This window comes from Pseudomonas sp. On1 (assembly GCF_033783325.1).
Genome location: NZ_JAWPOA010000001.1, coordinates 211,794 through 267,662, shown reverse-complemented (window position 1 = coordinate 267,662; position 55,869 = coordinate 211,794). Strand labels below are relative to the sequence as shown.

General features: G+C 55.9%; 62 protein-coding genes (3 of these 62 only partly in view). 46 read left to right on the top strand and 16 right to left on the bottom strand.

Annotation, left to right across the window (positions count from 1 at the left end):
* Positions 1 to 337, bottom strand: partial view of a hypothetical protein gene (locus tag R5C80_RS01705; RefSeq protein WP_319049559.1) — the 5' portion only. It extends 92 nt beyond the left edge of the window; the window shows 337 of its 429 coding nt (coding positions 1-337); it begins with the start codon at positions 335 to 337; the stop codon falls past the left edge of the window.
* A gap of 268 nt (positions 338 to 605) precedes the next feature.
* Between R5C80_RS01705 and R5C80_RS01700 the strand changes: the two genes are divergently transcribed.
* From R5C80_RS01700 to R5C80_RS01690, 3 genes are all read left to right on the top strand, one after another.
* A complete protein-coding gene (locus R5C80_RS01700) occupies positions 606 to 1,142 on the top strand; it encodes a hypothetical protein (RefSeq protein ID WP_319049558.1) in 537 nt (178 codons plus the stop codon).
* A gap of 360 nt (positions 1,143 to 1,502) precedes the next feature.
* Entirely contained in the window at positions 1,503 to 1,652 is a 150-nt protein-coding gene (locus R5C80_RS01695) for a hypothetical protein (protein WP_319049557.1), read from the top strand.
* Between the two features lie 141 nt (positions 1,653 to 1,793).
* A complete protein-coding gene (locus R5C80_RS01690) occupies positions 1,794 to 2,411 on the top strand; it encodes a hypothetical protein (RefSeq protein WP_319049556.1) in 618 nt (205 codons plus the stop codon).
* A gap of 132 nt (positions 2,412 to 2,543) precedes the next feature.
* On the opposite strand, the gene R5C80_RS01685 is transcribed toward R5C80_RS01690, so the two are convergent.
* Positions 2,544 to 3,020 carry a hypothetical protein gene (locus tag R5C80_RS01685; RefSeq protein WP_319049555.1) on the bottom strand — a complete coding sequence of 159 codons (477 nt, stop codon included), beginning with the start codon at positions 3,018 to 3,020 and terminating at the stop codon, positions 2,544 to 2,546.
* Between the two features lie 159 nt (positions 3,021 to 3,179).
* Between R5C80_RS01685 and R5C80_RS01680 the strand changes: the two genes are divergently transcribed.
* The 3 genes from R5C80_RS01680 to R5C80_RS01670 all read left to right on the top strand — a co-directional run bounded on the left by R5C80_RS01680 (position 3,180) and on the right by R5C80_RS01670 (position 7,349).
* Positions 3,180 to 4,562, top strand: coding sequence for a hypothetical protein (locus R5C80_RS01680; protein ID WP_319049554.1), 1,383 nt, complete (start codon positions 3,180 to 3,182; stop codon positions 4,560 to 4,562).
* 291 nt (positions 4,563 to 4,853) lie between these two features.
* Complete coding sequence (locus R5C80_RS01675) at positions 4,854 to 5,213, top strand: DUF805 domain-containing protein (RefSeq protein WP_319049553.1); 360 nt, start codon at positions 4,854 to 4,856, stop codon at positions 5,211 to 5,213.
* 771 nt (positions 5,214 to 5,984) lie between these two features.
* A complete protein-coding gene (locus R5C80_RS01670) occupies positions 5,985 to 7,349 on the top strand; it encodes a DUF5623 domain-containing protein (protein ID WP_319049552.1) in 1,365 nt (454 codons plus the stop codon).
* A 240-nt stretch (positions 7,350 to 7,589) separates the two neighbouring features.
* Here R5C80_RS01670 and R5C80_RS01665 read toward each other — a convergent pair whose 3' ends face one another.
* Together R5C80_RS01665 and R5C80_RS01660 are read right to left on the bottom strand one after the other, a co-directional pair.
* Complete coding sequence (locus R5C80_RS01665; protein WP_209418764.1) at positions 7,590 to 8,330, bottom strand: zeta toxin family protein; 741 nt, start codon at positions 8,328 to 8,330, stop codon at positions 7,590 to 7,592.
* Entirely contained in the window at positions 8,317 to 8,580 is a 264-nt protein-coding gene (locus tag R5C80_RS01660) for a hypothetical protein (protein WP_319049551.1), read from the bottom strand. Before R5C80_RS01660 ends, R5C80_RS01665 begins: the two co-directional genes overlap by 14 nt.
* Before the next feature lie 216 nt (positions 8,581 to 8,796).
* On the opposite strand from R5C80_RS01660, the gene R5C80_RS01655 reads away from it, so the two are divergent.
* From R5C80_RS01655 to R5C80_RS01640, 4 genes are all read left to right on the top strand, one after another.
* Positions 8,797 to 9,660: a 3'-5' exonuclease gene (locus R5C80_RS01655; protein WP_272837561.1), complete on the top strand. Its 864-nt coding sequence runs from the start codon at positions 8,797 to 8,799 to the stop codon at positions 9,658 to 9,660.
* Positions 9,661 to 9,780: 120 nt separating this feature from the next.
* Positions 9,781 to 10,272 carry a hypothetical protein gene (locus R5C80_RS01650; protein ID WP_319049550.1) on the top strand — a complete coding sequence of 164 codons (492 nt, stop codon included), beginning with the start codon at positions 9,781 to 9,783 and terminating at the stop codon, positions 10,270 to 10,272.
* Positions 10,273 to 10,679: 407 nt separating this feature from the next.
* Complete coding sequence (locus R5C80_RS01645; protein ID WP_319049549.1) at positions 10,680 to 11,012, top strand: hypothetical protein; 333 nt, start codon at positions 10,680 to 10,682, stop codon at positions 11,010 to 11,012.
* A 589-nt stretch (positions 11,013 to 11,601) separates the two neighbouring features.
* Positions 11,602 to 12,024: a hypothetical protein gene (locus R5C80_RS01640; protein ID WP_319049548.1), complete on the top strand. Its 423-nt coding sequence runs from the start codon at positions 11,602 to 11,604 to the stop codon at positions 12,022 to 12,024.
* Positions 12,025 to 12,217: 193 nt separating this feature from the next.
* Here R5C80_RS01640 and R5C80_RS01635 read toward each other — a convergent pair whose 3' ends face one another.
* Positions 12,218 to 13,114: a hypothetical protein gene (locus tag R5C80_RS01635; RefSeq protein WP_209418773.1), complete on the bottom strand. Its 897-nt coding sequence runs from the start codon at positions 13,112 to 13,114 to the stop codon at positions 12,218 to 12,220.
* Positions 13,115 to 13,660: 546 nt separating this feature from the next.
* Between R5C80_RS01635 and R5C80_RS01630 the strand changes: the two genes are divergently transcribed.
* Positions 13,661 to 14,194 (top strand): hypothetical protein, encoded by a 534-nt coding sequence (locus R5C80_RS01630; protein WP_209418774.1) that lies wholly within the window; start codon positions 13,661 to 13,663, stop codon positions 14,192 to 14,194.
* Between the two features lie 58 nt (positions 14,195 to 14,252).
* Here R5C80_RS01630 and R5C80_RS01625 read toward each other — a convergent pair whose 3' ends face one another.
* Positions 14,253 to 15,326, bottom strand: a complete 1,074-nt coding sequence (locus tag R5C80_RS01625) for a hypothetical protein (protein ID WP_319049547.1) — start codon at positions 15,324 to 15,326, stop codon at positions 14,253 to 14,255.
* Between the two features lie 30 nt (positions 15,327 to 15,356).
* Positions 15,357 to 16,547, bottom strand: coding sequence for a hypothetical protein (locus tag R5C80_RS01620; protein ID WP_319049546.1), 1,191 nt, complete (start codon positions 16,545 to 16,547; stop codon positions 15,357 to 15,359).
* 201 nt (positions 16,548 to 16,748) lie between these two features.
* On the opposite strand from R5C80_RS01620, the gene R5C80_RS01615 reads away from it, so the two are divergent.
* Complete coding sequence (locus R5C80_RS01615) at positions 16,749 to 17,354, top strand: hypothetical protein (RefSeq protein ID WP_319049545.1); 606 nt, start codon at positions 16,749 to 16,751, stop codon at positions 17,352 to 17,354.
* A 132-nt stretch (positions 17,355 to 17,486) separates the two neighbouring features.
* Here the strand turns inward: R5C80_RS01615 and R5C80_RS01610 are convergent, their stop codons facing one another.
* From R5C80_RS01610 to R5C80_RS01600, 3 genes are all read right to left on the bottom strand, one after another.
* A complete protein-coding gene (locus R5C80_RS01610) occupies positions 17,487 to 18,563 on the bottom strand; it encodes a hypothetical protein (RefSeq protein WP_319049544.1) in 1,077 nt (358 codons plus the stop codon).
* A gap of 17 nt (positions 18,564 to 18,580) precedes the next feature.
* Positions 18,581 to 19,159, bottom strand: coding sequence for a hypothetical protein (locus R5C80_RS01605; protein ID WP_209418777.1), 579 nt, complete (start codon positions 19,157 to 19,159; stop codon positions 18,581 to 18,583).
* Positions 19,160 to 19,277: 118 nt separating this feature from the next.
* Positions 19,278 to 19,700, bottom strand: a complete 423-nt coding sequence (locus R5C80_RS01600) for a TraR/DksA family transcriptional regulator (RefSeq protein WP_319049543.1) — start codon at positions 19,698 to 19,700, stop codon at positions 19,278 to 19,280.
* A gap of 152 nt (positions 19,701 to 19,852) precedes the next feature.
* Here R5C80_RS01600 and R5C80_RS01595 point away from each other — a divergent pair, with 152 nt between their 5' ends.
* From R5C80_RS01595 to R5C80_RS01465, 27 genes are all read left to right on the top strand, one after another.
* A complete protein-coding gene (locus tag R5C80_RS01595; protein ID WP_010792914.1) occupies positions 19,853 to 20,200 on the top strand; it encodes a hypothetical protein in 348 nt (115 codons plus the stop codon).
* Positions 20,201 to 20,249: 49 nt separating this feature from the next.
* The gene (locus tag R5C80_RS01590; RefSeq protein ID WP_010792913.1) at positions 20,250 to 20,570 is read left to right on the top strand and encodes a hypothetical protein; all 321 of its coding nucleotides are present in this window, start codon (positions 20,250 to 20,252) and stop codon (positions 20,568 to 20,570) included.
* A gap of 132 nt (positions 20,571 to 20,702) precedes the next feature.
* Positions 20,703 to 20,993 (top strand): HU family DNA-binding protein, encoded by a 291-nt coding sequence (locus R5C80_RS01585; protein WP_255251287.1) that lies wholly within the window; start codon positions 20,703 to 20,705, stop codon positions 20,991 to 20,993.
* A gap of 106 nt (positions 20,994 to 21,099) precedes the next feature.
* Positions 21,100 to 21,585 (top strand): hypothetical protein, encoded by a 486-nt coding sequence (locus tag R5C80_RS01580; RefSeq protein WP_010792911.1) that lies wholly within the window; start codon positions 21,100 to 21,102, stop codon positions 21,583 to 21,585.
* 2 nt (positions 21,586 to 21,587) lie between these two features.
* Positions 21,588 to 23,798, top strand: a complete 2,211-nt coding sequence (locus tag R5C80_RS01575; protein WP_319049542.1) for a helix-hairpin-helix domain-containing protein — start codon at positions 21,588 to 21,590, stop codon at positions 23,796 to 23,798.
* Positions 23,773 to 25,584 carry a type IV secretory system conjugative DNA transfer family protein gene (locus R5C80_RS01570; protein ID WP_319049541.1) on the top strand — a complete coding sequence of 604 codons (1,812 nt, stop codon included), beginning with the start codon at positions 23,773 to 23,775 and terminating at the stop codon, positions 25,582 to 25,584. The genes R5C80_RS01575 and R5C80_RS01570 overlap by 26 nt, the downstream gene beginning before the upstream one ends.
* A gap of 36 nt (positions 25,585 to 25,620) precedes the next feature.
* Positions 25,621 to 25,962, top strand: a complete 342-nt coding sequence (locus tag R5C80_RS01565) for a hypothetical protein (protein ID WP_209418784.1) — start codon at positions 25,621 to 25,623, stop codon at positions 25,960 to 25,962.
* A 104-nt stretch (positions 25,963 to 26,066) separates the two neighbouring features.
* On the top strand, positions 26,067 to 26,417 hold the full coding sequence (locus tag R5C80_RS01560) for a hypothetical protein (protein ID WP_010792907.1): 351 nt from the start codon (positions 26,067 to 26,069) through the stop codon (positions 26,415 to 26,417).
* A 3-nt stretch (positions 26,418 to 26,420) separates the two neighbouring features.
* The gene (locus tag R5C80_RS01555; protein ID WP_010792906.1) at positions 26,421 to 26,816 is read left to right on the top strand and encodes a hypothetical protein; all 396 of its coding nucleotides are present in this window, start codon (positions 26,421 to 26,423) and stop codon (positions 26,814 to 26,816) included.
* A gap of 2 nt (positions 26,817 to 26,818) precedes the next feature.
* On the top strand, positions 26,819 to 27,196 hold the full coding sequence (locus R5C80_RS01550; RefSeq protein WP_010792905.1) for a hypothetical protein: 378 nt from the start codon (positions 26,819 to 26,821) through the stop codon (positions 27,194 to 27,196).
* A 1-nt stretch (position 27,197) separates the two neighbouring features.
* Positions 27,198 to 27,824 carry a hypothetical protein gene (locus R5C80_RS01545; protein WP_010792904.1) on the top strand — a complete coding sequence of 209 codons (627 nt, stop codon included), beginning with the start codon at positions 27,198 to 27,200 and terminating at the stop codon, positions 27,822 to 27,824.
* Positions 27,825 to 27,865: 41 nt separating this feature from the next.
* Entirely contained in the window at positions 27,866 to 28,621 is a 756-nt protein-coding gene (locus R5C80_RS01540; protein WP_319049540.1) for a hypothetical protein, read from the top strand.
* Complete coding sequence (locus R5C80_RS01535) at positions 28,618 to 30,141, top strand: conjugal transfer protein TraB (protein WP_319049539.1); 1,524 nt, start codon at positions 28,618 to 28,620, stop codon at positions 30,139 to 30,141. Before R5C80_RS01540 ends, R5C80_RS01535 begins: the two co-directional genes overlap by 4 nt.
* Positions 30,142 to 30,150: 9 nt before the next feature.
* Complete coding sequence (locus R5C80_RS01530) at positions 30,151 to 30,474, top strand: TraV family lipoprotein (protein WP_019486152.1); 324 nt, start codon at positions 30,151 to 30,153, stop codon at positions 30,472 to 30,474.
* Between the two features lie 95 nt (positions 30,475 to 30,569).
* On the top strand, positions 30,570 to 30,935 hold the full coding sequence (locus tag R5C80_RS01525; RefSeq protein WP_319049538.1) for a hypothetical protein: 366 nt from the start codon (positions 30,570 to 30,572) through the stop codon (positions 30,933 to 30,935).
* On the top strand, positions 30,935 to 33,883 hold the full coding sequence (locus R5C80_RS01520; protein WP_319049537.1) for a VirB4 family type IV secretion system protein: 2,949 nt from the start codon (positions 30,935 to 30,937) through the stop codon (positions 33,881 to 33,883). Before R5C80_RS01525 ends, R5C80_RS01520 begins: the two co-directional genes overlap by 1 nt.
* Positions 33,864 to 34,241 (top strand): hypothetical protein, encoded by a 378-nt coding sequence (locus R5C80_RS01515; RefSeq protein WP_019438451.1) that lies wholly within the window; start codon positions 33,864 to 33,866, stop codon positions 34,239 to 34,241. Before R5C80_RS01520 ends, R5C80_RS01515 begins: the two co-directional genes overlap by 20 nt.
* 3 nt (positions 34,242 to 34,244) lie before the next feature.
* On the top strand, positions 34,245 to 35,540 hold the full coding sequence (locus tag R5C80_RS01510; protein ID WP_319049536.1) for a hypothetical protein: 1,296 nt from the start codon (positions 34,245 to 34,247) through the stop codon (positions 35,538 to 35,540).
* On the top strand, positions 35,521 to 36,180 hold the full coding sequence (locus tag R5C80_RS01505) for a hypothetical protein (RefSeq protein WP_209418795.1): 660 nt from the start codon (positions 35,521 to 35,523) through the stop codon (positions 36,178 to 36,180). Before R5C80_RS01510 ends, R5C80_RS01505 begins: the two co-directional genes overlap by 20 nt.
* The gene (locus R5C80_RS01500) at positions 36,177 to 36,881 is read left to right on the top strand and encodes a transglycosylase SLT domain-containing protein (protein ID WP_209418796.1); all 705 of its coding nucleotides are present in this window, start codon (positions 36,177 to 36,179) and stop codon (positions 36,879 to 36,881) included. The genes R5C80_RS01505 and R5C80_RS01500 overlap by 4 nt, the downstream gene beginning before the upstream one ends.
* Positions 36,853 to 37,656: a sel1 repeat family protein gene (locus R5C80_RS01495; RefSeq protein WP_319049535.1), complete on the top strand. Its 804-nt coding sequence runs from the start codon at positions 36,853 to 36,855 to the stop codon at positions 37,654 to 37,656. The genes R5C80_RS01500 and R5C80_RS01495 overlap by 29 nt, the downstream gene beginning before the upstream one ends.
* 9 nt (positions 37,657 to 37,665) lie before the next feature.
* Positions 37,666 to 38,559: a TlpA family protein disulfide reductase gene (locus R5C80_RS01490; protein ID WP_209418798.1), complete on the top strand. Its 894-nt coding sequence runs from the start codon at positions 37,666 to 37,668 to the stop codon at positions 38,557 to 38,559.
* Positions 38,556 to 39,962, top strand: a complete 1,407-nt coding sequence (locus tag R5C80_RS01485) for a hypothetical protein (RefSeq protein ID WP_319049534.1) — start codon at positions 38,556 to 38,558, stop codon at positions 39,960 to 39,962. The genes R5C80_RS01490 and R5C80_RS01485 overlap by 4 nt, the downstream gene beginning before the upstream one ends.
* Positions 39,955 to 42,003 carry a hypothetical protein gene (locus R5C80_RS01480; RefSeq protein WP_319049533.1) on the top strand — a complete coding sequence of 683 codons (2,049 nt, stop codon included), beginning with the start codon at positions 39,955 to 39,957 and terminating at the stop codon, positions 42,001 to 42,003. Before R5C80_RS01485 ends, R5C80_RS01480 begins: the two co-directional genes overlap by 8 nt.
* Before the next feature lie 252 nt (positions 42,004 to 42,255).
* A complete protein-coding gene (locus R5C80_RS01475; protein WP_319049532.1) occupies positions 42,256 to 43,044 on the top strand; it encodes a hypothetical protein in 789 nt (262 codons plus the stop codon).
* A complete protein-coding gene (locus R5C80_RS01470) occupies positions 43,041 to 43,589 on the top strand; it encodes a hypothetical protein (RefSeq protein ID WP_319049531.1) in 549 nt (182 codons plus the stop codon). The genes R5C80_RS01475 and R5C80_RS01470 overlap by 4 nt, the downstream gene beginning before the upstream one ends.
* Before the next feature lie 57 nt (positions 43,590 to 43,646).
* Positions 43,647 to 44,084, top strand: coding sequence for a hypothetical protein (locus R5C80_RS01465; RefSeq protein WP_010794286.1), 438 nt, complete (start codon positions 43,647 to 43,649; stop codon positions 44,082 to 44,084).
* Between the two features lie 58 nt (positions 44,085 to 44,142).
* Here R5C80_RS01465 and R5C80_RS01460 read toward each other — a convergent pair whose 3' ends face one another.
* Genes R5C80_RS01460 through R5C80_RS01450 form a run of 3 tightly spaced genes read right to left on the bottom strand, consistent with a single transcriptional unit; the run spans position 44,143 to position 46,669 of the window.
* Positions 44,143 to 44,718: a hypothetical protein gene (locus R5C80_RS01460; protein WP_319049530.1), complete on the bottom strand. Its 576-nt coding sequence runs from the start codon at positions 44,716 to 44,718 to the stop codon at positions 44,143 to 44,145.
* A gap of 7 nt (positions 44,719 to 44,725) precedes the next feature.
* The gene (locus tag R5C80_RS01455) at positions 44,726 to 45,778 is read right to left on the bottom strand and encodes a ParM/StbA family protein (protein WP_319049529.1); all 1,053 of its coding nucleotides are present in this window, start codon (positions 45,776 to 45,778) and stop codon (positions 44,726 to 44,728) included.
* Positions 45,779 to 45,787: 9 nt separating this feature from the next.
* Positions 45,788 to 46,669 carry a hypothetical protein gene (locus R5C80_RS01450; RefSeq protein WP_319049528.1) on the bottom strand — a complete coding sequence of 294 codons (882 nt, stop codon included), beginning with the start codon at positions 46,667 to 46,669 and terminating at the stop codon, positions 45,788 to 45,790.
* A gap of 799 nt (positions 46,670 to 47,468) precedes the next feature.
* On the opposite strand from R5C80_RS01450, the gene R5C80_RS01445 reads away from it, so the two are divergent.
* The gene (locus tag R5C80_RS01445; RefSeq protein WP_319049527.1) at positions 47,469 to 47,759 is read left to right on the top strand and encodes a hypothetical protein; all 291 of its coding nucleotides are present in this window, start codon (positions 47,469 to 47,471) and stop codon (positions 47,757 to 47,759) included.
* 219 nt (positions 47,760 to 47,978) lie between these two features.
* Here R5C80_RS01445 and R5C80_RS01440 read toward each other — a convergent pair whose 3' ends face one another.
* On the bottom strand, positions 47,979 to 48,305 hold the full coding sequence (locus tag R5C80_RS01440; RefSeq protein ID WP_209418810.1) for a hypothetical protein: 327 nt from the start codon (positions 48,303 to 48,305) through the stop codon (positions 47,979 to 47,981).
* 448 nt (positions 48,306 to 48,753) lie between these two features.
* Here R5C80_RS01440 and R5C80_RS01435 point away from each other — a divergent pair, with 448 nt between their 5' ends.
* Genes R5C80_RS01435 through R5C80_RS01415 form a run of 5 tightly spaced genes read left to right on the top strand, consistent with a single transcriptional unit; the run spans position 48,754 to position 52,961 of the window.
* Positions 48,754 to 49,485, top strand: a complete 732-nt coding sequence (locus R5C80_RS01435; protein WP_010792884.1) for a hypothetical protein — start codon at positions 48,754 to 48,756, stop codon at positions 49,483 to 49,485.
* Positions 49,467 to 50,837: a hypothetical protein gene (locus R5C80_RS01430; protein WP_319049526.1), complete on the top strand. Its 1,371-nt coding sequence runs from the start codon at positions 49,467 to 49,469 to the stop codon at positions 50,835 to 50,837. The genes R5C80_RS01435 and R5C80_RS01430 overlap by 19 nt, the downstream gene beginning before the upstream one ends.
* Positions 50,830 to 51,147 carry a hypothetical protein gene (locus R5C80_RS01425; RefSeq protein WP_209418814.1) on the top strand — a complete coding sequence of 106 codons (318 nt, stop codon included), beginning with the start codon at positions 50,830 to 50,832 and terminating at the stop codon, positions 51,145 to 51,147. The genes R5C80_RS01430 and R5C80_RS01425 overlap by 8 nt, the downstream gene beginning before the upstream one ends.
* On the top strand, positions 51,140 to 51,715 hold the full coding sequence (locus R5C80_RS01420) for a hypothetical protein (protein WP_319049525.1): 576 nt from the start codon (positions 51,140 to 51,142) through the stop codon (positions 51,713 to 51,715). The genes R5C80_RS01425 and R5C80_RS01420 overlap by 8 nt, the downstream gene beginning before the upstream one ends.
* 13 nt (positions 51,716 to 51,728) lie before the next feature.
* Complete coding sequence (locus tag R5C80_RS01415; protein ID WP_319049524.1) at positions 51,729 to 52,961, top strand: hypothetical protein; 1,233 nt, start codon at positions 51,729 to 51,731, stop codon at positions 52,959 to 52,961.
* Between the two features lie 53 nt (positions 52,962 to 53,014).
* Here the strand turns inward: R5C80_RS01415 and R5C80_RS01410 are convergent, their stop codons facing one another.
* Complete coding sequence (locus R5C80_RS01410; RefSeq protein ID WP_319049523.1) at positions 53,015 to 54,544, bottom strand: diguanylate cyclase; 1,530 nt, start codon at positions 54,542 to 54,544, stop codon at positions 53,015 to 53,017.
* Positions 54,545 to 54,757: 213 nt separating this feature from the next.
* Between R5C80_RS01410 and R5C80_RS01405 the strand changes: the two genes are divergently transcribed.
* Positions 54,758 to 55,869 carry the 5' portion of a hypothetical protein gene (locus R5C80_RS01405; protein WP_319049522.1) on the top strand. 4 nt of this gene lie beyond the right edge of the window, so 1,112 of the gene's 1,116 nt are visible here — the first part of the coding sequence; it begins with the start codon at positions 54,758 to 54,760; its stop codon lies beyond the right edge, outside the window.
* Positions 55,843 to 55,869, bottom strand: the final stretch of a protein-coding gene (locus tag R5C80_RS01400; RefSeq protein WP_209418822.1) for a hypothetical protein. 783 nt of this gene lie beyond the right edge of the window; 27 of the gene's 810 nt are visible here — the last part of the coding sequence; the start codon falls outside the window, past its right edge; the stop codon is at positions 55,843 to 55,845. The two genes, R5C80_RS01405 and R5C80_RS01400, sit on opposite strands and share 31 nt — an antisense overlap.

Sequence of the window (55,869 nt, the reverse complement as noted above, 5' to 3'; positions counted from 1 at the left end):
CTACCTGGGCAAGATGTAGTCGTTCCGGGGCTACTCGCTCCACGAGTGCCAGGCGATGCTCATGGTTCGCTACCACGATGACTACATTGCCGGCGCTAGGCTCGAGGGCGCGGTCGACAACGAGTACGTCATTCCGATGTACTCCGAGGCCGACTAGATCCTCGGTGTCGACTAGCCACAGCCAAATGTTGGGTGCGCCCCATCCCACCGCGGCGTCAAGGGAGGGAGGAAATAGCGAGTGATCCTCAGCCGGGCTCTGGAAACCAGTAATCTTCAGGCGCTGCTGCGCCAGAGCGAGACTGGACAGCCGCCGGCCGGGAGACGTAAAGCAGTCCATCTGGGCGGTCGTCTCAAAACTGTATATGCGTACAGTATAGAGATCAGCCCCGGGTTGGCGTCAAGCTGCGCGCACTGGGTATGTCACTGTCAGCGGGGAGGATTTTGCTGAAGGGGGGCCATCCATGGCCTCTACCGTGCAGTATATGGCCGGTAAATGTCCCAGGCGCGACTGCGGGTTACCGCCGGTCAGTTCGAGTCAGCGGGCATCGATTGCTGCGAAACGTGGAGCAAACCTCAATATGTGTTGGACAGGGAGCGTGGGCAGGATGGACGGAAGGAATGGGATTTTCGGTGCAGGCTGGTCGGGGCTCATCCTGCTAGGGGTGGCGCTACTTGCGCCTGAAGCCGCATACGCTGGGAAGCTTGGACAGGCACTGGGCTCTGCTGCTGGCAGCATCGGAGGGACTGCGGTTGGAGCAGTATCTGCAGAAGCAACCCGACAAGCTCTTGCTGCCAAGGGCATGACCGAGGATGATTTCTTCCGAATGCTGTTCGCTCGAGGCATCCCTCGCGCAAAGCAAGATCTTCCCAAGATGGTCGACGCAGAAACAGAATTTTATGACGTGACTGGTAGCGGTAGGGAATGGGGATACTGGTATCGATTCCGTCGGTATGCATCTCGAGATCTGGACCCAGCAGCGGTGAAAAAGGCACTCGGCCCAGAGATCATTTCGAAAGTCTGCGCGACGCCGAACATGGTCTCTCCGTTCTTGGAGATGGGGGGGACCTATCGGTACAACTATGTTGGAAGGGATGGCCAACTGATCATGTCAGTTCGGGTGAGTCGGCAGGACTGCAGCTGAGTCCTGCCCGACTCACGAGTTCGACTCTTTACTGCGGAACAGAACAGGCCTCGTACTCCTCACGACTCGATGCGCAGTTGTCGGGTGACCAGGCGCTGCAACTGTACGGGGCTCCAGAGTCCTGCCAGGCTGATTCAGGATTGGTCGATCGAACCCTATAGCGCAGACTCGGAAGCTGTGCGATGAGGGTAGGCTACGCCACGCGGTGCAGCTTCAGTTAGGGATGCCGGAAGGGCCTGTTTAAAACGGAGGAACCTGCGCTGAACTGACTTTCCCAGCGGACGGCATCGCATGGCCCCGGCGGCTGAATCGTCTGTGATGGAAAGCGATCAGGACTAGGGCCAGGTAGATCCAGATCGAGTGAGCGACCGAGCAGAGCACGTAGAACAGTCGCAGGATCACCCGGTGCGCGGCCAAATCGTAGCCCGCGGCCGCGAGGCCAGTGAACTATTCAACGGCGACCTCGATCGCTTCCTCAGCACACCCCAGCAGACCGGGTTTGCGTTTTAACCACTGGAGACAACCCGGGGCCCGCCTGGTGGCGATTGCCACAGCTCTCTCGTTGGTTGTGCCAAGGTCGGCCGCCACTGGTCAAGCGTCGCGCGGGCGGTATCATGGCTCAAACCATTGACCACGTTCAGAGAGACAAGCATGCCAGAAATCCAGGAACTCCCTCCTGAGGAGATCCCGAAGCAGATCACCGCCAGGCATGTTACCCGTAGTCTTGGGCAGCATCTGGAAGCATTCCTAGCTGCGAACAACTTGGACGGGTGGAAAGCCGAGGAGGAGTATGTACTTCGGGACGACCGCCTGGCCGATCAGCTTTTGCTGTTGACCCAGGTAACCGGCCTCTATATCGGGCAGTTCAAGCGGTACAGCACCCGCTTGCTGAAGCTCGCACGAAGGAATGGGGCTGAGATCAGGCTGACTGAGGTACAAGGTATGATGGCGCGCGCCTTGGGTTATAACTCCTATCATGTCGCCTATAAGTGCCGATCGGTTGACGATTTCATCGACAACCTCTGGCCCCAAGGTGCGGCAATGAGTCTGGTGAGTCTGGACGGCGCCGTCGCCGGCATGCGTCAGCAGAGCGCAGTGATACAGCGCCTGATCGATCGGTACCGCTTCAACAAGGAGCGCGACAGGATGGTCAACGCCGGTGCTAAGCCGGGCGGCCAGGCCGATCCGAAGATGGCCAAAAAGATGCAGGGTGAGCGCCGTAGGCGCCATAGTCTGCATCGGAGCGACGGGATCAAGCTTCGCGATTGACACAGGTGGTAGCTGCGAGGCCTGTGACTTTCAAACGCTGCCGGACTTTGAACCAAAAGAAATGCAGAAACCGGGATTGAAGCCCGGTTTTTGCATTTTGGCGACTCTGTGACCGGGCCGGCGGTTCGCCTGCTAGTCTAGGCTGACCAGCCGCGTTTCGAGGGTGTACTTCTTCCCGGCCGCCGTCCAGAAGATCGTCGACTCGCCGCCGTTTACGGCCGCCCCAGTACCCGAAGTGGCTAGTTGAGTTGCCCCGATTTCAGGAATGAACTGGTCGACGACGAGGTCGAAGGTCACCGCTTTTTCGGACTGCCGCTTCCCTGGGACGGCATAGGGGTGGATGGCCACGATGTATCCCGAGCGTGATTTCTCGAGCGCGCCCTCTTTCACGATATGCAGCTGACGCCATTCCGCTTGAGTATTGAGCTGCGCGGCAATTCGGGGCCGCTGCAGCACGCGCTCCTGCTTGTTGGCATCGATTTCCTTGATCACGAACTCGAACGTGGCCACCTGTTGGGCGGGCGTTTCATTGAAGCAGGTGGAAGAGCAGCCGGCCAGCGTCAGTGCAGCCGCCAGGGCAGTGAGAGTGGCAAATGAGCGTTTGACCATTGTTACCTCGGGTCTATGGGGAGCGATCGAGGCAAACGGTATCGAGCAAAAACAGCAAATCCCAGTCAAGTTGATGGCGCGGATTCCTTGTTGTTGTCGGATTGCCGCGACATGCCAGGAACAGGCCTACACTTTCGATAAACTGCCGGAAGCACCGCGATGCTTACCCAACACTTAACAGTCGCGCAGAGCAAGTATTTATTCATCGGCAAGGACTGCATGGCGTACCGGTGCACCGATGGATTGAATCCGCAAGATCTGGAGCGGCACGAACTACGTCCGCTTGTGGTCGCAACGCTCAGCGTTGAGGGGCTTGGGATCTACTGGCAGCGCTTGTACTTCGGTGATGAACTCATCCCACTCGAGTCTTTTTTGTACTTGGCATGGACAGAGTTCCACACCCTCGGGGGCATGCCTGGGCACCTTCTTGTGGAACCGGAATTGCTGGACGATTACCCGTTGCGGCGGGTCCTGGGGCAGATGGATAAGGAGAAAGTCATCAAGAAAGTGGCCATCGGCCATGGGCACCCATTTGGATCAACCAGGAGGCAATCACAGAACCTGGTCAAGCACAGCATGGTTTCCCTGGAGGAGTTGACGGAGCATCGGCTTGAAAGCCAAGAGGCGGTATTGGCTCGACTGAACCAGGGCTTGGAGGGTTATCACCGGGTATGGGAAAACTCGCCGAGGCCTGGACATGCAGAGGATGCTTTCCAGAACCACCGCCTGAGACCGGTGCACCTTCCGCACTGGCCGCACCACCTGGTGGGGCTGGATATTGCCGATTGGATGAAGCGCCAGGCGCGATCGGTACCACCGATGGCCCCTCATGAGGAGCTCAAAATCAAATACCAGACGGGATGGATGGTTTCCGTGACCAAGAAACCCGTTGCAACTGAGATGCTCCGTAAGGCACTTCGCACCGTGATGATGACTGGTGACCGTGAGCCTGCAGGGCTCTACGACGTAGACGATCTCCTCTGGTTCAGATCACTGGTCCGGGGGTTGCCCTTCCCGCCTCAAGAACTGTTTGGCTCTGTTCTGGAGCCAGGGAAATGGCCCCCTTTTCTGAACAGAAGCCTGGCCATCAATGGCGCGACCGCGGATCGACTGGAATCCTTGCTGGAGCGCAGCATGGAGCGAAAGGGTTTGGTGCTTTTTCCGGAAAGCGAGGATGCGTTCTGTGATTCGCTGAACCTGCTTGGTGGGGGTGGTGATGAGCGCTGCTGTGCTGAGCTGGTCGGTGGACCGTACCACGGATCGTTTCGCGTCTTCGCACTGGACGATGATGTCTGGCTGAACCTCTTGGCCATACCCCGGGGATCGCTGGCAGACACGCCAGGCTTGGCTGAATGCCTGCATCAGACGCTGGGCGAAATCGATGTTGGAGCCCCGGGCCTGGCCGCCATCAACTTCTGGTTAGAGAACCTCATCCAGGGGCACTCATGGACCCAGAGCCTGCTCCTTCTGGGTATGGTTGAGAGCATGCTGGCGACTATCGCCGCATGGCGCGAAGCTGATCGGCCCGCGGATCACAGGTAGCTCAAAGATCGAGGTCGGCTTGCTGGGTGGGCGCGATCGGGAAGGTATACTCCCACGTCTCAGCACATCGAGGTCGACCAGGTGTACCTACGCCAACTGTTCTTGAAATTCACCCTGTTCTTCAGCCTGATCATGCTAGGGCATTTGCTCATCCCAAAGGAGGTGGCAGAAACCCTGGTATTTGGCACCTTGAGTTACATCCTGTGTTTTGCCGGGTGGGCGTGCGGGCTCTGAGATAGGATGACTGTCCGAGCTGCAGAGCAGCGGCTCGACACGTCCAAAGGAGCTCGCGTGAATTTTCTATCCCACTACTGCCGGCATTTCACCGGCGCCTTCAAGTTCAAGAACCGACAGGGTCGTACCTTCTTCTGGCTCTGTCTGCTTGCCGATGTGTTCCTCGTATCCGTTCTGCTCGCTTTGAACCCCTTTGGGCTGCTCGGTAGACTTCTGATCCTCCTCGCGCTTCTGGTCATCGCCGGCAATGCCATTCAACGTCTGAAGGACGCCGGCATCACCCCGTGGGTGCTTTTGCTGTGGTTCATCCCCTTTGTTGGCCAGGCAATCCTGGCCATCCTGCTCCTCCTTCCCGGCCGTAAGCCGGTCGACCTGCCGGCGGCACTGCCCTCCTCGCCCTATGTTGGCGGGAAGTGAGCGCTGATCTGGCCGCAATGCGGCCAGGCTATAACAACATAGCCGATACCCTTCGGACCGGTGGCGCACTCTTTCCTTTCCGCGCCGGCGCCACCTCCGCCAAAGCCAAACCTGGCCTACCCTCGGCAGTTCACCCGAATCCGGAGCAACCTATAACAACATAACCTGCGGTAGCTCTGGTGGCGGCGCCCCTCCTGATACCCTCTACCCTGTCCAACCCTTTTAAGGGCCCACCCGCCGGTGTCGGGTTGCCTGCGCCGCGCGTAGAAAGAAATGGGGAAAAGGAAAGAAAAGAAAGGAAAGAAAAAAGGAAGGGTTGGACAGGTAGGGGGGCATCCGATGCGGAGGTCCAGGCGGGTGGAAATGGGCAGGAGGAACGCGGAGATTGTCTGAGCCTCCCCGGTTATGTTGTTATAAAACAGTGTTCAGTTTGCGCCCTTTAGCGAAGGGGGCCCCCGCGTAAATAGATGAGGTTTTGCAAGGAGGTTCAGGATGGTGGTCGTCGCGTCGCACGCTATGTTGTTATAGGGCGGATGTGTCGCGGGGGGGTCGTTGGTTTCGGGGTTATTCGCGCTCCCTGATGAGGCTTCATCGACGGAACAACTGGCGCGGCCTACAATTTGATTTGGCTCCCTGCAGGCGCCGGCTACCCGTCCTCGCGAAGCTGCACGAGCAGCACTGCCAGTTGTCTCCACCTTCGGTCCATATCTTTGGCCTTGGTGCGCAGCGGTGGACGGGTGACGCTGCACAAGTAAGGGCCGGAGATAAGTCATGGCAACCGAACAGACTCGCCCTACCACCCTTGCAGGCATCAAACGCCTGGCCAAGTTCATCAAAACTGCGCGAGGCATTCCGCATCATGCTGCCTTGGATGAAGCTGCACAGAAAGCTGGATTTCAAAACCTGCGCCATGCCCAGTCAGTTTTGGGCGAATCCAAGTACGAACTACACCAGGCATTTGTGACGTTCTACTGGGCGGAACGAGAAGACGTCCCAAGTTCTATTGATCGCGGCTCTATCCTGCGATCGGGGCGGACAACCGTCAAATTCCTGTTGCCTGTCCCCTTGAAGGAGATCCTGCCCGGTAGGGCCCTAGATCGGACGCCGTATATAGACGACTTTCGACTGGAGTCACCTGATCATCTCGAACGTAGGGGTGACTATTACGACGAGCTCGACGGCGTGAGGATGGCAAAAAAGGTGGCGCTCGCTCTTAATTTTATGGCTGTGACAGGCCTGCGCGCCCCCCTTGCTAATGAGATGCCTTGGTCGTCGAGATTGAAACTTTCTAACAATGCAGACCACTGCTCTTACTGGTATGACAATGAGTCTCAATGCATTGTCATCCTAGATGAACCATATCGACCTCTGTTTCAGGACGAGATCGCTTGGGCTAATGATCACGGGTTTCATACTGTAGGCGTCCCATGGAGGGGTATTTATGAAGCAGGCTATACACCACGACTTCATGCCACATCTGAGGCGGCACTATCGCGTTTGATCGTGAGGCTCCAAGCCTTGGAAGCCAGGTTGAACGATGAGAAATGGACGTACGACTCCCAGGGGTATGAAACCCAATTCATCAGCCCGGCCAGGCATCTCAGCGGCAAGAGAAAGAAACCAAGAATCATGCCTCCCCCTCAAGGGGTTGAGCGCTCGGGCGCAGTCCCGTGTGGCCCCGGTCTGCCTGGGTATCCATCAAGTTGGCGACCCGCTCGCCGAATGGACTTGGATAGGCACTTACACATCGGGCCGATCATGAGCAGCCTGATGGCTTCAGTGATCATGGGCTGGTCAGGAGCTGGCTTAGGTCAAGTCGCCTGCACCCTGTGCTCTTGGTTCCGCTCTGAGTACAACGATGAGGAGCTTCCCAGCGAGCTTTCGCGGCAAATCTACGACTTGCCAAAACCAACCATCATCAGGGGAACAAAAAAACAACTGACTGCACTTGCCGAAGTGAGGCAGACAATTGTGGAGGGCTATCAGGAATGCAAGCCCAAGAGGAGGCTACTGGAGCGCATTGATAGAGCGGACAGGTGGATTCGACGGCACGTTTCACATCTTGAAGCGATGGAAGCGGATATTTCAGCGCACAGACTCGCAGAGTCACGCCGTGGGGATGGAGTAGCACAGTAACGTGGGGTTGAAACAGTTTGTGGTGTCGTCGCGGCGAACAGAGGCCACAGATTGACCGAGTTCGCCGCGGCAGTTTCTATCGCATAGCTGGTGTCGTGTAGGCCGTAGTACGCACCTGCAGATGGCTATAACCTTCCCTATCAGGGCCGCAAGGGAATTTTAAGCGACTTGTCTATCTTCACAGCATAAGATGAAGCCGATCTGGCGCTGAGTCCGCTCGACGGCGGGATGCTGCTACGGCTAGCTGGCGCCGTTCATGACCTTGTCTACGTAGGCCTCCATAAACCAATCAGGCTGGTCCTCGACCTTGTACTCAAGACTGGTGCCGTCAGTGATCTCCGCAAGCCAGACAGAGCTTTCCCCAGAGTTATCGAAGATGTAGGCCCGGTTGGATGCTGCGACTGCCTCCGGCAGTAGCTTAAGTGTCCGATAGTAGCGCTGAACGATCTTGTCGGCCGGTACGTTGTGACCGCCATCGCCCACGCGGTTGGCCACCCGGTTGATGTTGATGTTTGGGTTGTCAGTGGCCACAAAGTAGAGGTAGGTGCGGTAACCCAGCTCCTGTGCACGGCGCATAAACGCGACCTTATCTCCAGACGACATCACGGTCTCAAACGTGAAGCTCACGCGGTTTTCCAAGAGCTTCTGCCTGATGAAGTCAGCAATTACCGAGGCATGGTAAGAATTGAAGTCGAGACGCCGAACGTCGATGCGAAGGCCGTTCATGTCGAACAGGGATGCTTGATCTTGAATGTGCTCTTTCTGGATCAAGGCATGACTGGCAAAGAAGGTACGTAGTTCGTCGCCGGTAGCCTGGACATTAAACTGAGTGAGATCGACAAAGCCGTCAGCTTTCGCTGCCTTCTCAATCTCGTCTGCGTTCACGTAGGTGTTGATCAGATTGGGCGGGACTTGCTCTTTGATGGTGCTCTTGCCCGAGCCATTTGGCCCCGCAAAGACGCGGAGCCTAGGCGTTGGCACTGGAGCTTACTCGGCGGACCTCGATAGTCTGGCCGACGCTCACCTTGCGGCGAGGCCTGGCCTCCCCGACGACGGTCGCGGACCCATCGGCCCTGGACTCAACGAGGTAGCTGCCCTGCACCTTCATGACGGTATGCCCGGCTGCGAGCGCTCGCAGATAGGCAGTACGAGTTGCACCTGCAGCGACTGCAGGAATCTCGCCTTCAAGGTTCCGAATCTCCTTTTCGGTGAGGCGCTTTTTACTCGGCATACCTTTCTCCTGAGAGGAAATGGATAGGGACTCCCTCATTCTAGCCACGTCGCGCGTCTTTCTGAAGCATCGGCGCTTTACGGCTACGAGAAACCGCTGTCCTCGCCGGTTATCATGAGGACCTAGTGAGTGATTCGACGCTTGAGCACACTGAACTGAGAGATTATTCGAGCCGTATATGCTTGGTCGATAACCCAGATCCGACAAGGTGAGTCCATGGATCAAGTCCAGCTCGAGGTATTAAGAGCAGAAGCATTAGCGGCCGACAGGTCCTTTTCCAGAGGTCGACTTCGGGACGAGTTCCGGATGAAGCCGAAACCTGATGCGACGCCGGTAGCGCATTACAAGAACGGCTATGGCGGGACCTTCGGCGTGTACCGGATCGCAGACTGCCTCCCAATGCGGGACCGCAAGGCCGTTGCCCCCTCCCCCAAGCAAGTCCGGGCGGCGGCCATGCTTGCACTAAAGGGCCGGATGCAAAGCAAGTTGGCCAAGGCCTCCCAAGTCGCGGTGCAATGGCTTGCCAATGCACCTCTGGTGCTGGATGCAGAAACCACAGGGCTTGGTACCGAGGCTCAAATTATCGAACTGGCGATCGCCGACGCCGACGGGAATCTCCTTTTCAACTCCAGGATTCGGCCTACTGTTCCAATCGAACTAGGTGCTGCGGATGTACACCGAATCCGAGCTGAAGAGCTCCAACATGCTCCGACCTGGCTCGAGGTTGCCGGCAGAGTCAAGGCGCTTCTTACCGGTCGTCCCATTGTGACCTTCAATTCAGCGTTCGATCGGCGACTGCTGATTCAAACCGCGAACGCATTCGAGGCTGACCATAGCTGGCTTGCGACGTGTCAGGAGCATTGCGCAATGGGCCTGGCGGTGGCCATGTATGGGGCAACCAACCGCTATGGGACCATCTCACTTGCGGCAGCAATGTCGTTGGCCGGCGTAACCTGGCGTGGTCAAGCACACTCCGCAGTTGGAGATGTGCTGGCCACCGTGGATCTCCTGCAAGCAATGGCTCAGGTCAGACTCAATCTCGATCAGGAGCTGAATCGGCTCCAGTCCTGGTCGGATTAACTCTCGACGCCTTCTCTAGTCGTAAGGAGCGTATTCCGCAGAGTGCAATCTGATGGTATCGGCAAGCCCTTCCGTTAGAATCCCATGGCAATACATACACAGTCACGAGGATCAAGCTGCATGCCCCACTTTCAACCGTTCCGCGCCGCTTTCACTGCCGTGATTCTGACACTGCCGCTACTGGCCCAAGCTGGCGGCGCTGCGGCTGTTACAGTGACTGCAGCTGCGGCGGCCGCAGCTTCCGACTCAGGCCTTCCAAATGCCGGTTATTCATACGGAGCAACCGGATACTTGTTCGTGGACGGGGTGGGCTATTCCGGGGGCAAAATGGTGTACTGCCCGGCTTCAGTCGGGTTCGTTAAACCAGCATCCAGGTCTCGATCGAAGAACACGATAGTCAAAGGGGATTGTCAGTATAAGAACGGAACCCTACCTGCCGTATCGTCCCAAGACTTTATTGACGAGGTCCTGGGCAAGGACGTGGCGACTGTTGTCAGCGTGGCTCCTGTATTCGTCCAATACGGAAGTCCTCTCGGCGTGATCTATTACAGAGACAACGGCAATGGCACGGATGTGGATTCGCGGCCGAGGCAAACAGAAATCTATGAGTGAGTCCTTTTGCGCCGGCCAATACAGCCATCGTGATGTGGTGTAACTACAGCACCAGGTGACCACCTTGTATCCTATTCATGTTTTCCTTGATACGATCAGTACGCCAGGTCTGCAAGAAACTCGTGTCCGCACTCAGGGCAACCCAACTCGACATTCCGGCTGTTTTCCGTTGTAACAGTGATTGTCGGCAGCCGACTGCTTGAATCGGCTCTCGACAGTCACTGGTCGAAGCCGAAGTGCACCGACAGGATGCTGCGTATTTGCTGGTACGCTTGCGGGCTGCTGCTTTGGAACGCCAAAAAGTGTTATGCGCTGGCTTTTTAGACAGCGCTGCGCAAAGTGCGGCTGACTCTTCAGTTCAATTTGACTATATATTTTATAATTTCTACTAGCGAGCAGGCTTCTCAATGAACAGTTATGCAGGCCTTTACATTCAGCTGAAAGAAGAACTAGACCCAGAAGTGGCGCTGCCGGCGCCGCTTGACGAGCACGTGTTCACTCACTGGGAACACCCTCGAAATTGGTACATAAACTACGCGATCAAGGATGCCAGAGGGCATGACATCATTGATCACTGCGTACCGATCACAAGGAAAATCGACCTTTCTTTGCTGGATGAGCAGCGTGCAGCACTCAGGGCCGACCCTCGCGTTAAGTCGGTTCTAGACTTCTTGCAGAATACCCATGGCGAAGAATTCGCAACCCTTGAATTCGGCATCTTTGTTTGGGATGAAGACTGATTGCATAGGGGTTCGGCCAGTGCTTGTAGGCAGATCAAGCACTGGATGCTAACGGCCACAGACCGTAGGACAATGACAGTCCTCCATGGCAAAAAAACTGGTTGAAACATCACCCCGGAGCAAAGGGGCCACAACCCCAGATCCCTCGGAATCCTCCAGTCCAGCGATTTTCCTCCCTTGATGCCCAACTGCTGATGATCCAGCCCCCATAATGCAAGCATCTCGCGCCTGGTCAGCGGCTGCTCCTTGAGCGTTGTATAGTCGATCAGGGGTTCAATGAAGTGGCTATTCGGATTTAGGTGTGGAAACCTGCCTGAGGCTCAAATAGCAAAAACCGGACTACTGTGTGTAATCCGGTCGAGTTTTCCTATCGATCCGTATGGATAACGACTTTCGCACCCGCTCCCGTGACAATCGGGCTTCCGACACCATACGTTGAGACATTGGTAGACGACGGAGCGCAGCCAGAGCTTTGCGCTGGTGCGTAGGTCTTGCCATTGATGACTACCGCGCTGTTTTCCCCGGTGACAATTGGCGAGTTAGGCCCGGTAGTTGTGCATTTGTCAGCCTCGTCCGACTTCGCAGCCTGTTGAGTTGGACCCTTCTCAGCAGCGGCATTGCAACCAGCAAGGATGGACGCCGCAAGCAGGGCCGTGATGGTGTTCTTCATATCGCTTTCCCTGAGCTACTTGGCTTCAGTATCCAATTTTGCTGCCTGCTCAGCAGCTGCATGCTTGGCAAATTTCGCCACTTGATCGGCCAAGCCTGGGGTACGAGTGTTGTAGGCCCACGAGTAGAACCCTACGGCGCCGATCACCAAAGCAACCGACACCGCTCGCAGGGCTTTCTTGCGCTGTGGGCTACGCCGGCTACGGCTGGCAGCGAGCGCGGCCAGGGCAAGCAGTACAGCGATGACAACGCCAGTCACGAATGGATGTTCCTGGGTAAATCGCAGACCGCTAATTACGCTTACTGGAATCACGTTTATCTGTGCCTATTTTCGATGATGTGAACTCCAACGCGGAGTCCTCTACGTCCTCGGCCCCGGCAACTGGTCAGGGCTTGAGGTGCAACTGAGCAGGTTTCCCACTGTCCGTCGGGGTCAACCGCGACACGCTTTCGGACGTTGTAGTCGTCGCCTTCGGCCAGCAGATCAAACCCGACAACCAAACGAGGGTGGATGTCGGGTTTGCGTATTTACGCCCTCACTCCCGAGCGAAATGGCTCTTGAGGGCTCCCAGCGCACTTCGTTGGAACCTGAACTTCCGTTTCGAAGATCCGTAGGGAGCGCCTGGCACGATCAGGCATTCGCCCCGACGTCCATTCACCATTTCTTCCAGCTGGAGTCGACACTTATCCAAAATCAGATCGCGGCTGCATATGATGTGCAGGGAGAATGGATCGCCGACTGATTCATCGGGAATGGTTTCGTGTTCCCATGGCCTCGGTTGTTTGCATAGGATCAGGCCAACCCGCCACATGCGGGCAATCTCTGCCACGTCGATCAGACTTTGCCCTTTAGCGGAGTGGTAGCGCTCATCGAGCACGACTAGGTCTCCCCTTTCAGGTTGCGAATGAGTCAAATCAAGAGGCCCTACCATATACATTTCCGCCGTACGCTCAGGGCAAACGACGCGGACGCAACGTCCAGGATACTTCAACGAAATCCGATCCCAGACATCCATCCAGCACCCCTCCGAGACCTCTTCGACAGTTGATGTCTGTTGAACGTGAAGAGGGCTCACCAGGTGAACCCGGCCGCGGCAGGAAGCCAGGTACCGCTCAGCAATCAGCAATGCTGTGGTCGACTTTCCTGCTCCAGTTCGCCCCGTGACTGAAATCATGGGGCGTGTCTCTGTGAGAGAAACAGTGAAGACGCCGCCGGCGTACAGCTGGAGAGCAAACCTGGCCAGCAAAGTCTCGTCATCATCGCCGGCGAGGAACTCCTGGATGCGATGCCAGGGGACCTGAGCACCATGCGCGGCGGCAGCTTGGTCCAGAGCCTCATGGAGACTGAGCCCCTCTGACTTGGCCAGCTTTTTAGCATCCTTCTTCACTTGGTCGATGGATGCCCCGGAAGGGAAACGATTGGTAATGGTCAAAGCATGCTCCTTGGCGGCAATCTTGTGTCACGCCCACTAGACACATTGCCGAGGGGCAATGCTTGGATGAAGTGAAGTCTTGAAGCCATGGCCTAATCCGGCCTTCGCCCAAGGTGGGCGTGCGAGCGCTGGCCAGCGCTCCACAGCGATACTAACCCAACTCCAGTGCATTTCCAGCGAAGCGCCTATGGATGATCCACTTTCCGAACTGCATGCAGACTTCGAGTGATGCAGGCTTTCTGATTACTGTGGGCCTGTGACCTGGTCGGCCGGGGATGTTTGGATCAAGGGATGAAGCTGGCTGGTGGCTAGACGATGACCGCTCAGCGTCGGAAGACCAGGTCCGAGACCTTCTACAGCGAGCTAGAGGCAAGGTAGATCTTCATGGCTGCGGCCCCCAGCGCCCCAGGTAGGGTTCGCAACGTAACCTATTGATAGTCCTTCCCACCTTGGTGAAGGAGAGGCTGGAAAGCGGACCGCGAAACCAGCCTGGGCCAGCGCCCTTTCACAGTACGATCAGTCCTGAACTGGATGAGGACTGAAGCCATGGATCACCTCGACATACATCATCCGCCGGCAGCGACTGAAGCCGACTGGCAAGCCCGATGCGGTGTACAGAAGATCGTGCAAACCGACCGTTATGGTTGCGGGGTAGCGTGTTTAGCGATGGTTACCGGCTGGACATATCAACGAGCTCGGGAGCATTTCGTAAGCCAGGGGCTTGGCCAAAAGAGACATGGCCGACCGCCCTTCTCTACTAGCTCGGGCGAGATGAGGATGGCGGTGGCCACGGTAGGACTTCTGACATTGACTCGCCGGTGGCGGGGATGGGCCGATCTTCACGGCCTGGCGATAGTCAAATTGCGCGACATACGTCCCGGAGAAAGGGAACGATGGCACTGGGCGGTGGCGTTTCGACACCCCGAGTTCGAAGTCGTAGTCTTCGATCCCCACCGGGAATGGCCGGGGTTCATTAAACCGCCAATGGACACCCTCTGCACCATCTTCGAGGCATTCCAGCCGAAAGGCGAATGGTTGCAGGTCGAGCAGAGCTTCCCCTTAGCACCAGCTATCTTGTGACGTTTATGGTGCATGCCTCCCATTCTGACTTGATGGGAGACACTCGTTCTGCAGAGCCTCAGGCCTGGGGCAGCTTCACAACTCCCCACCCGCTGCCGCCGGCGAGGACCACCGGCCGGTCAATGTTGGGATGGTGCAATTCAGGAAAATCGCAGTAGCGCTCCATTGCACGGGCAAATCGCATGGCCAGCTCGAAGCCATTATCACGCTGCTCGGGCACAGGAAGAGCCTGGCCCGAGACAATGTCGACCACCACACTCCCCAACGACGTTGAGTTAGACGACAAGGTGAGATGCCATGCGCTCTGCCCTTCAAGGAAGCTGCCGAAGATGGAGGTTTCGACTTCATCGAGCACTCGAAGCTGTGGTTCCCTGAAAAAGACCACTGCCGTTTGTGCCTTCGCTCCCTGAGGCGACGTGATCCATTCATAAATCGCACAGCAGGTCTGATCAGGGTTCAACTCAGGGTTAGGGGCCAAGCCAGTCATGAATACAGGGACAGAGCCGAGTTCGGAATCGCTGAGATAGCCCAACCGTGCGACAGGTAGTCCAAACGGTACGTCGTAGTCACGTCCGTCGCTGAGCTCCATGGTCCAGCCGAGATGCTGGAACATCGCCATGTACACCCGCTCATTGGTGAAGTGGCAGCCGCGGCGGTGGTTTTCTTCAGTACCAGGAACAAGCGCTCGATTTTCATGATCCAGAGCGATGAGGATTTTGTCCAACCTCGAGGAAGGCGACTCACCCAGCTGATAAAGGGACTCTTTGACGGCCGCGCGAAGCGGCACGAGTTCAAAAGAGCCCAGGGGGTTTGCCCATAGGAAAAAATTGGCGGTGGCCGGCTTCACACCGAATTCATGGATCAGTATTGAGCGATGTTCTGCAAGAGTCGCAAGCCGAAGTTCCGGACTCAAATCCTCATTCATGAACACGCAGTTCTGATCCGGGTTGCAGGCCTCGACCATTGCATTCCAGTGATGCCACCCTGAAAGCCTCAGGAACACTTCACGACTTCGATCTTTCAGGCCTGGAAGGAATCCGGCCAGGCACCCGACCCACGCACGAGCATAGTCCTCCGCAGGGAAGATCATCGGCTTGTCCAGCTGGGGGGCAGATGTATTGGTCTTGATCACAAAAACTCCTAGAGGCGGTGAGCACTCTGCTCACTCGCCATGATTCGACAAGCAGCTCTTCTGCCAGTCCGTGCCGTGAATTCGTACAAAGGCCTCCATTTCAGGAGACAGCGGACTCTCGATCCTGAAGTCTCCATAGGCCTCAAGGAATCTCCCCCACCGTTCTCGCAACAGCCCGCCGCGCCTGTATTTAGGCGCCAGCCAGATCCAGGATAAAGTCCAGGGGCTGCCTGATGGGTTCGTTTCAGTCTCGTAAAGGAATGCACAAGCGCCTGCAATCGTGCCGTCAGCACCAGCTGGAATCAGGTAGCCGTGCCAGTCAACCGTTGCTTTAGTCGACATCGTTCCAGGCCACTGGACAAAGTCGTAGCCAAAATCCGCGCGGAAACGCTGGGCGCGCTTCAATACCTCCTGATGCATCCACATGGGCACAGATGCGTCTACCTGATCGGCGCCAGCGACACACTTTAGTCTGGCCGCGAACCGCTTGTTCGGGCCCGGGTCCAGTAACCGCTGTGTTTCTCTATGAACCTGACGATGTGCTTCACGCTCATTACGACTGCTGGGCAGGTAGGTCGTACCGCAGTAGGCGCAGGTTTTAAGTGCCGAGTTGACGTCACGATATCGGGGCCCGGCTACTTCCAGCGACAACACATCCTCCCCTTGGAGCACCAATGTGAAGCGGTTTCCTAACTCATCCCGGTGGCGCTTGGTCGTTGGAAATGCCGGCTGGCGCTCCACATCTGATCGGAGGACTGTCGTAGTACAGCCGCGGGAAACCTCATAGGTGAGAATGAGGTACTCCGATTCCGTCAGCATGGGCTTGCCTGCCAGGTTGCCCTTTATCGCCTGCACCAGCTGACCAGGTGAGACAGCGAAGCCCAGGCGTTCCATGAAGATCAGCAGAGCAACGGCATCGGCAACGGCATAGCCATCCAACCACAACACATCGTCGTCGAGGCGCCTGGGCTTCCGGCACAAGCTGACTTTAGGGATTCTGAAGTAGGCAGCCAGTGCCTCTGCGTATCGGCCGGCCGCGGCAAACCCGCGGTACTCAGTCGCGATAATCAAATCATCAAAGTCGGATCTCGAAATGCCGCCACACTCCAACAGTGCACGCTCAGCCGGAGTTAATCCCATCCGATCATCAAGCCGGGGGCGCTTCTCCGTCAGCAGTTTGTAGATCCGCTGCAACTGATCACTGGAAAGCTTGCCGGTCAAAAGCTACCTCTCGTGTCGCGGCTGTTTGGGGAACAGGCAGTCTAACGACCGCCGGGCAAATTCAAAGGCGAATTCCCCGAGTGGTCACGTGCGGGTAGAAACGGATCAAGCTACTTTGAGGTTAACCATCCCTCAGAGGACCTCCAGATGACAGCCACAAGGAAGAGGCACAGCGCTGCCTGGTTGATCTCTACGGCTTGGATGCTGATGACTACCGCTTCAATGGCGGCAGAGAACCCTACCCAGGGCGACCCATTCTCACCAACCACACTCAAGGACTGGGTATCAGTCATCAGCACCTTGATCACCATGGCCCTGGCGATTTGGGGTATCTGGAGCGGCTTGAGGTCAGCCCGAAATGCGATCCAAGAGAAGCGAAAGGAACACCGTCAGAAGCAGCTTGCCGCTGCACGGGACATGATGAAGGAGATTTTCACAGATCCACTCGCCCGCTCTGCGATGCGAATGATGGACTGGTCAGGCCGGACCTTCACCCATGAAGGCCAGACCTACGTCGTTCACTGGAGGGACCTCAAACCAGCCCTTGTCGTGCATGAGAAGGGGATGGGGTTCAGCAAGCAGCAGGAGTTCATTCGTGACTGCTTTGAGGCCTTCTTCGATCACATGCTGGTGCTCGAGCACTTCCTTAATCAGGACTACCTGCACGAAGCCGACATTGCTGTGCCCTTGGAGTATTACGCCGGGCGCGTCATGTCATTTCCTGATACTTATGACGGGTTCCTGCGGGCTTATGGGTACAGCGAAGCACGCGCATTGATGCAACGCCTTGCGGAAGGCGGAAAATAGGGCCGGCACCAGGGCGAAATCCCACATTTCGTGCAAAGTGCCCTTGCTTACACGGCCTACGATGGGGCTTTGTCCCTTGCTGTCTGCTCTGCAGGAGTCCGCATGAAACTGAAGGCCTCCGCTGGGGCAGAATCACTCCATTGGCGGGGGGAGCAGGATGTCAGAGAAGGGCTCAGGCACCACCACATTGTAGGGTTTCAGCTGTTCGAGGAGCCCTTTGTAGCCGAGCAACGGAATGGTTCGAGCAGGTTCACCAAGGTCGTTGCCAAAGAAGTTTTCCCAGTGCCCCAACAGCACAAGACGCGGTTTGGTCACCCTGAGGAGCCCTGTGGGGTAGTAACTGACTTGATTCCACCCTCCCCCGCAAAGGATCTCGACGTCGACGCGCTTTGAGTCAGAGATTATGGGTGGAAAGCCCCATGGAGGTTCAGCGGCGCTGTCTTGATAGTGAATGCGGTAAACCGGCCGACCATCCTCCCCGAGGAGGTCAATCATCCAGGCCAGAGTTACTTCACCAAGTCTCCAGTCCAGCAGACCAGTCGGCAAATCGTCGAGTTCCCAGTCGTACTCACCTGGGATGAAGTTATGGCCGAAGAGGTGCCCGGCATGCATGCTTCTAATAGGCATCACACGGATCGAACCCACGGAATTTGCTCCGTTTACGTCCCCATCAGTGATGACCTTCCCGTCGGAGTAAAACCATGTACCAGATCGGGAGGGATCACGATGGTCGGTTATCTGCTGCTGACTTGGCACCACCACCGCGCCAGCGCCAAAGATTCGCTGTCCTGAGCTGTTCTTTGCTGCATGAAGAATGTGCTTAACCGTTTCAGACCCGTATACGACCGCTTTCGGAGAGTGCTTATCTACGACCCGCGGCACATCGAGAAGATGATCGTAGTGCGCATGACCCACCAGAAGCATCGTCACGTCTGCTGCAGGCGGCATGTGTCTGTCGACCTTCTCGTTGTCGGCTACCACTCGGGCCGGGGGTATCCCAGGAATGCCGAGGCTGGCCGGGTTGGTGTACGAAGGCGCCAGCAATAGCCCCTCCCCACGCCAATGTATGAGCCAGCCACCTACGCCAAGAAACTGAATCTTCGGCTCATCGCCCCAATGGTGATTCTGAACCGGTAACCCTTCTGAAAGCGGCTCATGAGTACAGCCGACCAGCAAACTCAATCCCAGTACGATCGATAGCCCTCGCATGGTCGGCACCCCTGCTGTCAAGGTTCGAAGCGGTATACGCGGTGGTAGAAGGCCCAAAGCATGGAAAACATCGCGACCAGCAATACCCAGTGGGTTACCTCTGGCTTGAACAATGGCAAGAGGAAACCAAGTTTGAAGTAGTCGACTCCAAGAAGGCATACCAATAGCATGCCAAGGACCAATAGCCCCCTGGGCCCCTTCATCATGCGAAGTGGATGGGCAATAACAGCAGAGAGGGGAACTCCAAGCAGTGCCAAATAGACAACCCAGACCTGCTCCGAAGGGATCGGCTCGTTTAAGAAGCGAAGACCAGCGAAACCCAGTAGCAGCGTCAAGCAGTCCACCAGGTCAGAGACGAAGGCGCGCCTGGTGTAGCCCTTCCCAAGATCATAGTGCCTGACCATCAGCCTGCTGAATTGCAGGCAGTGGTAGCCAATGAACCAGGCAGCCATACACAGAGACCAGCCGTTTGGGGACGCGCTCTCGAGAAATACCCTGGCATGCAAGGCACTAACCGTCCAGACAAGAGCGGCTCCCAGCGCTGCCGGGTAAAGCAACCCTGAAACGAGAAAGTACATGCGGGGACCGACTTCCATGATGCAGCTCCTAGGTAAGAGATGTTCAGCCTGCATTTTGACTGATCATAGAACCTGAGGAGTGGGGAAGTAGGAAGATCGAAAGGAGAGTCGAGGGGGCATGCCCCCTCGCTGGAGGTCATGCTACACGCTGGCGCTGCGCACGACGTTCCTGAATCTCTTGAGCATCGATGCAAAGGCTTGCAGTCGGCGCGACCAAAAGGCGCTTGAGCCCAATCGGCTGCCCAAACTCAGCGCAGTAGCCATATTCTCCTTCTTCGATCCTTTTCAGTGCAGCCTCCACGTCCAGCAACTCTGCCTGGTCCCGCTTCAGCATCCGCATTTCCATCGCGCGCTGCTCTTCCGCGGAGGCAGTATCCGCCGCATCCGGGAGACGCGCCTCGGAGTCATCGCGGAACGCCTCTGCTCGTTGAGCGAGCAGGCCCTGTAGGTGCAGTTTTCGATTGAGAAGAAGTTCCTTGAAGAAAGCCAGTTGCTGGTCGGACATGTAATCCGACTCCGGCGCGGAAAGCAGTTGCTGCTGAGTGAGTAAGCTGGACATAGGCGATTCCTTGTGAAGAGGTGGATGGCCCGAGCTTAACGAGGCCTCTCCCCTCTTCAACTCAAATGCCTCCGCTAAATCCCCGGCTACGCAGTCTTGAACCACAGGACTGCACCGTTATGGTCACCGTCCACACCAGCAGGAGGACATTCATGGAATTCAAAGCGTTGGGCACTGGCCGTTCCACATTCGATGAGCACTACGGGGCGGCAGCCTATTCCCTGGGCGATCAGCTCGGTTTCATTTACTTTCGCTCAACCGGCATCGAGCCGAGCCATTGGGAAAGCCGTATCTATGAGAACGGCCTGGTAGCAATGGCGCCAGTGGCTACTGACACGGCTATCCAGGAGGCATTCGACAAAGTGGATCTCTGTGCCGCGCATGCCAGAGCTTTCTCCAGAGCGATGGAAGCTCTGAGCGCGCATGGTTGCTCCGATGAGGTGCTCTGTTTGCTAACAGCGGCAGAGGGGCAAATTCAGGAGTTGATTTCCGCTGTTTAGCGCTGAAAGAGGCTGCTACCCTTGTCGTGAGAGTCAAGAGGAACGCGCTATGCAAACCACCGTCAAAAGCGCTGCAGAAATCGAAGTCGGCCCATTCCGCTATACCGAACGAGCCTTCCTAGCTACCTTGCTTTGCCTGGCCATCGGAGCGCTGGCGTTGGCATCGATGCTCGGGAGTCACCCCACGAGCGATGCCACCTTGGGCACACGCATGCTGTCAGTGCAGATGATCGCTGCCTACCTGATCGTACCAATCACCAGTGTGGGCGGTTTCCTGTGCCACAGAGCCGGCTCTAAGGCCCTTGCCGGAATGCTCCCCCTTATAGGAGCAGGCTTCTTGGCCGGCGCGCTGGGCGCAAGCTTGATCTGATTTCCCCTTAGGCTCGGCATTGCCGAGCCGTTTTCTTTTTGTGCGGCGCGTCCATGGAATCCAATCGCTGCAGAAGACCAGTTTCACTTGGAGGCCACCAGGCCGCCGTTATACTGCTTACTTCACCCCCTGATTTACATGGAGAAATGCGTGAATAAACAAGAACTTATCAACCAAATCGCCGAGTCCGCGGACATCACCAAGGCTGTCGCTGGGAAAGCACTGGATGCGGTGATCGAGTCCGTGACTTCCGCGCTGAAGGCCGGTGACACTGTGACGCTGGTGGGCTTTGGCTCATTTTTGGTAAAGGAGCGCGCTGCGCGCGAGGGTCGCAATCCTCAAACCGGGAATCCTGTCCAGATTGCTGCTGCGAAGATTCCTGGCTTCAAGCCGGGCAAGGCGCTCAAGGACGCGATCAACTGATCGCTCCATCGCAAGACAACCCCGCCCTTCGGCGGGGTTTTTTTTGATATCCCCCAAAAAAGGGGCACTCCCTTTCCATTATTGGATTGAACAAGGATTTCAAGACATGAAATACATCCACACTCCTGAAGCGAAGGCATTCCTGGTCGACGGCAGCACTTGGCCGGCCACCATAAACACTTCGCTCCCCCATTTCCTCGCCAAGGCATCCGGCATGCTCTTTGGCGGCAAGAGCAGCCAGGAGATCCGCCTGGCTGAAGGTCAAGTTCTACCCAAAATTGAGCATGCGCGCAGTCTGGTACTACGCCAGCTCCGCCCATTCCTGTTTGTCGACCCGACAGGGCTGTTCAACGGCATGGAGCCGGTTGCTGCATACGATAAGTCGCTGATCGTCGCAGACCAGGTCCTGGTGGCTGTTGATCTGCTTGAGGACTTCGACATTTTCGTTGGGCTGACCCGCCTGTATCCGGCCTTGGTGAACGATGCTGCGGCCGTGAGAGCCGAACTCGCCAACCAGATTGCCCGTAGCTACAACGGCGTCCACAAGAGCGTACGGAACGTGAATAGCGGCCGCGCGCACCCAAGCGGATGAGCATGACTGATCTAATTCCTGACGGGGCTGAAGCCCTCACCCGCGAACGCGGCACCCTAGTCGATATTGTTTTCCGTGATCCCGCCGGTCCTTGGTCGGTTTGTACCTTCCGGCGGGAAGACAACACTTCCTTCACCGGTACCGGCAATTTCGGCAACGCAATCCTCTATGAGGACTACATCCTGTACGGCAAGCGCGTACCGGATATCGACGGCGCTGATTTCGATGTCAGCCAGTTCACCTCGATGCCACCAGCGAAGGTTGAGTCACTGGTTGGATATCTCAGCGTCCTCACTGGCGTCCCTCGCAGCGTTACGAGCAAGGCTGTCCAGCACTTCGGCGAAAGCCTGATTCCAATTCTGGACCAATCCCCAGATAGACTCGTGGAAGCTGGAATCCCCCCGCAAGAAGCCCAGGTCTTAGGCCAGGTTTGGGCTGATCAACGAAGTGAGCAACTCGCACTCGCACAGATCGACGTCGAGGGTATTCCGCCGGCGAAGCTGGCAACCCTGCAACGTCGCTTAGGCTATGCCGCGAACCTCAGTGAGGTTTTGAAAGAAGACCCTTATCTGCTCTACGTCCATTTCGAGGACATTCTCTTCACTTCCGCGCTGAACCTCGCGAAAAGGTTTGGAGTGACCAACAACACAGTCTCTGCAGTTAAAGGCGCGGTGGTCGGCGTGCTCCGCCGGGAGGCTTGGCTCGGGCACAGCTACGTTGAAGGTAGGCCGCTCATCGAGTCGGTCATGAAGATGCTTCGACTCACCAAAGATGAGATCAAGCCCCTCATTGCTCAGGCCGTAACAGACCTCGCCATGGCCAAGGTTGTCCATGCCAGCGGCGGACAGCTACAACTCCTGAGCCTGCACGAAGCAGAAAACAAACTGGCCGGCCTCGTGCGGAAATGGGCAGCACTGGACTGCAAAGACGCCGAGGACCTGGTGCCCACCGAAAAGATGGCCACCAAGCTCTTGAAGCCACTGGGCCTTGAAAACGGGGCTGCGAAGACGTTGTCAGCAGGACTCCGCTCGCTCTTGGGAGAACGTTTTGCGCTTATCCAGTGCGAAACCCTCACAGACCAAATGCTGGTTATCAAGGGGCTTCAACTCTTCCTGAAAGCCTTCGGCGCAGACGCCATCTATTCCGCATATACCAACGAGATGGCTGATGAAGTCAGCCGACTGCTCGATGACGACAGTGTCGTCGTCACGTACTCGGCCTTGATAGGCATTGATCCAAAGACAGGGGTGCCTTCACAGCATGGCAAAAGACCGATCAACGCGGATGTGTTGATTCTTGCCGGGGCGGACTCGCTTGGGATAGAGGAAATGGTGAACGTCCTGCGCGCCGTACCAGATTCGAGCAGGGTTTTCCTGCTTGGGGCAGCGAAGGACCTACCAGCTCACTCCATTGGCCAACCGTTCGCGGAGCTCACCCAAGGCGGGACGGCGCGAGTTTTCCAGGCGAGCTTTTGGTTGCCAGCCAGATCACCGCAACGCGAAGCATCGCGGCGTATCTGGAGCGGGACGCTCAAAGCGAACGACGAAACCTTCGACCCAACCCAAGCGATATCTTGGCTGTCGGTGCCATCCGAGCTGCTCATCGAGACCTTACCTGTTGTGGTTAGGGAGTTCGCCCAGCAGCTACAGGTAGACCCGCTGCTCGATATCAGGGTTGTAGTCCCAGCCGCCAAGGGGCCTCGAGGTGAGGACATGGTGGGCCCGCTGTCTGCAGCGATCGCTCGGGAGTTCACTGGCGAGGAGCACCTGGTTGAGTTCCATGGAAAAGGGCTGTTCAAAGGATTGCCTTTCGTGGTTAGGCAATCCGTCGCCAGCACAAACCATCCACCCTTTTCCGTATTCACCGCTGCTGAAATCAATCCAGAACGACTGAACGCTGTAGACCGAGCTGGTAACCATTACTTGCTCAGCCTGGCAGAGCGCCTCGATGTGTTCCAGGGCGCTGTCATGACGCCGAAGCTCATCCGGGGGCGAGTCTACGACGTTGTCGTCTTGGTGGTCGGCGAAGGCCAGCAGGACCTCATCAACACCACCCTCATCTCGACTCTCCTGAACAGTGCGAAGACCACCTTGCTGGTGGTTGGGGCACTCGACGGATTGCTGACGGGATATTCCCTGCGCGAACCGACTGTTGCCCGGTCTCTTCTCCCTAAACGGATAAATCCAGATGTCGATCAAATCAGCGCGCCTTGAGGCGCTTGCCGCCGAGCATGCGGAAATTCAGCGACAGCGAAATATCGCAATCAGCCTTCCGTTGGTAGGGGCAGCAATTCCATTTGTGCCGCTCCCCCTGACGGTGGCCATCGCTGCAGGCTGCGCTATCTGGTCCCTGCTGCTTGATCGGAAAGAAGCAGAAGCGTCTACCACGGATATCTGGGACGCCGGTTACATCGAAGCCCCGATTCCGGATTGCGACTTCCGCCGCTCTACCTTTCTGGGCAAGGCCATTCCTTGGACAGAGTGGAAGGATCGCGTTGACGCGATCACGAGTACGAAGGGCATCGCCACTGCTGACGATGTCCGGCGGGAGTTGATCGACACCTATCCATCAATGATCCCATTCATGCTGTCCGACGACATCATGACTCGCCATGTAGCGCTGCTCGCTGCAACCGGGACCGGCAAGACCGAACTGCTTCTGGCAATCATCCAACAACAGATAAAAAAAGGGGCTGGCCTTCTGCTTATCGAAGCGAAGTCAGACTCTGATTTCTCGGGCTCGATTTACGGAATGATGGAAGCGGCCGGCCGTCTCGATGAGTTGCTGATCATCAACTTCGAGTTCCCGGAAATGTCGCATACCTACAATCCGTTCTTCTCGGGTGGGGTACGCGCAACCATTTCCACTGCGATGAAGCTCCAAGCCAACTCCAAAGAGGAGTTCTGGACGGACATTGCTCGCTACTCCCTGACTGCCGCGGTGCTGGCGCTGAAGCTGCAGCCCGGGGAGCCAGTGTTCCACATCAAGGACATCATTGCGGTCCTGTCCGACTTCGACCTGCTGCTGAGCTTTATCCGCAACATTCGGGTGTCCGACTCCATCTACCACAGCGATGGTGTCGAGTGGCTGCACTCATACCTTCGCTTCTGGTTCGACGAAGAAAAACAGGTGTGGAATCTGCGCGGGTACAAGCAGTTACTCCAAGGACTTGTGTCCAAGCTTTCGGCCTTCGCCCATTCCGAATACTCCAGCATCGTCAACACCTACAGCCCGGATGTCGACCTTAAAGAGGCGATCCTCCAGAACAAGGTTGTGGTGTTGTCCATGTCGTCGCTTGCCGACAAAGATGGTGTGAAGCTATTCGGCAAATTGTTCATTTCTGATCTGGCTCGAGCGGTCGGCGAAATCCAGCTCTCGAAAGCCAAACCGCTAATGATGTGCCCGGCCATTTTTGACGAGTACCCATCTTTCATGGACGAGAGCCAGGTAGACCTGTTCCAGCTGGCGCGGTCGGCGAATGTGCCCATCATCATTGCTTTCCAAGGCGTTGGCTTCCTCCAGAACATTTCCCCTGCCTTCGTCGAGATGGTACTGGGCAACTGCTGGACACACCTGTACTGCGACATCCGGGATGCCCAGACGCGGGAGTTCGCCGTCAAGCTCGCGGGGACGATGATCAAAAGGTTCGTCCAAGAGTCCTCTGGCAGCAGCACGGGGCAGAGTTACGCATCCGAGCAATCAGGTCTCTACACAAACGACTCGGAAGGCGCCAGCTCAAGTACCGGATACAAGGCGACGCGGGAGGACATCCTGCAACCCGAAGACTTTGCGTCGCTCGACCAGGGCGACGGGATCATCGTCGCGAAGTCGGGAACCTATCGTGTCCGCATGCCGTTGGTGAGGAATAGCTTCCCGAACGTCCACTTCAAGGACATGCGACTGGTCCGCAGGCCACGTCGAGCGCGCTCTGGCGTCAACGCCTGGCAACGATTCCACGAGAAGAACAAGGCAATGCTGGAGAAGCTGACTCAAGGCTGAATTTAGCATGCGAAACTCGACCATTGAGGAGACGCCATGAATTGGCAAGACAAACTGCGGCAGTGGGATTGGGACTTCGGGGTTGTATGGGACTGGTTTCTCGATATTACCCAGTTCCATGTGCAGCGAATCGGTTGGCCCGCTTACTTGGCCATCGGTGCCGTGATCATCTGCCTCGGGCTTGCTTTCCAGCCTACTCGAGGCCTCACCTCTCTGCTGATTAACGCCTTCGTCCGAATGATTTTCACCTACGTGCAGATCGTACTGTCGTTGGTAACCGTGCAGCTGTTCGGATTCCTGGGCAAGGTGCTCCTTGCACAATTTCATCGAACCAGGCGCTGGGTTGGCCAGCTGTTCGATGAGAAAAAAGCCTCTTAACTCTCTGCTCCCCTCCCCTCGGGCCGGCCCAAAGCCGGCCTGTCACTACCGACCCTCAAAAAAGGGGCACTCACTTTCCACTATTTGGGAAAGGAGGGCCCTTTATGAACTTTCACGCATGGGCTTTAGGGATCGGATATCTGGCGGCCATTGCCGTCCAGCCAGCATTTGCTGAATCCGACCCGTACGTAATCGATCAGCGCGATCCCCGGTATCAGCGTGCCATTGAGCACCTGTCTCTCGCTGCTCAAAACCTTCGCATGGCTCAGGACGAACTCAAGAAGGCCGAAGCCAGCGCCCCACTTCCAGGGCTGGATCTCGTAAGGATGCTCGCACAGGTCCGGCCCGTGGAAGAGACCATCAACGTAGTTCTGCAACCGGAGCAAAAGCGGCTCCGTTACCAGACCGTTACCCCCGATGGCCTGTTTTTCACCCCAACTCGAGTCGGAGATTGACCCATGCAAATGACTGGCCTCGCGCCGCAACTGAAAACGGAGGACCTCAAACGCTTTGCGTTGGGGATTCTCGCACTGGCGGTGACCATCTTCATCGTCGCCATGCCCGATATCGCCATGGCTGCGTTCGACGGCGATTTCGCGCCGGACGAGACGATCGCGAAGAACTCCAACAACAGCTTCCTCTACTGGTGGCGTCTGATTGCCAGTTACGGTCTCTGGGCCGGGTTGGCGCTTCTGCTGCTGTCGGTGCTTTTCGCAGGCGCACGCGGCTGGTGGGTATTCGTGCTCGTGGTTCTGATTTCCCTCTTCGGTGAAACCGTAGTGGTCAAGGCCGGTAACCTGGCCGGCTTCAACATGGCCGGTGGCACTGGTTCCAGTTCTTCGGGGACCAAGTAACCATGCGCTTGAGAGTCACAACTGAAGCACCGACTTATGCCTTCGCGACGAGCCCGGTGAACTTCGGAGGCCTCACTCAAGAGGACCTTCTGTTCTTCATCGTTCCCTTGGTGATCGTCAGCAAAACCACAGGCGAAAACCTTTGGGCCTTTGCCGTTGCATTTTTCTGCCTGTGGCTCTTCAAGCGTTCCACGAGAAATAAGCCTCAGGGCTTCCTAGCCCTGATGGCCTCAACTTTCGTAGGCGACCTCTACGTAATGACGAGCGAGTTCCCTGCCCTTCAAAAGGCAGTCGGGAAGTTCGGTCGCTTCACTGCGCGGATCTGGCTCGAGATCGGGCTGATTCCCTCACCGTCTTACTGCAACCGATACGAGCCCTGACATGAGTGAGCAATACGGCGCACCGTTGAAGTATTTCAATTTGCTCGGCGCAAGTGATCTTCGTGCGGGCAGAGCCATCATTACGCTGATCGCCATCTCAGCGGTTTTTGCAGTCGTTATCGCCGTGCTGGTTGGCATGAATAGGGAACTGCAGGAAACAAACCGGAGATTGCAAAGCGAGCGAATCATGTATGGATTCCCAAACTCTGAGGGGATCTTTATCAGCGAGCGGCAGATTCCACAGAGACACATCATTGCATTCGTGGCTGTCTTCCTTGACAACTACTACAACTTCACTCCTCTGTCAGCTCGAACCAATGCCGAAGAAGCATTGAGAATGATGTCGCCACGTCTCCGCGCGCTGAAGGAAGATAGTTTGAAGATCGTTGCAAACCAGTCGGTTGAGCAGCAGATCACACAGGTATTCACAAAATCTTCTCCATATCAAGTCGAAGTTACCCCACAGGGTTATGTGGTGTCCTTCACTGCTGAACGCCACAGGGCCACTTTGAATAGGGTTTTCAACAAGGCTAAGTACAATGTGAAAATTCTAATCAAGCCAGTCAAGCCTTCGAAGTTCTACGAGTGGGCGGTTGTGGCTGATGACTTCGACATCCAGGAGATTTAGGGTTGAAGAAGCGACTGATAGCTGCCGGCCTTTGCGCAGCCATGTCAACCACGATATTTGCGAGCGACGAGTGCAACCGGAATCCGCGCACTGTTGTTTACAACAACTCGCCAGTTGACATTTACATTTCAAACGACACCCAGCGTGCAGAGGTTTTGTTCCCCGAGCCCTACCTCGACGGTATTTATGTAGAGGTAACTCAGGGGATGGACTTCTATCCGTCCCCTATCAAAAACAAGCTCGCCTTTCAAGCGACAGATCCGCTGTATACGGGCCTTGTTTATGTCGATGCGCCGTCCAAGCAAACGTACATTCTCAAGCTAATAACCAGGCCTGGTTGCGCAGACAGCCAAGTCACTATTTCGGGCCAGCCGATTGCTGATAGGTCCGCCATGGCGCGAGACTCCCGTGGAAGAATTAAAGGTCTGATGAACTATCTCTACGATGGGAAACTGCCTTCGGGATATCGCGAACAGGACTTTTCCCGACTTTCAGAGGCTGATCGTATCGTGTTTCGGCAGGGCTCGCTGGAATTCAAACTTCGCTCCCAAGTTGTGGGTCCGAAGTACATCGGCACTACTTACGAAGTCATCAACAACGGTCGCACGTCAACAAAAGTCGCCATTGATCAAATCGACTATGGCAACAAGGCCGTACGCGAGTCCCTTGGAATTGCCAGACAAGTTTCCATGCTCCCTTCCTCTCGGATTCTAGGCCCCTCCCCCGAATACATTACCGAGGTCTACGGAGAGTCACATCGCGGGTTGCTATTCATCGTATCGGAGAAAGTAAAGTGAGCGCCGATAACGATCAGAAGAAGAACGTAATAACGAAGCAACGCGGCCTATATATCGTCGCTGCAGTTGGTGCGCTTGGTGTTGCCATGAACTTCATGGGCGGCAACAGCGAAACCACAGGTGCGACTTCGGTTGACGCACCCAAGGCAGTTGAGGTTGGCAGTGACAAAGTCAACTCGATCACCATCCAGGATAAAGATGCTGCACTGACTCAGTTCGCCAAGAAGATCGAAACCCTTGAGGACAAGATCAAGCGCGGCGAGGAGGATCGCGAGGCTCTCAAGGCGAAGATGCTTGAGGACCAACGCAAAGCAGAGCAGAAATCGAACACTGAGATTCGAGCTCTCAGTGAAGAAGTTGCGCAGCTACGAAAAGATCAGGTAGACGGTGTTTACGGTGGTATCAACAAGCTGGACAAAGGGTCCAGCATGCCATTGCCACCCTCCTCTTCTGAAGGGCTAAACCTCGAGGACTTTTCACTCGAGCCGCCAATGCCGGCAGTTTCTGCAAACCCATCGAACTCCAACCGTTACGGACCGAACTATTTCCTGCTCAATGGAGGGGACGCGGGCGGTCAGCAATTCAACGGAAAAAGCGGAGGAGGCGCGGGCTCAACTGCTGAGACCGAGCAACAACTGTTTGCCAATATGACAGCTCCTGAGACGAATGGCATTCAGCGCGCGGGCGTGAATACCTACAACGAGACCGACGCGACCCTGGCAAAGCTGAACGGCCGCCAGCCGAACCCTGACCCGATGCCGGCAGCCCAGTCTCTCAACGCCTCCCTGCCAACCCAGATCCAGCGCGAAACGTATGAAGTACCAGCCTTCTCGTTTGTTGAAGTCACCACGCTTCACGGGGTTGCGTGCCCGATCGGCGCCAATGCGCCAGGGGCGTCCGAAGAAGGGAAAATTCCCGCACGACCGGTAGTCCTTCCGGTGCGCGGTATTTTCAAGGGTCCCAACGGCGCCGAACGAGATCTCGGCACTATCCACCTGATGGGTCTCTGCTCTGGTAACCGCAATTCCAGCTCGAATACGGGCCGCGCGACCATTCGCATCGAGCAACTCTCCTACTGGGACGAGACCGGTGGTGCCCAGACGGTCCCTGCAACCGGGTACATCGTCGATACGCGGGACAACGAGCAAGACGTCTACGGCCGCCTGGACAAGGCCTCAGGCCGCACCCTCGCACTCCAGTCAGCTGCAGCAGCCGCAGCGGCCTATGCCTCCACCCTGAGCCAGGCCGAGTTCACTACGAATAGCGCGATGGAAAACGGAACCAGCTCAACCACCAGCCAGTTAACCGGGAACGCCACGAAGGCGGCGGTCAACGAGGGCATCGCCGGGATGTTCAAGAAGATCTCGGAGCGATTCGAGCGAGAAGCAAACGCTGCGGTAGACACCGTCATCGTCGAGCCGGGCATCAAGCTGCGCTTCGTAACTGACCAAACCTTCCGTGTTTTGAAACCTGCTGAGGCGTTCGACATTGACCCCGGCATGTACGACACCCTGATCTAGGAACCAGCCATGAACATCCGCCCATTCTTGGCCTTGGCCACCGCATTGCTTCTCAGCGGTTGTGCCAGTGAGGAACCTTTCAAAAACAGTGCTTCGATGGACCAGATCTACGATGCGGTCCATGGCAGCGCCAGCAGAGACACGGTCTCGCTCCTGCGCCAAGGCCTGCGTGCGCGGCCAGAGCTTGGCTCGTCGGAACCGTACTTTCCGATCCGAAATCCGGACGTTGTAGCGCCGGTTTGGGTAGTGCCATACGCCGACGCTAAAACCGGCGTGAAGCATGGCGGCCGCTGGGATTACATCATCGTGGAGGAAGCAGATTGGGCAAACTGACCATCGGCTTCTGTCTCCTGGCAGCGGCATCCACGGCTTTGGCTGAGGGTGTTCCCCAGATGTACAAAGATGCCATTCGCGAACACCACACAAAGATGATCCTGGGATCAGGCCAAGATCTGACTGTTCTTCAACCTGACGTCGTTCTCTATCGAAAAATTTTCCAAAAGGAAAACACAACCGATCGCCGCGAGCTGATTCAGGCAGACGAAATCCCGTGGGCTCAACTCTTCAAGAACCAGGACCTCACCCTTGGTGAAATCGTCCGACTCTCGGCCGCAGCGTCCGGCTACGACTCTCGCTTCGATCCGCAAGTCAACCAAGACCAAGTGATCAAGCTTAACTCGCATCCCAACTCGCTGCGCGACCTTGCGGAATACCTCACTCGAGTCAGTGGCGCTCGTGTGACCGTTTACCCGGAAGGGCGCGTGGTTACAGCAACACTCAAGGGGCAGGGTTGATGGCCAAGGTAAAAATTGACGACCTGCATCTCTACGACACTGAGTTGGCTGGCTTGGCTCGCCGCGGGTATCAGGGCGGCATGCCCATCCAGTTGCTTTCCGATGCATTCCTGTACGAGAAGCATGGCAGCTATTTCCACACCATTGATGGTCGCTTCGCAAAAATCTGGAAGCTACGAGGTATGGATGCCTCGCTCCTGAACAACGATGACCTGTGGTCCCTCAGTAAAGGTCTTGGTGATGTACTGAACAAGTACCCATCAGGATCGGCCGGCCAATTCATCCGTCACACCCATCGAGATATTCGCGAAGTTCTCGGGATCTACCGTGCCGGCATTGAAGGCGGAGAAGATGAGTTCGCCCTAGAAATCGCGAACTCGATCGTCGAACGACAGATCGTTGCGGCAAGCTCGCCTGAGGGTTTCTTCACAAAGCTCTCCACCGAGGTCCTTGAGCGCATGCGTGAGGACTCTCTGGCCGAGATCGAGGATGAGAAGCTTCGAAATAATGTTCGGACTCTTCTCATGGGCGGTGACCCCTGGGCAGAAGAGGGAGAGGATGACGTTCGGGCCAATGTCACCGAGCAGATCGAGCGCGAAGTAAGCCAAGGTCGTTACCCTTTTGTAACGGACTTCTATCTGGTCTTGCTCTGGAGTCCGGATTACCTCTTCGGCAAGTTCATCGACAACACCGCGAAGAACGCACTGGCTTCGATGGGGCTTATCGACGCCAACAAGCTGGCTCATAAGGAATACACGAAGCACGCAAGACGCTTTGGCCAGCTCTGTCATGAGATCGGCCAGGCTCTGGCCACGTTCGGGTTCCAGCCGGGCTCGCTAAACGGCCAAGGCCTCATCAACCTTCAGTACCAGCTTTTCAACCCCGTTCGCTGCTTCAAGGTCGACCCGCCTAAGTACCGGCCTGACTTGCCCATCCTGGAATGCTTGAAGAACCCGAGCCAAGTCGCGTACCGGGAAACGCTCAACAATGCCCCGATGTTCGCCTCTGTTGAAACCGAGGAGAAAGGCTGGACGATTCACGATTCTGGCGTCCCCTACTTCATCCGCCCAGTCTCGGTACTGGGTAAACCAACCTCAAGCTTCCCGGGCATGCTGCAGGTAGCCATGTCGGGCATCGAGAGCGAATCGCTGATCACCATCAACTGGAGCGTGCCATCCCCAATAGCGATGATGAGCCGCCTCTGGACTCGTGGGCGCATGCAATCCGGGAAAGAAGCCATGAAAATTGGCGACAAGGATCTGCTGGCTCAACAGCGCAATGATCTGGAGAAGGTCAAATCCAAGATCAGTGCGGAAAACGCCAACAACCGCGAGCAGTTTTTTGACGTGTCGCTTCACATCAACCTGATGGGGTTCGTCGAGGCCCAGGTCGATGATCAAGCCATGCAGTTGGAGAACATGCTTTGGCGTGTGGGACACAAAGAAACACTTCGCGGCGACGCTGCTGTCAGGAACAGCATGCCGTTGAACTTCCGAAAGAGCAGCATGAAGCTCTTCCGTCGTGACACCCCTCACCTCACGGAAAGCTTGTCCCATCTGTGTCCGTTCTTTGTTGAGTACCAAGGCTGTTCCGACCCTGCAATTCTGATGAACAACAGGGCGGGACAGCCGATCTATCTGGACCTCTGGGGCCAGATGACGAACACAGCGCACAGCCTGATTTGCGGCAGTACAGGTACAGGTAAGTCGTTCACCTTCAACAACCTGTTGATGGCTTTGAGGGTTAAGTACCGACCGAAAGTCTGGATCATCGACAAGGGTGACTCCTACGAGAGCCTCTGCCTGGTTCTCGATGGCAACTACATTCGCCTTGCGACCGAGCCGTTCAAAGAGCCGATCACCGGGCGGACCATCAACCCCATCTGTATCAACCCGTTCTGGATCGGTAAAAACGACGACGGCAACAACGAAATGCCGACGTTGGAAGACATGTTCTTCATTGCTCGCATGCTGGTGATGATGATCACCTCCAGCGCTGCAGAGCAGTCCAGAACATCGGTCATTACTCCAGTGACAGTGCCTCTTCTGTACCAGGCACTCAACGAGTTCTATACCGACTGGGTAGCTACCAAGCCGAAGGACGAACCTCGTTTCAGGGACTTCATCCCTTACCTCGACAAAACAGAGTTCACTGAACAGTCGGGCAGATCCCTCGTCCAGGCGCTCACCCTCTACTACGGGGCCGGGCCTTTTGCAGCTCTCTTTGACGGCTTCCTGCAGGTCCAATGGGAGAACGACTTTACCGTTCTCGAAACCCAGCGGATGGCAAAGTCTCCTGCCCTACCCGTAGTCACTCTGGCCCTGTTCCGCCAGATCGACTTGTACTGCAAGTTCAAGCTTGAACGTAGCCGCAAGAAGATCGTGGCTGTCGACGAGGCGTGGGCAACCCTTTCTGACCCGACTGCAGCATCGGCGCTCTCCAGCTTCTATCGAGAACTCCGCCGCTATGGTGCCGGCTGCTTGCTGATTTCTCAGACCGTGAAGGACTTCGTCAACCTGATCCGTGCTGAGTCCGGTGGGAATGGCGAGTCACAGGACGGCATCCTCGAGAACACAAGCCATTACTTCTTCCTGGCCTGCTCGCAGTCGGACTACGACATCGCGAAGGAATTCCTCGCATTTACTGCCGAGGAGATTGAGCTTTGGCGATCGCTTGCATCTCTGCCCCCGCTGTACAGCGAAGTCTTTTACCGGATGCGGACAACCAAATCCGAATACTACAGCGGTGTCTTCCGGCTCTTCGCCAGCCCCATGGCGCTTTGGATCGCCTCGTCCCATCCGGACGACTACCAAATGCGCGAGCGCAAGACCCAGGAGCTTGTTCAGAAGCACTCCATCTCCGAATCAAAAGCTCGCCAGAAGGCAATCTCCGAGCTCGCAAAATCTCACCCATATGGTGCTCGATACCATGTCAATCAAGCTGCTTAAAACCCTCGCGGCGGTAGCCGCACTCGCCTCGCTCGCAGCTTGTTCGTCGAAGTACGAACCGCGCGAAACGATCATCGAGGAGCAGGCCAAGCCTATTAAGCCCCTCTACGCCCCCAAAACCGAACTCGAGCGCCGCGCTTACGAGGAAGGTGTCACACAGGTTCTCACAGATCTGAAGGGAAAGATGCGTGCACGCGATCGGTTCACCTGGGACCCACCGATCATTCAGTGCGGTGTTGATATTCCTGCACGGGTGCAAAACGGAATGCTGGTCCCGGGCCACAAGGAATGCGTCCAGATCGCTCCAGGTCGCTGGACCGAAGAAGCACCAACCTATCTGCCGGTATTGGGAAATTAAGCCATGAGCAACAACGAAGAAAAACCTTCCCTGAAGGACCTCGTCAATAAGATCAGCTCGGGGGTTGGCAACCTCGCACGTAAAAAGCCAGGACAGGACAGCGCCAGCCAAGGCACAGAGCCCACCATTGACCTTGGTTCGCCGGCCGCGAAAGAGCCGCCTCAGGCCGACGCGCCCGACGATAACCTGGAGCCGTTGGAACCGATCATTGCGGAAGAAGATGATCAGAAGCCCAGGAAGACCAACAAGCTTTCCCAACTCACGATGGGGCAAAAGCTGATTGCAGCGATCCTGGTCGTGGGACTTGTACTCTTCGCCAAAGGTCAGCTGGAGAGTTCCAGCACAAGCCAAGCGCCTTCTGAGAATGAAGCAGCGCAGGAGGCCCCTCCCTCCAGCGAGGATGGAATGGCCTTTGGTACAGAACCCGCCGATCACACCCAAGCAGAACCTGGCGCCCAGGATGATCTGTCTCTGCCTATTGATGGTCCCGGTCAAACTTCGAGCAGTCTCAGTTCTGAACCAGAGCCATTCCAAAAACCAACTGAAATCAGTTCGGCTCCTCCAGCATTCGGTGGGCTGGACCAGCCATTGAGCGAGGCGGCACCCCACACCACCGCATCCCCTGACCTGGGGGGCCCTGCTCCTGCTCCTGCTCCTGCTCCTGCTCCTGCTCTTGCTCCTGCCGCGGAGCCTTTCTCGCCGCATGAGGATTCGCCGGCAAATCCTTTCGGTGCTCAAGCACCAATAGCAAGCCAATCTGGGGCCGCAATTACCTCTTCAATTGGCGCGGAAAAGCAGCCCCCCGTTTTCGCTGGAACCCCCAGCGTCAACCCGGATAGTGCTCCCGTAAAGGAAGCGCCGAAAAGCAATGAGGCTTTGACAAAGGCTAACGCTGACATTGCCGCTCAGGCTGAAAAGATCTCAGCCCTCGAGCAGAAGCTCAGCAAGATGGAAGCCCAACTCAAAGCTGAAAAGGCCAAGCAAACCAAACCGGCTGTTCAGCAACGCATCACCAAAGCGCCGACAAGAACCCCAGTGGCGAAGTCGTCACCAGTCGCGATAAGCAAGGCTCGTCCGCGGATTTGTGTGAAAGCAGTAGCAGAGGCGGCCAGGAACTGCAGCACCTGTGTTGCACACGCCTTCATCGTGCACGCGGGAACAGAGGACATGGTTGGGCAAGGCGATTTCCTTGACGGGTACCGCGTTTCAATCGTGGGCGATCGCTTGGACCTGCAAGACAAAAACGGTCAAGTGGCCCACAAGTTCTGGAGTTCACCAAATGGCTGTAGCGCGATCTAACGTCCTCCGTCAGGTCTCACCGGATGAGCAACTCAATCTGGAGCGCCTGGCCGACGAGGTGAATCGCAGCTACTTCGGAAATTCCATCAACATTCGCCCGCGCTGGGGCATCCCCAGCGCCTGCGAGTCCCCAGAGCCTAAGACTGAGATCAATCATCTATCTCCACAGGAGCTGAAGGACTTGCAGGCGGGTGTTGAGGCCTACCACAAAAAAGATCTTCAACAAGCCAAAGCACTCCTGGAGCAGTTTTCACCTAACGGCCCAAGAGACGCAGCACTGCTGTACGTACGAGTGCTCACCCTGCTGAAAGATCCAACCTGGCCGGATGTGGCCAAATCGGTGAACAGAGTTTGCGACGACACGATCTACGTCGCCCCGGGCAGTATCGAAATGGTGAGCGGCGAGGAGTCGCTTCTGGTTCATCCGATCCTCTCAAGATCGGCCGGCACTGGAGCACCGATTTTCGTGATCCGGTACATCATCCATCACGAGATGGTTCACAAATTCCTTGGTACCTCCTCTACAGACCCTCACCCGGAGGCTTTTCGACGTCTTGATGCCTGCGCACGTGATCGTTCACGCGCTTTGCAGTGGCTGCGCAAGAACCATTTCACAACGATCGAGGATTCGGTCCGATGAGATGGATTTTGATTGCACTCCTGTGGATCACCTCGGCCACTGTCTCGGCTCAGAACTATGACTACCTCATCGACGCTACGGCAGCCAGATACGGAAATGATCGACTCGTGTTCCGGGCGATGGTGCAGAAGGAATCCAGGAAGCAGCCGTGGGTATTCAACGTAGACGGAGAAGGATTTTGGTTCCAAACCAAAGACCAGGCCGTCAATGCTCTGTGGGCGCTCACTTCCGCGCCCTGGCTTGTGAAGATCATCCCGGACAAAAACTCCAAAGCAATACGACGGTTCTTCCCCTCTGAACGAGCTGCAATGAGTTTCGCGAATAGCTATCAGCGCACAAGACAGGCCCAGGGCTTCCCCGCTCTCCTTCAACGAATGGATGACGCGAAAGAGGTTCTCGATGGGCAACTTCGCGTGCGCAAAGTCTGGCTACTCAATACCGATCTCGGAATCGCGCAAATCAACTACCGCTTTCACGGCAAGGGCAAGGCCTCTGTCCAGCAGTGGCTCGATCCTGCTTTCAATCTTGACTACGCAGCCCGCCATCTCACCGACCTGAAAAAGCGGTACGGATCAGATCTTCAAGCGGTCGGCTACTACCACTCCAAGACCAAGAAGTACCGGGACATTTACATGAAAGAGTTCATGCCGATCTATCACGAGGAGAGAGCCCGTGCGGGTATTTCTATTGCTGCTAAGTAGCCTGCTGATCAGTACCTCACTGAACGCAGCGGAGAAAGGTCCTTCAGAGGATCAGCGCGTCGGCGAAGGCCTGGTACTCATGCTCAAAGGGGAAAATCAGAAGGCCTGGGACCTTCTTTTCCCCGAAGCCAAAGCAGGCAACGTAACTGCGATGTACCACCTCGGGATGATGATGATGCGGGCAACAAATACCCCGGATCATTTGCAGAAGGCAAAGACCTTCTTCGAGGCAGCTGCCAAGCGTGGCCATAAGGGCAGTGAGGCAATGCTCCTGCAGGTACAGAAATCATTAGCTGCAGCCACGCCAGGCACCCTCCCCTCGATTGCCGGGAAAAGCGGCCTCCCGGTCCCGGCAGATCTGGAAGGAGCTAAACGGCAAGCAGAACGCATGAGGCAACAGGTTGGCCGTTTCATAGATCCGCTACGTGAAGCCGCTGCAGAAGTGACGATCATGTCGTTCGTGTCCGACAACTCGGATGCGGTCGAAAAGATTCGCTCTGCGATCGACGAAGTCCGGGCCCGTTTTGGTGATCGAGTAGACGCCCAGTTCTACGTAGTAATCGATCAGGCCACATGGGACCCCAAGCGAGTTTTTAATCAGCAATCCAGCCAACTGCCAATGTTGGGGTTCACCCCTGACATGGGTGGGCGGATTGCCAGCCAGTACGGTGTGCGAAGCACGCCGGCACTGGTCCTCATTCCCAAGAACGGACAACCCAGGGTGGTCAACAACCCTGCCTCATTGGTTGCCGATCTCACATCGTTCCTGAACTGAGGTCACCCTATGAACCACAAGCTCAAAATCGGGCTCGCCTTCGTCGCCGGCGCACTGATTTCCAACGCAGGCACTGTCATGTCCAACGTGCCCAATGGCCAGGATGTTCTGGCGGAAGCCTTGTCTTCGGCGCTGGATAAGGTGAATCGGACGGCTCGGGATCGTGAGAATGAAGAGCTCGACAAACTCCCGAACATCCTCGACTGCCAAAACATGCAGTGGATGAAAAACTGCACAGAGCTCAATCGAAATGCGAAGAAAAACCCGAACGCGCCTTTGCGAATCACCAATAACAAAGGGCTCGAGTTCAACTTTCAACCGGGAACTCCGAGTGCAGTCATTCGCCTACAGCTCGAGCAGTCCCCCGAAGCTGCCAACGAGTTGGTCAGCTACATGGACCAGACTTGGGGCCAGTACAAGCAAGCAGCGAATCTCTACCAGATGGCGATGTGGCAACGCGGCGACCTCCAACACATCAAGGGGCTTGACGCGGCCATGGAAGAGTCTGCGGCGAAGAAGCCCATCGACACTGACTCGTTGAGCATTTCGGTATTCACTGAATCCACCTGCCCTGTCTGCGACCGTCAGTTAGCCACTCTCGGCAGGCTGGTTCAGAAATATCCGAAGCTGAAGGTGCGAGTCTTCCAACTCGATCGCGATGCAAAGGTCTTCGCAGAGAAAGTGACCGCGCGTGGCTTGACCGGGCGGATGCTCAGCCAGGCTGAAAGAGACAACGTCACGAAGATGGGCATCACAGCCTGGCCCATCACCTGGATCGACAACATGAAAGTGAGCCGAAGAGAAACTTTGGTTGGCAACAGAACCATGAACCAGCTGGAGGGCCGGCTGATGGCTATGACCTACGTGAAAAATAACACCGTTGCGAAGAAGGACTCCAAATGAAATTCAACAAACTCGCCACCTTCTTTCTCGGTCTTTCCCTGGCCGCAGCTTTCACCACCGCTAATGCCGCCGATGAATCGGCGAACACCGATGGTTCAGATTCTCCCTGGTCCCGGCGGATGGACGATGTAACCGGTCTGTTCGGCGCCAAACTCTCTGGAAGTGCCGTAAACAAAGCCGGGCGAGGCGGAAGCGGAAGCTTTGACACTTTTACTCCATTTCAAGATAAGCAACAATTCATCGTAGGGGCGTACGGAGCTACCCAAGTCGGAGTAGGTTGTGATGGTCTGAATTTGGGGACAGTGCTTGACGGCCAGATTGGTCAGTACGGCGACATGGTCGAGCAGTTCATCCAGAACGCGCCGGCGCTCGCCATCATGTACCTCGCTTACAGCCAGCCAACCGTGAAATCGGTGATCGACGAGTTGAACGGGGTAGGCCAGTTTGGCCTTGATCTTTCGAACCTCACCTGCAGTGGTGTACGCCAGCGAGCCGACAAAGCATACGAAGAAAACATGCAGGTGATGGCTGAAGCTGACTGTACTGTCGAAGAAGGTTACAAATCTGCGAAATGCATGTCTGGAGACGGAATCACCAGCAGTCTCATTACCCGCATGAAAGACACCAAAAACACGATTAGCAGCCGAGCCTCATCCTTGATGAATGGCGTGTCTGGGATGACTGGTGGCCTGGTTGGTGTCAAAGGGGGAGGCTCTTCAAATGGGGGGGCGTCGGGATCAAGTGGCGGGAGCGCTGGAAATGGCACAGGTTCTGGTGCGGGCTCCCCTCCGCTGCCCACGAAGAATTGCGGCGCCAAGCCAGAGGATGGCAAAACCTCCCTTGTGCTGGCTGCATCTGAGCTCGGCTGTGAAGACATCAAGAAATATTCGGGCTTACTGCCAAATTACAGCACCGAAGAGGACGCGCATACGGTCACTCCTCGGACCATTTCGCTCGAAGATGAATCGAAGAAGCTGACTCAGGAGTACCAAAGCCTCTACGCGAACGTATATCAAGCAGACCCAGCAACCTTCGAACAAAGTGACGCTTATAAGGAGTTGGTGAATCGCGGCGGCATTGTTATCACCGAGACTGAATTTAAGTTCATGCGGAAACTGGGCACTACAAATCCCGCATTGTTTGCCAAAGCACAACAAAATCTCGCCACACTGGCCATGATGAAAGAGCTAGACGAGGTTATTTCCAAACTTGAAGTGGGGGTAATGACTGGGCTGGCGAACCAAGTTGATGACCAAGCAATAAGCTCCAATGATCAGGCTCGGTATTCAAATGCACTATCCTCACTTCGCAAAGAATATGAAATGCTCCAGAACAAGATCAAGCATGACATGGAGCGAAATAAACTAATCGAGCAGACAGCTAAGGCGGTAATAAATGGCTGATGTTGATGTCGATAACTCCGTCAAGGACTACGACTTCCTCAAGCTCGTAGATTCAAATTTCGCTGACCTGGTTGGTTACTACCTAGGTCTTTGGCAAGACTACCACACTCTTCTGGTTAACTCCGCTGGAGTTATTATCGGAGGTCTAGGTCTTGCCTGGACCTCCATCCTTATGATGAGGAGCCCTGAGGATAAGCTGAGGTCGGTTTTCACCGGCCTCACGGGCACCTGCCTGATGTTTTTGCTTCTTTCAGTCTCTACATTCACATTCCCCGGCACAGGTAGCTCTGTTCAAATGGCCCGGGGTGGGGGATGGTCGTTGACTATAGTCGGCAACATCTACGCAATCTTTAAGTCTGCACTTGACAAGGTCAATGAAGGAAAGATTACGGAAGATGCATTCAGCAGGGCTTACCACGTAACAAACCAAAACACCCTAAAACGTTTTGCTGACAGCCCTGTGTATCCACTTTATTCGGACTATTTGAATAAGTGCGAGCCTGCATTCATTGCTGCTAATGGGAAGTCTCCCGAAGCGTTAAGTGCAGGACGATATGTTGGATTCTTTGGCTCTACCGGAATCGGTGCAAATGAGATTGAGTTCGAGGACAGTAGAGGCTTTCTGGACAAGATCACGGGCAGTGGCGAGGCCAATTACGATAACCCTACCAACTCCACCTGGCTGAAGCGTGATGGTGGCAACGCAGTAGTAGAAGGTACAAAGAAGGGTATGGCTATGCTCGACAAGATCGAGGGTGATAGCAATCCTTATGACGGCACGAACCCACCCCAAGGCTTCGAGATCCCAACCGAAGCTTATTGGGTTCAGAAGCTTTTCCCTGACAAAGCTGGGGAAGTTGCTGACCAAGCATTGTCTCTTGACGCTAACGACTCAAAGTACAAAAAATACTTGAACTCGGGCTTCAAGGAAGCACCAACTACTGGCGGAAAGCAGAATTTCTATCCCAAGACCTGCAAAGACATGTTCTTGATGATCGATATGGCTCAGAGAAACTTTAACTCTGCCGTGCAAAAACATGCTCCCGCTTATCAGGAAAACTCATTCAGACGGGATGGTGATGATGCGGCGGCAATAATGCTAAATCACATACGGAATGAAGCCGCCCAGCGGAAAAAGGGACAGTCGGAGCTACTTACCTATGGTGGTATGTACTACCAAGATTCCGACGTCCGCGATCCTATGACCATGCTGTTCGAAAGCGGAACAACAAAGTTCATGGACATAGGCAAAACCTTCCGCGAATGGATGCTTACTGTAAAAATCCCTATGATGATAAACGGCGCTGCCATGCTCGCCGCACTAATGGGAATTACATTCCCCATCTTTGCAGTTTTCGGTATATTCTGGTCGACGAGAGTAATTTTCACCTCTGTCAAGATTATTGCTTTTTGCTTTATTGTTGCATTTGTGAATGATCTTTGCTTAACGATGGCATCCACAATGCTTGCAGTTAATGCTGAGACCATGCAAGGCTACAACATGGGCAACTATGCTCAAAACTCCACTCTATTAATATCGGCCGGAACTGGTCAATACATTATCTTTGTGGCGCTGACCGTAATTGAAATCATCTTCGCTAAACTTTTGCTCTGGGACGATGTTAAGAGTCTTGGAGGCTTCAACCCTGCCGGTGCAACTACCGGATTGGCGGCAACCGGCATGGCCGTAGTGGGAGCAGCGATTCGACTTGCGGGGGCCGCTACCGGAATTGCAGGTACAGCTGGGGCTCTCGCCAGTGGCGGCGCCAGTGCTGCAGGTGCCCCTTCTGGAGGTAATCCAACACCTGGTGGTGGGGGCGGTAGTAGCGGCGGTGGACCAGCGCAGCAGAAAGTACAAACTGCAGCCCAGGTTGCGGGTGGGATCGCCGGGGGGCTGGGAGGAGGTGGAGGTGGAGGTGGCCAAAATGGCGGTGGCACAGGTTCATCGGGTGCCAACGTACGTTTGGGAGTGAAAATTCCAACTCCGCAGGCTTCTCAGTCTTCCAAAGGCCAACGCTCGAGCCTGGATGATCTCATCTGATAGACCTAATCCTGCTCAGGGCCCATATTGGGCCCTTTTTTTTGCTTGAAATCCCAACACCGGGCGGTATAACGATCGCCATCCGAAGATGGAGAATGAACGATGAAGGGAAAAATGATGTTGCTAGCATGCCTCCTGGTAAGCGCATGCGGGAATGGGGAAGTCGAGAACAATGCGGCCGGGGTTGCCTCCACAGGCCAGGTGGATGGGCACCCAGACTGGAAAATGCCTAACTCAATCGTCTACGAGATAGTGAACAGTCCAAACAAGAAGGCTACGTATGGCTATGAATTCCGTGCCAAACGAACCAAGGACTGGGAATCGGAAGGGTGGACAGTTTGGGTTGCTTCCAACACCTACTCCGATGCAAAGGCACAGCTCAATAATGCCGGCCAAGCCGAGCAAAGCCATGTACGAGCTCGCCGTGAAGGACGGGCTATGTGGGATCTGAAGCTGCTCCTAAAAAATGCAGGGCTTCCGGTGTCCATCAATTATCTGTCGTATGGCCAGATGCCTATGTCCACTGTACGAACAGCTCAACGTGACCATGGCGTTGGGATGACATTCTTTGGAGACGAATGTGGTACTGGATTCCGGGAGTGTGTCGACCACTACTACTACTCGCCGGCCCTACGGCTGACTGAGCGCGGTAAGGTATCGTTCAAAGAGTGGCTCGCTCCTTACAGCTACTTCCCTGACAACGAGTGGGGCCAGATGAATCAACGTACGATGCTGGCACAGGGATTTGGTGCAGACGAATCGTCGGCGTTCTACGACTGGTGGCCAACGATGGTATTTCTGGTCAACCCTGACAATGAGGTCGTACGCGCTTGGCTTCCTCAAACCGGTAACGCCGCAACACCTCATACCATTCTTCGCGCTGTAGTGGAGGAAATGGACGTGGACCCGAAGACAGTCTCATTGACCGGAGCTCGCCCAGCCCAGTACACCACCTTCCCCAGCCATGCATACTTTGGCACCAGCATGGAAGACAAGGCGATCCAAGATATCGCCAAGATCCTTGAGGACATTTCAGGATGATTGGATCGCTTCACTTTCAAATCAAGCAAGAGTCGGTTCCCTGCTATGTCCTTGACATGGCTGGGAACCTGATTCGCCGCGCGGCCGTCGGTTCTCCACTTACGCTTATCCCCTACGCCGTTGAGTTGGTGACTCCGGCGGCGGAAGTGATTGCTCCACGCCCCTGGTCGATAACGCCTGAAACGGTAATGTCCCGTGTCACAAAGGTTGCTCCTCTGATGCCAGAGGTCGGCCGTGCCTACCCACGAAATTCGGTTGAACAGATCCTCATGCCGTTCGCACCTCAGGTAGAAACGGATGAGGCTGATGAATCGATAATTCAGGCTATCGACATGCTGCCCGGGTTGGATGAAGAGTCGGCCAAGGCGGTAAGAGAGACTCTTGCGATCCACGGTATCCACCCAATCCCGGTGAGTGGTAACTACAACGAGAATCTTCATCAGGCCCGCGCCGGCGAGATTTGCGTTGGGGAGGTCGTTAAGGTCGCAGATGGCTGGTTTTCAAACATGAAGGTGTACCGGAAAGCACTGGTTCGTTCTGCTTAGGTTACGGGTCCGAACGTGTGCCACCAGCCCAACACATGAAATTTTTTGGTGAATCCAATGCGCAGCATTCAGATGAACAACGACTTCGATTTCGATACGGACACCAGCTACCTTCAGCAAGACGATGCATTTTCGGTGAACGAAATGCTCTCGGAATGGCCTACGACCAAGAATGCGTTTGTGAAACGCCTGGCCAACACTTTGGGCCAGGGTGCGTATTTCGAAGCTCTACGCCTACAGGACTTCATGGACCTGGTTGGCTCTACGGCCGTCGCTCGACCGCGTGAGACTGTCACATACGAGGTTCACCTTCGCGATAGGGACACCCTGCTTGTCGACGTTGCCATCACCTCGATCGCCGGCACAAATCCCCCGATCTCCGCGGACAACGCTGGTTTCTTTAAGTACGCCCTTCGCTGGTTTGCAAAAGAGCGTCCGAAGATCAAGCTCTCTGCTCGAGCTGACGGCCTTTTCTGGGTTCACCTGCCCGAGTAATTTCAGATCAAAAAAAAGGCTATCGGGAGATCCAGATAGCCTTTTTTATTGCCAATTCTCAGAGGCCTATGTCTACTGATGCCATGGGGTCGGGCACGAATAAAGGAGCCGGCGGTTCTGGCGTAACGTCTTGCGGAGCAGACGATATAGCGCCAACGACCGAGTTCGCATTCCCCACTGGCTCATCAGGCCTGGGACTTACGGTCGGCTCAGCCACCCCAGCGGCAGCATCTTGACTCAGCACCTTCCGTGTAGATTCGGAGCACGATCTGGCAAGAGCATAATCTGTCATTGCCTGCATGACCGCTTCTGGAGCACCAAAGCTCAACGACACGTGGCGGTTGAGCATGTTGAGGAAGACAGTTTGCCGATTGCCATGCCCCAAGCCTTTGTAGAGGCGGAAGAGTTCGGGGTAGTAATCCTCTCTCAGAGTCATCTTCACCTCGACTGCGCGCTCGTCAGAATGCGCCGGCGGGGTGAAGTCACTCAACGTGACAGGCCACTGTTTCTGGCAGGCAGCTGAAATGCTGAACACCATCTGATTTCCGGCTCTGGGCCCATGTTGGCCCAGGGCTTCGATCAACGCATCGTGGTGGCCAGGGATGAGCTCCGCTCGGATCACGACTTTGCTCATCTGTGCGTTACCCCTGGCGGATCAAAGCATGCTCTTTGAAATACTGGCTGACCATGAAGCGGTAGTACCCGCGGACAATCGACTTGTCAGGGTCCTTTGCGCTGTAGATCGGGCAGGTGATGTGGCGCTTCAAGAGTGTGCGGCCAAGAACCGTAGTTCCACCGCCAGCGGCTACCATCCCTTTCAGGAAGTCAGTTGAGCCCCACAACTGCTTGATGAAGCGAGGGATCGTCTGATCGGTGAAAGCTTGGCGTGCGTGAAAGCTGATCGGTTCCATATCGATCTTGGTTCCACGCCAGATGAAGTGCCCTTCCCTCAGCCAGACATCCATCGTGTACTCATTGATCTGGTTGTCCAACGCGAAGTTTTTCGGAAGCTTGGCTCCTTTCTTCGTGATGAGCTCGTTCAGCTGTTCAGGGTTGCTCAGGGAGGTGTAGATCGCTTTGTGGATGTCAGAGACTCCACTGGATTCGCCGTATCGGATATCACTGACACGACCATTATTGAATTGCCCACCGTCGATGGTGCCGTAGCCGATATCGATGATGCCGTACTTACCCTTGACCATTTCGTTGGGATCAAGCGGGTTACCGTCCTCGTCCTCGAGTTCTGGATCGAACCATGGGCCAGCGAACTGAGGAAGGATCTTGACCAGCTCTGGATGGTAGCCGTCTTCTCGCGCCCACTTTTTCAGATCGGCCTCGAACTCAGCCGCGTGGGTGGCGAAGAATTCGGTCGGCAACCCTGTAGCGATGACGGGGTTCTTGATGTTCGCGTCCTTCAGTACCTTCAGAAAGAGCACTCGAATCTCGTCGGATTTGTAGAAGCTCGAGTCTGTGCTACGAGAGCGCGCACCCTCTTCCCTGCAATCATCACCCACCAGGTAGCGACGACCGTTCTTCGTGGTGAAGACTTCCCGACTCAGGGCTCCACCGAGACTGCTGCCGGCATAGGGAGCAACCAAGGATGGATATTCCCCGCTGGCAGCGTTACCGGCCTTGTAGCTCGTCGAGCCGTTGCCCAGATCTATGGCAACCAATTGCTCAAGCTTCATAGACATTAAATCCCCTCATGGTCGAAGCAACGCTTGAAAAATGCCCCGTAGTGCGAGCCATTCATCCATAAACGCTGCGATAGTTTTTTGTTGCCTAAGGATGCTGCCTGAGTGCTTACCCAGGTAGCAGTGAGAAATGACATCACTCGTGATCCACTGCGACGGCGGCCTCCTCTTTTGACGCTCTATTGCTTCAGCTACCTCACCAGGTGTTGGGTTTCGACCCAACGTCTTAGCTAGGCTCGCTTTCATCTCCGCGCGGAGCATGCTCCGTTTGAACTCTTCGATCGGCTCAGTTTTCCGGGCCCCTGTGACCCGATTAAAAATTCTGACCACCCTGAAGATCGGCTGCGATGGGCCCAGCGGATCACTTTGATCGACATCCTGGCGGCAGATGATCGACCTATATCGTACAGGCTGCCTGGCCTGGTTGAACTCGATTAAGGCCTCCTGAAGTTCTGAGTCGACCAACTCGAAACGGCCAATCAAGGTCTCAACCTTCGATGGAGCGCTTCTCCCCAACCGTTCAATCGAACCAACCCAAGCACTGATCACCGAGCCAAAACGATCGACGTCGATGTCTAGAGACATTTCCAACGTATGCGCCCATCGACTCACTCGTTCTGAAAAGTGGAGAAGGTCAGCCAGGTCGTTGAGAAATTCAGCTGTAAGCCGTTTCCCCAGGAGCGCAATTAGCAGGCCCATAACGTCAGGCTCGGCATCAGGAAGGATGACCTTTCGGTAGCTCTGCAGTCGTCCCTCAATCCGCTCATTGCACTTAAGGTAGAGCCGGAGAGAGCCAGCTGATTTTCGTGAGGTTCTCCATTTCCAGAAGGTGGAGAAGGTTCTCCCGTTTTGCTCAATTGGAAAACGTGAAAGAGCGATTTCAAGTCGCATGAGCTTTTCGGTAGCGGACCGGGCTGCGGTGCGCAATGAATCGAGGAGCCCCAGAAATGTCTCTGATCGCCGCCTTACCGAATGCTCGTACTCATCAACATACCCTTTAGCCAGGGCATCACGGATTTCCTTCTTCAAAAGTCACCCTACTGAATATTTTGTGTAATTTTCGGAAATTCTGGGCATTTTCTACTCCCCTTATTCGCCTCTAATAGGCCCTATCCGGCGCAAACGTCCCTTTCCTACCCCAAATCTCCCCCATTTCGCCCAGGAAGGCCCATTCCCCGCCCTTTTCCGCCCTGAGATCGATCTGAGTTCCGTTGCTGCAATGAGCCTGAAAAGCACCCGTAAATGCCCCTATTCGCCCTTTTAGGGCATTACCAGGCAAACACCGGCTTTCAAATCCCTTATCCCGCCCCAAAGCGCCATTTATGGCCCCGCGCGAACGCCTTCGAGAGACAGAATTTCGCAAAATGACCTCATCAGTAGGTTTTTTGGGTAAATTAGGCAAGCAATCCACCATTGAAACGGCAGGACGCGGGCCGACTGCGTTCCCCTATTTTTGGTTAAAACCCCGTCTAATGTAATAGTACGGATTTCTTAGGATTTTGCTTCTTCAAGGCACTTGCCCAATTTCCCAAATATGGAACGACTCTCCACCGTCCAGGCTGCTCACCACCTCCACATTTCTCGGCCCACCATGCGGAAACTGCGCAACACGGTCCTCCCTCCAGACGAGGTGTCAGGCAGTGGCAGGCCCTATTGGTACCGAAGCACGCTCGATAACTACCGAGCTGGCTTGGATACGCAGAAGGCCATTGCCCTATACATCAGATGCGTTGTTGACGGGATTGGGCTGGGCGATGACGTGACAACCATGCCCCTATTGAAAGACGTCCACTTAAGGGAGTACCGGCCAGCATCTGGAACCAGGACAGAACAGCTGATCGAGGTCCTCCATGAGATCCAGAGGGTTAAACCAGCTGCAGTGGTTCTCCCATTCCAGCAGGTGCTGACTCCCCCCGCCGCGGTGGTCACTGATCTGTGTTACGACCTCGGGATTGCCGTCGTACTGCAAGGGAAGGTCTGATGCCGCTTACGGGCGCACAAGTGGGCTACTTCGTGTAACCCATTCTGGATGGCCAAGGTCTTGCTGCGATGGCGAGCGCTGCCACGATGGCTTGTTCGGTTATCCAGCGCTGAAGGATTGCTGCCTACCCTAGTGGGCAGCCTGGTAAGGGGGACGTGGCGCTGTCATCAGGGTAGCGCCCTAGCTCCCCTCTATATGGGAAGCAGACCAAGGGCTCACTTAGTGCTTAGTGCTTCCGTTAATACCCGGTTTCGCACCAGCATCAATTGGCCGCGCACCGCAGTAGATGTTGCGAAGGGCACCAACCAGATGCTCTCCCCCGCCAGCTCTTTCATTCAGGTAAGCAACAATGAGGTCGAGATCTGCTGTATGGGTGTGGTCCATCCAAACCACCTCAGCGCATACATCGCCATTGTCCTGATAGACCAGAGCAATTATTGACGGGACATCGTCCACGCTTTCCACCAACCACCCCCTCACTCTCTGTGCGCCGAAGGCGTGATGCCCCGCTACAGCCTTCATTGCATCGCTGTGTACACCGATCATCAGTTTTGTACTCCCATTTACACATTCCCGACCTTAACGACGATCGGTGCAATTTCCAGCCAGCAGCTAAAACCAACGTGTCACGCACTGACGGTTTTCAGGCGCCAAAACCCTGATAAATACTGGCGTTGCGCCATATCACGGCTTTGACCCAGCCCACACAAACTAGGCGCGCATGTCACCAAATCGGCCTCGGACCCGCCTATTTCGCGGGATTTGAGCCACCTTTTTTGGGTTGCCTGTCCTTTTCTTGCCCCATAAAATCGCCGCGAACTACCAGCGGACAATCTGCGGATGGCCACTGGAGTTGGTGCAGTGACAGCTGAAAAAGCTGCACTCACTGTTTGAGGGGGGGGCCAATTGGCAATCAGCCGATTGGAGATTGTTGCGGTGTCGGCTTCCGACACCGCGACGCTTAGGACCGGCTGTTCTTGCCGGAGGAGGGGCCATGCGCTCACAGCGCAATAATTGGCTGACGGGATTGTCACGCGAGGAGTTCGCGCAGCTCGATCCGTGGGAAGTCGTCTGCCATCCCGAGTCAAGACCACAGTGGATCGCTGAGGTTCGTTCAAAGCTGCGCGTCAGCCTGACGGACGACGAGATCCTGTCCATCCTGCAGATCGGGCTCTACAAGGCCGTCGCTTCCGCGATCGAGCTTTATCAAGATGTCGAGCCTCATCAACGTGCTGCCCATATCATCGGCGCGGCTCTCAACTACATACGTTGGGACGGACGCGGAGATGTGCTTGCTGAAGTTCCTGGCAGCTCGGCTATCAATATGGGGGACCTGGTAACCGAACTTGGTCCTCGCTCCCATTCTCTTCAGTCCGACTACATGCTCGCGTCTGCACAGTTTTCTGAGGCGTTGGAATACGCACCTCAGTTCCTGGCTGATGGGGTCCTACTACCGGACGAGACCGGCCAAACCTGCCACCAATACATCGAACAGATCCGCCACCTTCTTTCTGCCCGTGAGCACCACATTCTACGGCTGGCTGTTATTGAGAATCAGGAGTCAGGCGCGATTGCTGAGATACTGAAGATCTCAAGAAAGCAGACATGGAAGGTACGTCGCGGCCTGAAGCGGAAGCTAGCTGAGATCGCCAGTGAGGCTGGTGCCTCGAAGGAGTTCATCCGAGCGGTTTCGACAGGAGCAGCCGAATGCAGCGCCAGTCAATAACCGAATTCCTCCATGAGAAGGTGTATCCCGAAATAGATGCAGTCTCGGCAGGCTTGCTCGACCACCTGAAGCCGACGAAGCTTCAGACCTCAGGGACATACCGGATGCTCTGCCCGGCCTGCGGAATGCATGAGGCCTTCCATCATCCTGGAACCCACTTGATCCATTGTCCGCGTAAGAAGAACTGTGGCGAGTCGACTTCGCTGTGGGACGTGATGGAGAAATCGGGCTACTCGAGGAAGGAGATCGTAGAGCGCCTATGCGAACTTGCCCGAGTTGCCCCCCCTTCGAGCAAAAATCCTGAAGGTCGTATCAATGGCTCCCCTGCCCCCCTCTCCCCAGGGCGCGCCATTATCCAAGCGACCCAAATCCTGGCCCGCAAGTACCCGGACCTTCTTCAGCAGCTGCAGACGGATCGTGGTTACAACGATGAGCAGATGGCCACGATGCGACTTGGCGTCTATTCGTCCCCCGAAGAGGTTCTGGCTTTACTCGAGGAGCGCGGTATCTCCCGGGATGTAGCCATCGCCAAGGGATACATCCTGGTCGAGGAGAACAACCCTTCGAAGTACCGGCGGACGATGAACAATCGTGTCATCGGTTACTGGCCGCATCCTGATGGGGACGTTCGTCTCTGGGGACGCCTACCTTCCGGCAAAGGCGATCGATGGAACAAGAAGTATATGTTCGCCGACTCGCTCAAGAAGGACACCCCGTATCTGTTCAGCATGAGGAAGCCCGGCCCCCTAATTGCGGTTGAGGGTACTTTCGACGGCTGGTCTATCCAGTTCATGGGGTTCTGGGGGACCGCTATTGGACAGGCTTCCATCAATGCTGGTCAGGCGGCCTTCATCGCAGGTGAAGGTGTCACCGAGGTGGCACATATGGTGGACGGCGATATCGCGGGTTATGAAGGCGGAATCGTCTCGATCAGAAACTGCGAAGCTGCTGGCATCGTCACGGCCATCGTCCCGCTCGGCCAAGGTATGGATGACCCTGATGCACTCCGAAAGGCTGGACGCACCGCTGAGTTCGAGAAGCTCATTGCGTCCAGGATGAACGCAGGTGAGTTCTTGGCTCGCATGTGCCACACCTATGCATCGGAATCTCCCCCGAACATTTCCGGCATTCGAAAGATCCACGCGATCGTCCCCATGCTTACCCCAGTTTCAACAAAACACTGGAAGGACTGGAGCCAAACCTTAGGAGTCAGTGACCCTAAGGAAGTCGCCGCGGTGCGCCTCCTTTCCTCACTGGTCGATGGTGGCTTTGATCTCGACGAGGCTCTTGCCTTGGTCCTCAAGCGCACAGGCTTCCGCATTACGCTCACACAGGAAACCGTCAATGGCTGAAGGAAAAGCAAGCAGCCCTGTTCGTCAAATCCTCACGTTGATCCTCTCGATCACGCTGGTCCTTTACATCGGCAAGATCTACCTCCGCACCCCGGAGTATCGACACGTTGAGGTCTGCTACCTGCCCCACAAGGCTGCCCATCTCTTCTGGGTTGATGTGTGGGGCGCTTTGGTGCCTGACGACACCGCTTCATATCTCAAGCACTCACGCGACCTTGAGGAATTCTTCAACTCCTGCGTCCAGCGCACTGCGCACTGGACCTGGCTCCGGTCTTTTGGCCCAAGCAACCAAGGTGACAACAATGGCTGATGAACGCAGCAACGAAGCTCTACACCCGACCAAAGAGGTTCGGATCACCGGCGAACGATCTGCAACCCTGGTGGGCATGGCAATCCAAGCCTCCCGCGTTGATACCACGATCCTCCAGATGAAAATGGCAGGCTCACCTGAGACTCGGCGCCGAGCAAATGAGGCTGCGGACCGATTCGAGCGCGCCTTGAACGCATTCGAAGCCGAAATGCGCGAGGTGAACAAGGACCTGAACCTCAACCGGAACGGCGGCGGGCAGTCCGCTCGATCCGCGCAACAGCCTGGCCGATCGAAGCAAGCCCCTAAACCCGTCCTGCAGAATGCGAAAAAGGGCGGAGAGCAACAAGCTCAAGCCCAGGGCACCGCCAAGGCAACTCAAACCGGTCAGCAGAAGCAAAGCAGCAGCGCCAAACCTCAGGCTCAGCAACCGAAGAACGGCGCCGGCCAAAAAACCAATAGCAAACCTCAACAGCCAGCAGGCGCGGCTTCCAAGCCTCAGAAACCTACTGCTCCAGCGGTGAAGGAAGCTACTCCGGCTCCGGAAGCAGCCGCTGAAGCCCAGGCATAAGAAAGGAGGGATGATGAGCAGTCTCAGCAATTTAAGGGAGGCAACCCGGCTGCTGCCGGGTTGGGTACCTCCGTTCTTTTTGTCGTGCCTGGTAGTTGGTCTGTATGTACTGGCCGTGTTCACTTATAAGGACAGACCGAGTGATCTCGTAGAGACCGCAACGACGGCTGCCATCGTCCTCTCCATCGTGATTGCTTTCGCTTTCCTGGTGTCGGCGATTGTTAAAGCCGATCCCGGGAAGCTGGGGAAGTCGATGAGCGATGGTTTCGCTCGCGGCCTTCACTTCGTTTGGGCAACAGCATCCGCAGGCCTGGCAACCTACGTAGGCGCAGCTGGCATTTACAGAGTGGTGACAGACAACCTGGGTTACAGCATCTCTGCCCTCCTGGTTGCTGCTCTGCTTGGAGGCGCCTATTGGGCTACGTCCTCCAAGAAGGAGATCAAGTCTGAAACTACCGACCCGATTTCCGGGATGTCTAAAGCACTTGCTCTTCCTGAAACGTTTGCGCAGACACCAGCCCAACGGCCGGCCTTTCAGGTGACAATGGCTGATACAACACGCTTGGCCATACACCAAGCCGCACGGATCATCGCTTACAAAGGCAGCAACTGCCTGATCGATGGCAGTTTCTACGCAGACCTCGATCTCAATGCCCGTACCGCAAAGATCTTCTCGGACATGAACCTGATTGCTACTGGCCAATTCATCAATTGGCGCATGCACATGCTTCTGATTGGTAGCGCAGCAGAACAGGTCATCCGCGGCACCTCAAGCGAAGCAGCCTTCGATGACCTGCAGTCGTTCGACGACCTTGCTTCGAAGTTCTTGATGTTGGGCGACGGCCGCCATGCGTTCTACAGGCCAGCAAATGATGCCGAAGCAACGCTGAAGGCTTCACGCCTGGCGATGATTCGCAAGAACGTATGGTCGCGGTGCATGGCTGCCGTTGAGATGAACAAAGAGGCCATCATCCAACTCGTACGCCTGATGCGTATTCAGCCTTGCCTTACCCATGGCGACATCAAACACCTGCTCGAGAAGGTCGAGATGCCGCTTGATTTCCCCATAGCTGAGTTCGATACCGACGAGATGATGGAGCGCGCGCTGCTCGGGCTCGTCCATGAGGCCGAACCTGTAGAAGAGGATGATCACTCCCAAACATCGTCCCTGGACGAACAACCGCCAAGCACCCGGCCGGACAATGTGCGGGAGTTTCAGCCGCGCAACACCACACTCCAGGCCTGAAGACTGGAAACCAAAAGCCCCGCAGACCGCGGGGCTTTCTTTTTGCGGATCAGTTACCCAAGCTGGGCAATCTCAACACGATCTCGCCCACTCCGTTTCGCACTGTAGAGCGCTTCATCGGCGGCACGGTGCGCTTCCTTCACGCTTACATTCAGAATCGCAACACCGGCACTGAACGAGCAACTGAACGAGGCCCCATCTTCGGACTGGAACTGAATCGCGGTAAAGATGGACCGTAGCCTATCCACAACCATTTTCGCCTGGCTTGGATTGGCACCTACCATGACAATGCCGAATTCCTCTCCCCCAAGCCGCCCGACATAGTCATCAGTCCGCAGCGAATCGGTGAGCACCTCGGCCAGGCCAACCAGCACCCTATCCCCTACTGGATGGCCAAAGGTATCGTTGACCGACTTGAAATGATCGATGTCGATCAGAACCAACGAACTTGGCGGGCCTTCGGCAAGAACAGTCGCGACGGACGCCATAAATTGGCCGTGATTCAGGAGGTTCGTCAGGGGGTCTCTTCTCATCCTGGACTCCAATCCCTTTGACCTGCTGATTATCGACTTCAACGCCTTGATGAAGGCTCCTCGCTTCAGAGGTTTTTGGACGAAGCCGTCCGCCCCTCGGGACAAGGCGAGCAGTTGCTTCTCGGCGTTGGACTCCCGGCTCAGGAAAATAATGGGGATGGTGGCGTCCCTGTCCTGCCTGATGATCGAGGCAACGACGTCCCCGTTCGCCTCCGGCATGTGGAAGTCGGTGACCAGAACATCAGGTCGGAATCGGGATAGAGCTTCCAGCACTTGGCTTGGATGCTGGATGTGCTCAACGATCAGGCCTTCCTCGGTGAGGAATTTCCGGGCGAGGTAGGCATCGGTCCTGGAGTCATCTAGTAGTAGCACCCGATACCCTTCGATCTCGATGTCACGATTTCGGCTCCGGAATAGGGAGCGCAAGATGCGGATGTCATCATCGAGCGCCATGATACGAACTTGTCCGAGCTCCGTGGCTGTCCGACGCTGCTCGAATGTCAGGGGGCAGGACTCCACGACAAGCACGACCAGGGCCTCAGACTCAGATGTCATCACGATCTTGGAGATGAAGGGGATTGCCACTGGATCGTTGAGCACTCCGTCACCGACGATGAGCATACTGGCGCGGCGAATTCCGGCCTCATCTTCGGGGTTGAAAGGGATCTGGTGGTAGAGCGTGATGACCTTCGCCCCCATACCTTGGAGGCCACGGGCTAATTCTTGCGCCCTGCCCCCAAAGCCAGGGACGAATAGCGCCACAGGCCCTGACGTGTCAGCGGCTGCGTCATTCACTCGCCGGCTTGCGGATTGAAGCTCTTCCATCATGCGATCGACCTCAGAAAATACGGCCTCAGTCAACGAGGACGCCTTATGGATTGCAGTGAGGACGTCTTGTACTCCAGTGACATAACTGCCATCGACGTCGCTCAGAATGTGGGTTGCGGAAGCAAGGAGCTGGATAAACGCATCGCGGTGACGAAGGCTTGGCATCGGCCGCACCTGTAGCCACCAGGTTGTTTGCAAAGCGTGGTTTACGGAACTGATCATTGGGGAGGATCTCCTCACCCTAATAGTGTCCTTTGGGTGCCCCTTTTCGGCAGCCCGCGAATTCGCGTGACAAGGAATTTCCTCTGCTGCCGAATCCCTACACCATCCCGGCGACGCAGGTCGGAATTCGTCCTGCGGGCTGTTCGATGTCAGCGACAGGTTCCGGCACAGCGCCCGCCCCAGGAATATGGAGGTTACATAGGAGACAACAGCATGCACCCAATCAACCGTGATGCACTGGTCTGCCCGACGCACCTTCGTACCGCCCGGCTGCGCCTCAAAGGGATGTGGAAGGATTCTGACGAAGCGTCCAATGACGTAGTACGTGCCCTAGAGGCTGGCTGGTTCCTGATCCCAGCTGGACGTGAGGGTAACTACACCAAACGGCAGTTTGAGGCTTTCGATAAGTGCTTCGCTGCAGCCCCCTGGGTGAAGCAGATCCAACATGAGGCTGGAGAATTTGACGAGAGGTTGCGGGCACGCCTCGGTTCCAGATTTGAACGTCTGTTTTCAGGTGGACGGAAGCTGACTTCCCCCCTCTCCCAGGCACTTGCCCTCCCCCATCGGGTCGCGCGACTACCGCTAAGCTTTGAGGCCGGCTCATTCGGCCCCGAACTTCTGGTTTCATGCCTTGAGGATACCCAGAGAGTGTGCCTGCGGATTCAAGACGAAATGCAGGGTCTTGAGCCGGATTGGGTCCTGGCTGAATCCGTGGACGTGCGGGCCCTTGTTGAACACCTGAACCGTGCTAGGTGCGTCCACCTCCTGATACCGATACTGGTGGCCACGAGCCCCAGCTACCTCACCAGGGAGCAACAGGGATGGCTTTGGCAGGTCCAGGCTGGGAATCTTACCGTTACCGAATATCTGGAGAGGATCGCGAGACGAGACCAGGAACATACCGACCACGTTCGTGAGTCTTGGAGGAAGCTATTCGCACAAATTCGCACCCTAGCTTCGGCTCTGGATGTCCTTCCGTCTTACCACCAGGCGACTATTACCCGGCGTCTCCAGTCGGCTGATTGGAGATTCAGGGCGAAACGTTGGCAGGGAAGCTTGGTAATTGATCTCGGCGACCTTCATGAGGTCGGAGCGAGGCACCAACTGCGTGACGGTTTCGAGTTAGTGAACTTCGTTTTGGCCCTGGACCAGGCCCTCGAACGGGCGGAACCGTGCTGGGATTCGTATCACCGAGGCGAACACAGCGCATTTGCCCAAGTCGAGCGAATGAGGGACGAGATGACCCAGGAAGGCCCGCCGCGGGGCCTAGGAGACGTTTTCAGGTCGAACCAATCACCTCAGCTGGATTCGCCGCCAAGGGCCCT

Excerpts from the sequence above, each read along its gene's own strand:
- R5C80_RS01450 (WP_319049528.1), bottom strand. The coding sequence starts at position 46,669 with ATGCGACTTGAAATCGCTCTTTCACGTTTTCCAATTGAGCAAAACGGG.
- R5C80_RS01590 (WP_010792913.1), top strand. The coding sequence starts at position 20,250 with ATGCAAACCACCGTCAAAAGCGCTGCAGAAATCGAAGTCGGCCCATTC.
- R5C80_RS01555 (WP_010792906.1), top strand. The coding sequence starts at position 26,421 with ATGCAAATGACTGGCCTCGCGCCGCAACTGAAAACGGAGGACCTCAAA.
- R5C80_RS01415 (WP_319049524.1), top strand. The coding sequence starts at position 51,729 with ATGAGCAGTCTCAGCAATTTAAGGGAGGCAACCCGGCTGCTGCCGGGT.
- R5C80_RS01515 (WP_019438451.1), top strand. The coding sequence starts at position 33,864 with ATGTCAATCAAGCTGCTTAAAACCCTCGCGGCGGTAGCCGCACTCGCC.
- R5C80_RS01510 (WP_319049536.1), top strand. The coding sequence starts at position 34,245 with ATGAGCAACAACGAAGAAAAACCTTCCCTGAAGGACCTCGTCAATAAG.
- R5C80_RS01520 (WP_319049537.1), top strand. The coding sequence starts at position 30,935 with ATGGCCAAGGTAAAAATTGACGACCTGCATCTCTACGACACTGAGTTG.
- R5C80_RS01690 (WP_319049556.1), top strand. The coding sequence starts at position 1,794 with ATGCCAGAAATCCAGGAACTCCCTCCTGAGGAGATCCCGAAGCAGATC.
- R5C80_RS01470 (WP_319049531.1), top strand. The coding sequence starts at position 43,041 with ATGATTGGATCGCTTCACTTTCAAATCAAGCAAGAGTCGGTTCCCTGC.
- R5C80_RS01500 (WP_209418796.1), top strand. The coding sequence starts at position 36,177 with ATGAGATGGATTTTGATTGCACTCCTGTGGATCACCTCGGCCACTGTC.
- R5C80_RS01670 (WP_319049552.1), top strand. The coding sequence starts at position 5,985 with ATGGCAACCGAACAGACTCGCCCTACCACCCTTGCAGGCATCAAACGC.
- R5C80_RS01615 (WP_319049545.1), top strand. The coding sequence starts at position 16,749 with ATGCTGATGACTACCGCTTCAATGGCGGCAGAGAACCCTACCCAGGGC.
- R5C80_RS01655 (WP_272837561.1), top strand. The coding sequence starts at position 8,797 with ATGGATCAAGTCCAGCTCGAGGTATTAAGAGCAGAAGCATTAGCGGCC.
- R5C80_RS01560 (WP_010792907.1), top strand. The coding sequence starts at position 26,067 with ATGAACTTTCACGCATGGGCTTTAGGGATCGGATATCTGGCGGCCATT.
- R5C80_RS01630 (WP_209418774.1), top strand. The coding sequence starts at position 13,661 with ATGGATCACCTCGACATACATCATCCGCCGGCAGCGACTGAAGCCGAC.
- R5C80_RS01530 (WP_019486152.1), top strand. The coding sequence starts at position 30,151 with ATGAACATCCGCCCATTCTTGGCCTTGGCCACCGCATTGCTTCTCAGC.
- R5C80_RS01490 (WP_209418798.1), top strand. The coding sequence starts at position 37,666 with ATGAACCACAAGCTCAAAATCGGGCTCGCCTTCGTCGCCGGCGCACTG.
- R5C80_RS01600 (WP_319049543.1), bottom strand. The coding sequence starts at position 19,700 with ATGTCCAGCTTACTCACTCAGCAGCAACTGCTTTCCGCGCCGGAGTCG.
- R5C80_RS01455 (WP_319049529.1), bottom strand. The coding sequence starts at position 45,778 with ATGTCTATGAAGCTTGAGCAATTGGTTGCCATAGATCTGGGCAACGGC.
- R5C80_RS01410 (WP_319049523.1), bottom strand. The coding sequence starts at position 54,544 with ATGATCAGTTCCGTAAACCACGCTTTGCAAACAACCTGGTGGCTACAG.
- R5C80_RS01480 (WP_319049533.1), top strand. The coding sequence starts at position 39,955 with ATGGCTGATGTTGATGTCGATAACTCCGTCAAGGACTACGACTTCCTC.
- R5C80_RS01575 (WP_319049542.1), top strand. The coding sequence starts at position 21,588 with ATGACTGATCTAATTCCTGACGGGGCTGAAGCCCTCACCCGCGAACGC.
- R5C80_RS01570 (WP_319049541.1), top strand. The coding sequence starts at position 23,773 with ATGTCGATCAAATCAGCGCGCCTTGAGGCGCTTGCCGCCGAGCATGCG.
- R5C80_RS01650 (WP_319049550.1), top strand. The coding sequence starts at position 9,781 with ATGCCCCACTTTCAACCGTTCCGCGCCGCTTTCACTGCCGTGATTCTG.
- R5C80_RS01565 (WP_209418784.1), top strand. The coding sequence starts at position 25,621 with ATGAATTGGCAAGACAAACTGCGGCAGTGGGATTGGGACTTCGGGGTT.
- R5C80_RS01580 (WP_010792911.1), top strand. The coding sequence starts at position 21,100 with ATGAAATACATCCACACTCCTGAAGCGAAGGCATTCCTGGTCGACGGC.
- R5C80_RS01550 (WP_010792905.1), top strand. The coding sequence starts at position 26,819 with ATGCGCTTGAGAGTCACAACTGAAGCACCGACTTATGCCTTCGCGACG.
- R5C80_RS01505 (WP_209418795.1), top strand. The coding sequence starts at position 35,521 with ATGGCTGTAGCGCGATCTAACGTCCTCCGTCAGGTCTCACCGGATGAG.
- R5C80_RS01465 (WP_010794286.1), top strand. The coding sequence starts at position 43,647 with ATGCGCAGCATTCAGATGAACAACGACTTCGATTTCGATACGGACACC.
- R5C80_RS01420 (WP_319049525.1), top strand. The coding sequence starts at position 51,140 with ATGGCTGATGAACGCAGCAACGAAGCTCTACACCCGACCAAAGAGGTT.
- R5C80_RS01700 (WP_319049558.1), top strand. The coding sequence starts at position 606 with ATGGACGGAAGGAATGGGATTTTCGGTGCAGGCTGGTCGGGGCTCATC.
- R5C80_RS01440 (WP_209418810.1), bottom strand. The coding sequence starts at position 48,305 with ATGATCGGTGTACACAGCGATGCAATGAAGGCTGTAGCGGGGCATCAC.
- R5C80_RS01485 (WP_319049534.1), top strand. The coding sequence starts at position 38,556 with ATGAAATTCAACAAACTCGCCACCTTCTTTCTCGGTCTTTCCCTGGCC.
- R5C80_RS01430 (WP_319049526.1), top strand. The coding sequence starts at position 49,467 with ATGCAGCGCCAGTCAATAACCGAATTCCTCCATGAGAAGGTGTATCCC.
- R5C80_RS01645 (WP_319049549.1), top strand. The coding sequence starts at position 10,680 with ATGAACAGTTATGCAGGCCTTTACATTCAGCTGAAAGAAGAACTAGAC.
- R5C80_RS01460 (WP_319049530.1), bottom strand. The coding sequence starts at position 44,718 with ATGAGCAAAGTCGTGATCCGAGCGGAGCTCATCCCTGGCCACCACGAT.
- R5C80_RS01425 (WP_209418814.1), top strand. The coding sequence starts at position 50,830 with ATGGCTGAAGGAAAAGCAAGCAGCCCTGTTCGTCAAATCCTCACGTTG.
- R5C80_RS01605 (WP_209418777.1), bottom strand. The coding sequence starts at position 19,159 with ATGGAAGTCGGTCCCCGCATGTACTTTCTCGTTTCAGGGTTGCTTTAC.
- R5C80_RS01435 (WP_010792884.1), top strand. The coding sequence starts at position 48,754 with ATGCGCTCACAGCGCAATAATTGGCTGACGGGATTGTCACGCGAGGAG.
- R5C80_RS01595 (WP_010792914.1), top strand. The coding sequence starts at position 19,853 with ATGGAATTCAAAGCGTTGGGCACTGGCCGTTCCACATTCGATGAGCAC.
- R5C80_RS01660 (WP_319049551.1), bottom strand. The coding sequence starts at position 8,580 with ATGCCGAGTAAAAAGCGCCTCACCGAAAAGGAGATTCGGAACCTTGAA.
- R5C80_RS01545 (WP_010792904.1), top strand. The coding sequence starts at position 27,198 with ATGAGTGAGCAATACGGCGCACCGTTGAAGTATTTCAATTTGCTCGGC.
- R5C80_RS01680 (WP_319049554.1), top strand. The coding sequence starts at position 3,180 with ATGCTTACCCAACACTTAACAGTCGCGCAGAGCAAGTATTTATTCATC.
- R5C80_RS01685 (WP_319049555.1), bottom strand. The coding sequence starts at position 3,020 with ATGGTCAAACGCTCATTTGCCACTCTCACTGCCCTGGCGGCTGCACTG.
- R5C80_RS01525 (WP_319049538.1), top strand. The coding sequence starts at position 30,570 with ATGATCCTGGGATCAGGCCAAGATCTGACTGTTCTTCAACCTGACGTC.
- R5C80_RS01540 (WP_319049540.1), top strand. The coding sequence starts at position 27,866 with ATGTCAACCACGATATTTGCGAGCGACGAGTGCAACCGGAATCCGCGC.
- R5C80_RS01610 (WP_319049544.1), bottom strand. The coding sequence starts at position 18,563 with ATGCGAGGGCTATCGATCGTACTGGGATTGAGTTTGCTGGTCGGCTGT.